This window comes from Methylobacterium sp. NFXW15 (assembly GCF_049887755.1).
In the GTDB taxonomy this organism is placed as follows: Bacteria; Pseudomonadota; Alphaproteobacteria; order Rhizobiales; family Beijerinckiaceae; genus Methylobacterium.
The window spans coordinates 56,556-113,812 of sequence record NZ_JAGEKG010000010.1 but is presented as its reverse complement, the minus strand read 5'-3'; the positions used below and the strand labels follow the sequence as shown (position 1 = coordinate 113,812).

Sequence of the window (57,257 nt, the reverse complement as noted above, 5' to 3'; positions counted from 1 at the left end):
CCCGAAATACGCCCGCAAAGCGGGTACGCGAGGGTCACGCATGCCGACCTTGAGGGTCGCACCCGGCGGCAGGGTCAGGGGCTTGGCCTCCTGCACCTTGGGCCCGCGAAGACGCGCGAGTTGCGCCTTCAGCGCACGATAGCCCTCGGAGGCGGGGTTATAAGCCGCGAGCACATCGCCCGCCTGCTGGCCCGCCTCGGACAGTTTGCTCAACACCGCATCGCCCGTGGGCAGGTCGAGCGTGGGCGTGATCAGACGGGAGATCGAGGACGGGTTGGTGCGCCCTCCCCTCGCGTCCCGCGCGTAAAGCACGGCCGCAGCGGAGAGGCGCAGTTCGGCCTCGGCCACGGCTTTGTCCTCAGGCTTCTCCGAAAGCGACGGGACCGGATAGGCGCGGGGATCGAGACCATCCTCGTCGGCCGCGGCGAGGCGAGTTGCGATGGACTTGGCCGCCACCGTCCAGTCACCCTCCGCAATCCAGACCGGCTTGTCGCCGCGCGCCTCGTAGAAGGCCTTGATCGCCGCCCGCTCCTTGGTGCCGAGGCGGGTCAGAAGGGGGGCGGACTCGGCAAGCCGCGCGAAGATCGCTGCCGGGATCGGCTCAACCGGGCTCGTCGGAGCGGAGGCCGTCGGCGCCGGGGTCGGCGCGCTGTCGGGGGCGGGCTCCGGCGGCTTGTAATCGGTCACGGGGTTGGCAGGCGTCGCCGCCGCGTCGTCGCTGACCACGCCCGTCGCGTTGGAACCGGTGATGGAAGCCGGATTCGGCGTCGGCACCACGGACGGCGTCGACGGGACATCGACGGAGGCCTGGGTCGGTTCGGGAGAGGCGGCACGGCCCGGTCCGCCGGCCATGAGCCCGGCAAGGAGGGCAGCCAGCGCGACCTGGTTGGAGCGCGGGATGCGCATCGGATCCTCCCACCGGCGGCCGAACTGCCGCCACCCAACGGGTAGCTGTATCCCCTTAAGCCAAGCTTTAAGCAACGGCGTTGGACGGCAACGCGCCCGGAGGTTGTGTCTCCGGGCGCGTTGCCGCTTCGTTTCCAAGTCGCTTGTCCTGCCGGAATGCAGCGAAGTTCAGGGCCGTTGACGTACGAACAGGGGCGAAACCTCAACATCCGGCGCGGATACTGGCACAGCGGCGGCGTGCGGTGGCGCACGCCGTCCTGCTGTCGCTCAAACGGGTTGGGGCAGCCCCGCGTCCTTCAACGCCTTGGCTTGACGCTTTGCGAGCGCCTCGGTCGAAAAATGCTCGATCTCGGCCTCGAACAGGCGGTGGTAATTCAGCTCCGAGCGCAGGTGCAGGAAGACTGCACCGAGACCCACCGCCGCGCGATCCATGAAGACGAATTCCTGCGGCACGGTCACCGGCCCGCGCTCCTTGAGCGCCTGGTGCACCTGGAACGCCTGACGCCGCCCGTATTCGCCGGGCTTCACCCCATCGGCCACGGTGCGCACACGGTCCTCGAGGAGCGGTCCGTAGATGAAGCGTGCCCAGATGTTCAGGATCTCGATCTTCTCCCGGTCGAGATCCCGGAAGCCCCATACCTCGTAGGCATGGACGATGCGCGCCTCGTCGTTCTCCAGGAGTCCCCGATAAAGATCGACCACGCCGCCGACGAAGCGCGGGTGGAAGATGCGCACGCAGCCGTAATCGAGCAGGTTGATGCCCGCCGGCTCATCGCCATCGCGGAAGATCGTGTAATTGCCGAGATGCGGGTCGCCGTGGATCACCGCCGCGCGGCTGAACGGGTGCCACCATGCCTTGAACATCGCCTGGGCGATGCGATTACGCATCTCGACTGACCCTTCCGTGAAGCCGAGGATCTTCTCGCCATCGAGCCAGCCGAGGCTGAGAAGCCGTCCGGTCGACAGGTCGGGAAACACCTCCGGCACGCGCACGGCGTCGATGTCCTTCAGCACCGCACCGTACAGGCGTGCGTGCTTGGCCTCGCGCTCGTAATCGAGTTCCTCGCGCACCCGCGCGCCGATCTCCTTGGCGATCTCGCGGGTATCGAGCCACGAATTCATCCGCCGGTGCAGGGCGAAGGCGAGTTCGAGCTGCTTCAGGTCGGCCTCGACGGCCGATTGCATGTCCGGATACTGGAGCTTGCAGGCGAGGTTCCGGCCGTCCTTCGTCGTGGCCCGGTGAACCTGCCCCAACGACGCGGCGGCGGCGGGCTTCAGATCGAAGCTTCCGAAGCGGCTCGACCAATCGGCTCCGAGCTCGGCCTGCATGCGGCGCTTCACGAAGGCCGCACCCATGGGCGGCGCATCGGCCTGGAGCTTCTGCAACTCGGCCGCATATTCCGGCGGAAGCAGGTCCGGCACGGTGGCCAGAAGCTGCGCCACCTTCATGATCGGCCCCTTCAGCCCGCCCAGAGCCTCGGCGAGGGCCGCGGCGTTGGTCGTGCCTTCCTTCCCGAACAGGCGTGACATGGCCATGCGCGCGGCGACACCGCCCACATTGGCGCCCACGCTGGCATAGCGCCCGGCGCGGGCGGTGAAGCGATTGGCTTCGCGGTCTCTCTCGGCCCTGGACATCGTCTCTGGCATCTCGACTGTGATTGAAGACGAGATATGGCTCGACCCCGCCCGCAGAAAGGCACCGGGACGCCGGGACGCGGGGCAAACTCAGGCCGTGGGCCAGTTGTCCCGGATCCACCGGGTGAGACCCGCCTCGTCGATCTCGCCTGAGGCAAGGCGGATGATCGCCGTCGTTGCCTGCGCGGGGTCGGGCGCGAAACGCACGCCGTTCAAACGGAGGAACACCATCATCGACACGAATGCGATGCGCTTGTTACCGTCCAAAAAGGCATGGTTTCGGGCCAAGCCGAACGCGTAAGAGGCAGCAAGCGTCGCGAGATCGGCCTGCTCGTATCGCCAGCGGTTGATAGGTCGCGCCAAGGCCGAGGCGAGCGCGTTTTCGTCCCGAATCCCCCCAGGACCACCGAACCGGACGAGTTGCTTCTCCTAAGCGGCGATAACCTCTTCCAAGCTCAACCACCTGGGCTCGATCACTTGGCGAGCACTTTCAGGGTATCCCGATACTCGTCCATGACTTCATCGACGAGCGCCATCGCCGCAGCGAAATCGGGGTCATAGGGCGTCAAGCGAAAGCCGCCTTCGGGCATTTCCTGCACATGAAGCCACTGCCCCTGTTCGAGATTGAGGCGAGAGACCAACTCCTTCGGCAGGATGAGCCCCGTCGAATTGCCGATCTTCTTCACTTCGAGCTTCACGACAGCCTCCGCGAACCACGTTCAACCAACGTATAACGCCCAATGCGAAAGCCTGTCGCCAACGAAAACGGGCGGCCCCGAAGGACCGCCCGCTCGAACATCCACTGCAAATTTCGGGGGTCGCTTAGCGACGGCCGCCGAGGTTGCCGAAGCGCGAAGTGAAGCGCGAGACGCGGCCGCCGCGATCGAGCATCTTCTGCTCGCCGCCGGTCCAGGCCGGATGGGTCAACGGGTCGATGTCGAGGTTCAGCGTGTCGCCCTCGGCGCCGTAGGTCGAACGAGTGCGGTACTCAGTGCCGTCCGTCATCACCACCTTGATGAAGTGGTAATCGGGGTGCTCGGTCTTCACGCCCTTGGCCTTCGCCGGGGCCTTGGCCGGGACGGCCGCTACGTTCGCCGGTGCCTTTGCCGGTGCCTTCGCCATGACTCGTGATCCCTATTGTTCTCGCACTCGGCGGGAGGCACGAAGGGCGCCGCCCGACCCGGTTGCCACTTTAAAACGGGTCTACGCGGTTGCATCGAACGGGGAGTTCATGGCAACCGCGCGTCGGAAGCCGAGCGGGTGGCGGCCCGCGGCCATTGAACACACGCAATCGGATAAGGGGCGGCGTATACCCCAGCCGTCCCGCCGGAACAAGCGTCGGGGAGTGAATGATGAGGCGTGATGGCCCGCAAAGGTAGAGCCGCCGACGGTGCCGCCGGTCCGGCACGGCCGAAGGCGCCGATCAAGGCGCTGCGCCCCCTCATCCCCTTCGCCCTGCGCTACCGGGTCCGCATTGCGGCGGGCCTCGTGGCGCTCGCCTGTGCCTCGGCCTCGACCCTTGTGGTGCCCATCGCCATGCGGCGTGTGATCGACCACGGTTTCTCCGAGGATGGCAGCGGGGTCATCGACGCCTATTTCGTCGCCCTGCTCGGGGTGGTCCTGTGCTTCGCCCTGTCGAGCGCGGCGCGGGTCTACACGGTCGTCACCCTCGGCGAGCGCGTAGTCGCCGACCTCCGCTCCGCCGTGTTCGCGCGGCTGACGGTTCTCGACCCCGCCTTTTTCGATAGAGCGCAATCGGGAGAGATCGTCTCGCGCCTCACGGCCGATGCGACGCAGATCAAATCCGCTTTCGGTGTGTCGATCTCGATCTTGCTGCGGAACCTGTTCCTGTTCATCGGCGCCATCGCGATGATGGTGATCACCAGTCCCAGCCTCTCCGTGCTGGTGCTGGCGGCGATTCCCGTGATCGTCTTTCCTCTGATCTTCTCCGGACGCGGGGTCCGCCGCCGCTCGCGGGCGGCGCAGGACCGGCTCGCCGAGGCGTCGGCCTACGCGGCGGAAGCAGTCGGCGCCGTGCGGACGATGCAGGCCTTCGGGCGCTCGGCCGACGCTGCATCCCGTTTCCGGGCAGCCTCCGAGGAAGCCTACGGCGCGGCGCGGGCCTCGATCCAGGCGCGCGCCATCCTCACGGGCGTGGCGATCTTCCTGATCTCGGCCTCGGTGGTCGGCGTCATGTGGTACGGCGCGCAGGGCGTGCTCAGCCACACCATGACCGGCGGGCAGCTCTCGCAATTCGTCCTCTACGCGGTGTTCGGCGCCGGGGCGCTGGGCCAATTGTCGGAGGTCTACGGCGACCTCGCCATGTCGGCGGGCGCGGCCGAGCGGCTGACGGAAATCCTCAGCGCGGAACCGGCGGTGAAGACCCCCGTGCCCGCCCTGCCGCTGCCGGAGCCCGCACGCGGCTCCGTCGAGTTCGATGCGGTGCGCTTCTCGTATCCGACGCGGCCCGGCCATCTGGCACTCGACGGCTTGAGCTTCACGGCCGCGCCGGGCGAGCGCATCGCCCTCGTCGGCCCCTCCGGCGCGGGCAAATCGACGGTGCTCCAGCTTCTGCTGCGCTTCTACGATCCGCAGGGCGGGCAGGTGCGGATCGACGGTGTGGACGTGACGCGCGTCGATCCTGAGGCGCTGCGCGCCCGGACCGCCCTGGTACCGCAAGACCCGGTGGTGTTCTCAGGCACCGTGTCGGAGAACATCCGCTACGGCCGGACGAACGCCTCGGACGCGGAGGTGCGCCACGCGGCGGAACTCGCCAACGCGCACGCCTTCATCGAAGCTCTGCCCCAGGGCTACCAGACCCAGGTGGGAGAACGAGGCGTGACGCTCTCGGGTGGCCAGCGGCAGCGTATCGCCATCGCTCGCGCGATCCTCAAGGACGCGCCGATCCTGCTCCTCGACGAGGCGACGTCGGCCCTCGACGCGGAATCGGAGCGCGCGGTGCAGGCGGCCCTCGGCACATTGATGCGGGGGCGCACGACCATCGTGATCGCCCACCGCCTCGCAACGATCCGCGCCGCCGACCGCATCCTCGTCATCGATGATGGGCGCATCGTGGAGTCGGGCACGCACGAGAGCCTGCTCGCCTACGGTGCCCTCTATGCGCAGTTGGCCAGCCTGCAATTCACCGACGCCCTGGACGAGACGGCGCGTGGGCTGGACACGGGCCGGAGCCGGACGGTGCCGAGCGAGGCGGCGCAGTAGGCGACGCGTTACCGCTCGGTGAGCTTCAACTCGATCCGGCGGTTGCGGGCATAGGCGTCGTCCGTCGTGCCCTGGTCGATCGGTTGGAATTCACCGAAGGCGCCTGCCAGCAGGTTCTGCGGCGGGATTCCCTTGCTCGCAAGGTACTGCACCACCGCGATGGCGCGGGCGGCCGAGAGAGCCCAGTTCGACGGGAATTGCGTCGTCGCGATGGGGCGGGCATCGGTATGCCCGTCGACCCGAAGCACCCAGGACAAATCCGCCGGGATCTGCTTGGCGAGGTCGGACACGGCACTCGCGATCCGGTCGAGCTCCGGCGCGGCCTCCGGCTTGAGGGTGGCCGACCCGCCGGGAAACAGAACCTCCGATTGCAGAACGAAACGGTCGCCGACGACACGGATGTCGGAGCGGCTGCCGAGGATCTGACGCAGGCGGCCGAAGAAGTCGGACCGGTAGCGGGCGAGTTCCTGGACCTTCTGAGCCAGCGCCACATTGAGGCGGCTGCCGAGTTCGGCGATTCGTGCCTGACTTTCCCGGTCGCGGGTCTCGGAGGCGGCCAGCGCATCCTCCAGCGCGGCGAGTTGACGGCGCATGGCGGCGATCTGCTCGTTGAGCAGATCCACCTGCGTCAGGGCCCGCTTGGTGGCGCCGCGCTCGGCCTCCAACTGCTTGTCCAACACGCCAGTGGCGCCCTGGCTCACCGTCGCGGCCTCGGCCTGGGTCTTGGCCTGATCCCGCTCGGCCTGAACGGCGGCGAGCGTCGAGCGCAGGCTCTGTAGCTCGCTCTCGGTGCCCTGCTTCTTCGAGCGTTCGAGGGCGAGGAGATCCGTGAGGTCGGCCAGTTGGCGGTTGAGGCGTGCGAGCGTCGCATCGCGCCCGGTGAGTTCCTGCGAAACGAAGAACTGCCCCACGACGAAGACGGTCAACAGGAAGACGACCGACAGCAGCAGCGTCGCCAGCGCATCGACATAGCCCGGCCAGACATTGATGCCGCGTCGGCTGCGGGCGACGGTGGAGGCCATCAGACCCGCTCCCGGCCGAGCCGGTCGAGCACCTGCTTCAATTCACGCTCGCGGCTCGCCTGCGCTTCCACCCAATCGCGGATCATCTGCTGCTCGGCCCGCATGTGCTGGACAAGCCCCTGAATACCTTCCGCGAGATTGGTCATGGCGAGCGTGGTGGCGCGGTTGCTGCCGTTCTCGGCGATGACGGCGGAGAGGTGATCCACCGCCTCCTTGAGTTCCTGCGAACTCGGCCCGGCGCGAACGGGCATGGGCGCGGCGATGGCCACGCTGGGCTCGGACGCCACGCCCACGGCCATCAGCCAATCCTGCAATTCGTTGTGGAAACGGGCATGGGCCTGCCCCGCCTGCAACTCCAGGAAACCGGTGATCAACGATGAGGCGAGGCCGAACAGCGAGGCCGAGAAGGCGAGGCCAATGCCCGAGAGCGGCACGGCGAGGCCCGATTTCAATTCATCGAACATCACGGCGGCGTCGCCCCCGCCGCGCATGCCCTTGATAACGCCACCCACCGCCGACAGCGTGTCGATGAGGCCCCAGAAGGTGCCGAGCAGGCCGAGCAGGATGAGGATGCCCGCGATGTAGCGCAGCATCTCCCGCCCCTCGTCGAGCCGCGCGGCGATGGTGTCGAGCAACGTCACCGTGCCGGGGACGGCATTGCCGCCGGTGCGGGCGGCGATGGCCCGTGACAGAGGCTTGAGGAGGTGCGCGGGTCGCCGCGCGACTTCGCCCGCCGCCGCCGCGTTGACGAAGGCGACCTCCCGCGACAGCCGGAAGACCTGACCGAAGGCGATGATGATCGCGATGAGCAGGACGCCCAGGATCAGGCCGTTGAGACCCGGATTGGCCAGGAAGGCGGGCGTGACCTGCTTGAAGAGGATGAACGCGAGAAACCCGACAAGGGCGAGGAAGATGACCATCCGCGCCAGGTAAATACCGGGCTTCGAGAGCGGCCTGTACTGGGTTTCGCGGGTATCGCGCGCGGCCATCGATCGGTCTTGCCTACGGAGACGGGATGCCGGACTTCGCGGAGCCGGTGCGCGCGCACTCTGGCGGCATGACCCTGCCCAATCAAGTCGCGCTCTTTGCCGGGTTGGCGGCATTGAGCCCGTATCCACGGAAGCGCTCGACTGTGTCGGCGATCTCAGCATCCGAGAGTATTTGCGGCGTTCCGACTTGCAACGCGACCGCGTATTGCTGGCACAGGGTCTCCAATTCCTGCGCGAGCCAGAGCGCCCGCCGGAGGTCGGACCCTGCGGCAATCATGCCGTGGTTCGCCAGAAGGCAGCAGGACCGGTTCTCCAGGGCCTCCAGCGCCAAGCGGGACAGCGCCTCGGTGCCGTAGGGCGCGTAGGGCGCGCAGCGTACGTCGGGGCCGCCGAAGGCCGCGATCATGTAGTGAACAGCCGGGATCGGCCGCCCGCAGATCGCGAAGGCGGTGCAATGGACCGGGTGCGCGTGCACCACGGCGCCGACTTCCGGCCGCGCGGCGAGGATATCGCGGTGGAAGCGCCATTCCGAGGAAGGCTTGGTGCCCTTCGGATAGGAGCCATCGAGCCCCATCGGGACGATGCCTTCCGGCGTGAGTTCCGCCGTTGGCACGCCGGAGGGCGTGATCAGCAGCCCCTCGGCGTAGCGGCAGGAAACGTTGCCTGAGGTGCCGCGGTTCAGACCCAGCGCGTCGAGTTCGCGCGCCGCCGAGACCACGCCCTCCCGTAATTGCCATTCCTGCTGATCCATGGCGAGTCTCGTCCCGTCGTTCCGAAGGCGTGGCGGCGTCCCGTGGAGGCCGCCACGCCTGTACACCGTGACTGTCTCGCCTATTCCCGCGCCCGGCTTCGGTCCAGGCCTAGCGAGAGCGCGGCCGCGGCCTCGCTCCGCCTGGCTTGCGGTTCGGCAACTATCCGCGCCGGACGACTAAACATTGCCCTCCTAAGCTGAGGCATGAACCAGAGAGAATTTCTGTCATCGCGCCACGAAGTCTCTGTTCAGGTCCTCAATGACGAACTACTGTCTCATCAATTCAAACTGCGACCGCATCACGAAAAGGTGTCTGGCGGCTGCCTTGAAATTGGCCTGCGCGCGGAGCGCGACTGCGACATAGTTAAGCTTTCCATAGGAAGACACTGATAGTCTTATTCAATCAGCGGCCTTCTTCCATACCCACGAGGTTCGCGTGTCGTCGTCTACGGACAGGACGCTTCCTCCGGTGAGAGAAGCGTTCGTCCAACTGGTCTCTGACCGGCCATCGGAACGCGCCGCTCTCGCGCGAGCGATCGGCTTCGTCACGACCTGCCGGCCCCACGCGCCGGGAGATACGCCTCACCCGGGAAGGCCGGTCTTTGCCCTTCTCGATCTTCCGCCGCCGGCGCTGGCGAACTGGACCCGCCGCCTGGACCGCTTCACCCCCGCCGTGCCCCGCATCGTCCTCGCCCGGGGCGAGGGCATCAAGCCGGATGCCAACACCCTCGTCCTTCCGGCCGGAGCCACGCGCGAATCCATCCTGAGCCGGGCCTTCGTTCTGATCGAGGCGGCCACACGGGCGGCCGAGGCTCTGGCTCGCCGCCTGAACGAGCGGGCCAAGGCCGCCAGAACCCTCGTGACCGACCTGTTCGACAGCGCGGCCATCGGCGGAGCACTTCCGCCGCAGGACATCGAGCGCGGCACGGAACTGGTGCTGGCCGCAGTCTCGGAAGCCGGCATCTCGGCCTGGCTCGCGGAACTCTGGCAGCACGATGCCGGCCTCTACGAGCACACGCTGAGCGTGGCGGGCCTCTGCGCGTCCTTCGGCGCGCGGATCGGCCTGTCGCGGGCGGATCTCACACGGCTTGCCCGTGCGGGCTTGCTGCACGATCTCGGCAAGTCACGCATCCCGAAGGAGATCCTCGACAAGCCGGGCCGTCTCGATGCGAATGAGATGCGGCTGATGAAGCGCCATCCCGAGATCGGCGCCTCCCTCCTCATCGCGGAGGGCGGGTACGATGCCGAGGTGATCGACGTGGTGCGCCACCACCACGAAAGGCTGGACGGCACCGGCTATCCCGATGGGTTGAAGGGCTCCCAGATCGCCGACCTCGTGCGGATCGTCTCGATCTGTGACGTGTTTTGCGCGCTCACCGAACGCCGGGCCTACCGCCAGCCCGCCAAGCCCGCCGAGGCCCTGGCCATCATGGTCGAGACACGGGGTCACCTCGATCCCGTGCTGCTCAAGGCCTTCACCCCCTCGATGCTCGCCTGCGAGCCCTTCGCCTGACGAGCGTGGCCCCCGCGCAACGCAATTCCGCCGTACGACGCTTGAACCGTCTCCTGCCGCGCTTTCGCCGCATCGGCCCCGGAGGGACCCACGTCCCGTTCCGACAGCAGCCGATCCCGTGACGCCGATCCGCCTTCTCCCCTTCGCCCTCGTCCTGTTACCGCTGGCCAGCTGCGGAAGCCTACCCCTGTCCGAGGAACCTGCGGCCCGCTATTCGACCCGCACCACGGTGCTGGACGAGGTCGCCGCCGCCGCCGCGATCTCGGCCTACCGCGTCCAGCACGGCCTGAGCCCGGTCATCGTCGATCCGGGCCTCGTGAAGGCCGCCTCGTTCCAGGCGGGCAACAATGCGCGGCATGGGCAGCTCAGCCACGATGTCGGAGGGAGTTTCACCTCACGGATGAATGCGGCAGGCCTTGCCCGCTCCTACGCCGCCGAGAATCTCAGCGCGGGCGCGGAGACCTTCGATGAGGTCTTCGCCCGCTGGAAGCGCTCGTCCGAGCACAACAAGAACATGCTGATCCCGCAGATCCGCCGGATCGGCATCGCGCGGGTGGACGCGCCCGACACCCGCTACAAGAGGTTCTGGGCGCTGGTGATGGCGGGCGGCTAGAGCCGGAGCCGACCCAGTTAGCTTTTGGGCTTCCGTCATTGCGAGCGTAGCGAAGCAAACCAGGGAGTCGCATCGTTCGGAAGCGTCCTGCTGCCCTGGATCGCTTCGCTACGCTCGCAATGACGACGAAGATTTTGGACGACGAGGATTTCGGCGTTGGGGGTGGCTCAACTCGGGCGGCCCTGGCTCTAGCGCGTCACTCCGTCCGGTTGGGCTCCACCACGTTGCCCGTGCCGTTATCACGATTGTCGGCACTGCTGCCGAACGGATAGCCGGAATCGTCCCAGCAATGGATGTCCCAGCCGTTGCGGGAATTCACGACGATCGGCGCGGTGAAGGTGCCTGCGCCCCGGAAGCTGTTGCCGGTCACAACGTTGTCCGAGGGCGTCTGGTGGCGCACCGTGCCGCCTTCACCGCAATTCCGGTAGAGGCGCACCCCGCCCTCCCCGTGTAGGGCGAAGCGGTTGCCGGTGATCCGGTTGCGGGCCGAGCCATCGACCGCAATGATCTCTCGGCCTGTCCGGATCTCGAAATTGTTGTCCGCGATGACGTTGTCCGCACTCTCGGCATCGAGATAGACGGCGGTCGCGGATGAGGTGCCGCCGATCCGCGAGCCCTTCAGCGTGACGCTCGTCACCCCCGGCCCGAGATAGACCGGGATCCGGCCGAAGGCGGTCATCGCGGAATTGAGGATGCTCACGCGGGTCGGCGCGGCCGCTTGAGCACGCTCCGTATGGCCAAGGCTCCGAGACGAGTCCCGCACCATGGGACCCTGACCGTTCATGCCCATGCCCCAGATTCGGACATGCCCGAGGATGGTGCAGGCCCGGATCGTGATGTCCTCTGGCCGGTCCCAGTTCGGACGGTCCTGCGTAGGCGGGCGAGAGCGGATCTCGACCGCGAAATCGGTAAGGCCGGTGCCCGCCTCACCGGGGCCAATGGCGCCACCGTCGCAGGTCACCCGAACGCCCGAGGCCGCCGACCCTTCGAAGAGAAGGCGCTTCGTCACGCGCTCATTCGGTCCGAGATGCAGGCTGCAGGAGATCGCGACGACGTCGTCCCCCGGTCGCCGGGGGGCGAGGATGCGGGCGCGGGTCGCCGCGTCGCAATCCGGCGCCGGGCGCACGATCGCAGGAGGCGAGGAAGCGTCCATCGCCGGGCGATCAATCCGCCGGGGCGAGATCGACGATGCGCAATTGCGCCCGCTCGGCGCCGCGCCACTGATCGCGCGAGAGCGTGCCCACGGCGTGGACCTCCCGGCCGATACTGTCGAGGATCGCCCGGCCGAGCGGCCTCTCGGCGGCGCGGAAGCAGATGGCCCCCACAGCCTGCCCGTCGCGGCTGCGCAACCGCGCGCGGACATGGCCGGTGCCGACGATGCCCGCATCGACGATGCGGTGGCGGGCCAGTGCGAAAAGCGGCTCCGGTGCGCCCTGGCCGAAGGGCCCTGCACGCTGGAGCAGCCGCACCGTCTCGGCCGTGGCGCCCCCGGCGCTCAGGGTGCCGTCAATGAGCAGAGCATCGGCAGCGCGGGCCTTTTCCACGGCCGCGCTCAGGGTGGAGGCGAGATGCGCCTCGAACGCCGCGATCGCATCGCCATCCAGGGTCACGCCCGCCGCCATGGCGTGGCCGCCGCCCTTGCGCGCTCTTCCCGCCTCGACGCAGGCGCGCACCGCCTGCCCGAGATCGACCCCCGGTACGGAGCGGCCGGAACCCGTGGCGCTGCCATCCGGCCGGATCGCGAAGGCGAAAGCCGGGCGGCCGAACCGCTCCTTCAGCCGCGCCGCGACCAAGCCGACGATGCCGGGGTGCCAATCTGGATTGCCCATGACCAGAACCGGCAGGGCCGGATTCTCGGTTAGAGCCCGGTCCATCCCGGCCTCGGCCTCGGCCACCGCCTGCGCTTCGATGGCCTGCCGCTCGCGATTCAGCCGATCGAGATCGACGGCGATGCGTGCGGCCTCCACTGGATCGCGGGTGGAAAGCAGCCGCGCGCCGAGAGCGGCATCGCCGATCCGGCCACCCGCGTTGATGCGCGGCCCCAGCACGAAGCCGAGATGCCAGGCCTCCGGCGGCTCGGAGAGCGACGAGGCATCGAGAAGCGCCGCGAGGCCAGTGCGCCCCCGATGACGCATCACCGAAAGGCCCTGCACCACGAACGCTCGGTTGAGGTCACGCAGCGGGACGACGTCGGCCACCGTCGCGAGGGCGACGAGATCGAGGGAATCGGTCAGCCGGGGTTCCGGCCGCTCGGGGCCGAAATAGCCTTCGATCCGAAGGTGGCGGTTCAGGGCGACCAGGGTCAGGAACACCACCCCCGCCGCGCAGAGATGCCCGAGGCCGGAGAGATCGTCCTGCCGATTCGGGTTCACGACCGCATGGACCTGCGGCAGGATCTCGGACGCCGCGTGGTGGTCGAGCACGATCACGTCGAGCCCGTTCCGGGCGGCCTGTTCCAGGGGACCGTGACCGCTCGTGCCGCAATCGACACAGACCAGAACCCGCGCCCCCTCAGCGGCGAGCGCCGCGATGGCGCCCTCGTTCGGGCCGTAGCCCTCCGCAATCCGGTCGGGGATGTGGACCGGCACTGTGAGGCCGAAGCCGCGAAGATACTCCGCCAGCATGGCCGCGCTCGCCGCGCCGTCCACGTCGTAATCGCCGAACACGGCGATGATCTCGCCCTCACGCACCGCCTTGGCCAGGCGGCGAACGGCCGGCTGCATGTCGAGCAGACTGTCGGGATCGGGCATCAGATCGCGCAGGCGCGGTGCGAGATACGCTTCGGCCGCATCGGGCGCCACGCCGCGCCCCGTAAGCACGCGGGCGAGCAGTTCCGGCAAGCCATGGGCCTGCACCATGCGGGCGATGGCGCGGTCGCTCTCCAAGCCCGCGCAGCGTTCCGCCCAGCGTCGGCCGGTCACGGAGCACTCGACGCCGAGGAGGGATGTGGCGGGTTCGATCAAGACGGAGGCGGCAGACACGCGCGCATCCTATACCGCTTGCTCAGGCAATGCTGTGGCAGCGCCCACACAAAAAAGGGCGGGCACAAGGCCCGCCCCCGATTCCGGTCCCGTGATGGGGAGATCAGAACGCCTTGAGGATCTGATCGACTACCTTCTTGGCGTCGCCGAACAGCATCATCGTGTTGTCGCGGAAGAAGACTTCGTTCTCGACGCCCGCATAGCCGGAGCCCATGCCACGCTTGATGAACAGCACGGTCTTGGCCTTTTCCACGTCGAGGATCGGCATGCCGTAGATCGGCGAGGTCTTGTCCGTCTTGGCCGCCGGGTTGGTGACGTCGTTGGCGCCGATCACGAAGGCCACGTCGGCCTGCGGGAACTCGCCGTTGATGTCTTCCAGCTCGAACACCTCGTCGTACGGCACGTTCGCCTCGGCGAGCAGCACGTTCATGTGGCCCGGCATGCGGCCCGCCACCGGGTGGATGGCGTACTTCACGTCCACGCCCTCCTTCTTCAGCATGTCGGCCATCTCACGCAGGGAGTGCTGCGCCTGGGCGACCGCCATGCCGTAGCCGGGGACGATGATCACACGCTCGGCGTTCTTCATGATGTAGGCCGCGTCGTCCGACGAACCCTGCTTCACCGGGCGCGTCTCCACCTGGCCGCCACCGGCCGCAGCGGCGGAATCCCCACCGAAGCCGCCGAGGATGACCGAGATGAACGACCGGTTCATCGCGTGGCACATGATGTAGGACAGGATGGCGCCCGAGGAGCCGACCAGCGAGCCCGTGATGATGAGCGCGAGGTTGCCTAGGGTGAAGCCGATGCCGGCCGCCGCCCAGCCCGAGTAGGAGTTGAGCATCGACACGACCACCGGCATGTCGGCGCCGCCGATCGGGATGATGATCAGGCCGCCGAGCACCAGCGAGACGAGGACGATCAGCCAGAAGATGGCCTTCGACTCGGTGCCGATGAACAGAGCGATCAGGAGCACGAGGCCGGCGGCGAGTGCCGCGTTGATCAGGTGGCGCTGCGGCAGCATGATCGGCTTGCCGGACATGCGGCCGTCAAGCTTCGCGAAGGCGATGACCGAACCGGTGAAGGTGATGGCGCCGATGGCGACACCCAGGCCCATCTCGAACAGCGACTGCTTGTGGAAGTGGCCGTTCTCGATGATGCCGAAGGCCTGCGGAGCATAGAGCGCACCCGCCGCCACGAACACCGCCGCGAGGCCGACCAGCGAGTGGAAGGCCGCCACGAGCTGCGGCATCGCCGTCATGGGAACGCGCTTGGCGATCACCGCGCCCGCGCCGCCGCCGATGCCGAGGCCGAGCAGAACGAGGAACCACGCGCCGATCCCGGCGGGCGGATGGCCGACGAGGGTGGTCAGGATGGCGAGCGCCATGCCGACCATGCCGTACATGTTGCCCTGGCGGGAGGTCGTCGGGTGCGAGAGCCCCCGGAGCGCCATGATGAACAGGACGCCGGCGACGATGTAGAGGAGTGAGGAGACGTTCTCAGACACCGGCTCAGCCCTTCTTCTTGTACATGCCGAGCATGCGCTGCGTGACGAGGAAGCCGCCGAAAATGTTCACGCTGGCGAGCACGATGCCGATGAAGCCGAAGAAGCGGGCGACGCCCGTACCCTTCTCGATGAGCGGCACGCCCACGGCGAGCAGGGCGCCGACGATGATGACCGAGGAGATGGCGTTGGTGACGGACATGAGCGGCGTGTGCAGCGCCGGGGTCACCGACCACACGACGTAGTAACCGACGAAGATCGCCAGCACGAAGATGGCCAACCGGAACACGGTCGGATCGACGGCACCGCCGGTCGCGGCATGAATGCCGTGACCCATGCCGTCGGCGATGGCCTGAGCCTGATCGGCGGCGTTACGGGCGACGGCAGCGGCGGCGCGGGCGGCGTCCGACAACACCCGGGCCTGCTCGGCTGCCTGATCGGGAGGAACGACAACGTTTGCCATGAGTGAAATCCCCTCGACGGATCAGGCGGCCGGCTTAGGCTGGAAGGAGGCGTGGACGACGGAGCCGTCACGGGTGAGATTCGTGGCCTTCACGAGCTCGTCGTCCCACTTGATGGCGAGGGCCTTGGATTCCTTGTCGACCAGCGTCTCGATGAAGGCGAACAGATTGCGGGCGTAGAGGCTCGACGCCGTCGCCGCGAGGCGGCCCGCCACGTTGAGGTGGCCGACGATCTTCACGCCGTTCTCGGTGGTGACGATCTCGCCCGGCTTGGCACCCGCGACGTTGCCGCCGCGCTCGACAGCGAGATCCACCAGCACCGAACCCGGCTTCATCGAGCCGACCATCTCCTCGGAGACGAGCTTCGGCGCGGGACGGCCGGGAATGAGGGCCGTGGTGATGACGATGTCCTGCTTGGCGATGTGGCCCTTCACCAGATCGGCCTGCTTCTTCTGGTACTCGGCGGACATCTCCTTGGCGTAGCCGCCGGAGGTCTCGGCCTGCTTGAACTCCTCGTCCTCCACGGCGACGAACTTCGCGCCGAGGGATTCGACCTGCTCCTTCGTGGCGGGGCGCACGTCGGTGGCGGTCACCACGGCGCCCATGCGGCGGGCGGTGGCAATGGCTTGAAGCCCGGCGACGCCGACGCCCATCACGAAGACGCGGGCGGCCGGGACGGTGCCCGCCGCCGTCATCATCATCGGCATGGCGCGGCCGTATTCGGAGGCGCCGTCCACCACGGCGCGATAGCCCGCGAGGTTCGCCTGCGAGGACAGGACGTCCATTACCTGCGCGCGGGTGATGCGGGGCATCAGTTCCATGGCGAAGGCATCGACGCCCGCATCCGCCATCTCCTTCAGGGCCGCCTCGTTACCGTAGGGGTCCATGATGGCGATGACGACCGCGCCACGCTTGAGATGCGGCAGTTCCTCGGCGGCAGGACGACGGACCTTCAGGACGAGGTCGGCGTCACGGGCGGTCTCTTCGGCGCTCGCGGCGATGGTGGCACCAGCGGCCTCGAACTCACCGTCCGGGATACCGGCGCGCTTGCCGGCACCGGCCTGGACCACCACGTCCGCTCCGAGACCTTTGAATTTCTTCACCGTCTCCGGCACCGCCGCGACCCGCGGTTCCGCGGAGTCCGTTTCGGACAGCACAGCGATGCGCATGCGACGTACCTCAGACAAAAGCGGACCAGGTCCCGCCATGCTCCTAGCTGAGCAGGTTTTCGAGGGAGCCAGTCAAGTTGCGATAGGAGTTTGTGAGTTGTTGTAACCCGTCAGCCGTGCTGCCGACAGGCACTCCAGGGGGGTCGTATGATCCCCCGGTTCGCATCGTTCGCCTGAAGCGTCAGGCGAAGGCGAGATAGAGGGCGAGCAGGATAGCCACCACGAGCGGCGCGCGCCAGCCAACGGCCGGGGCCAGAGCACCGACGGCGCCCGCCGCGCCGGAAACGACGACGCCGAGGATGGCCAGCATCCACGCTTCGCGGATGCCACCAACGGCCAGGGCGAGAACCCAGCAAATGACGACGCCGGTACCGATTTCGACGAAACGGACAAATCCGCGGTAGGTCTGCTCGTGTGTCGACCCGTCCATAGCCGGGCTGTAGGCGTGCCCCGACACGGTGTGACTCTCGGCCATTTGATGCGGATCCCTTGGGCGCAACTGTTTTTGTTGTTAGCTTATGTACCCCACGGGCTCAATCGTCGCAATTGCCTGCTTTTCCAAGGCGGAAGGGCTTCGACAGGCTATTTCCCGTACCAAAGTCGCATTGCCGCCTCGCCCGTTGGTTGCAGGCGGGCGGGTCCGATTCGGGCTCTGTTCCGCGATTCGCGGAAATCAGGCGGCGTCTTCGGCCTTCTCATCCCCTTCGAGGCCGAGATCTTTCAACTTGCGGTAGAGTGTTGAGCGGCCGATGCCGAGCCGCCGGGACACCTCCGACATCCGTCCCCGGTAGAATTGCAGGGCGAAGCGGATGATGTCGGCCTCCAGGGCATCCATCGTCTTGATCTCGCCGGTCTCCTCGGTGACCAGCGAGAGGGCGTGCGGATCGCGCACCTCGACGCGGACGATCTCGCGAACCGGCTCCGGCACATAGGTCGGCATCAAGGGCTGGTTCGGTGCCGCCGGAATCCGGACGTCGAAACCTTCGACCTGCGCAGCGATCTGCGGGAATTCGGCGAGCGTCAGCTCGTCGCCATCGGCCAGCACGACCGCGCGGAACAGGGCGTTCTCCAGCTGTCGCACGTTGCCGGGCCACGGATAGCGCGTCAGCAGGGCCATCGCCTCCTGGCTGATGCCGCGGACGCGCTTGCCCTCCTCGGCAGAGAACCGGGCGCAGAAGGAGCGCGCGAGATCGGCCACGTCCTCCCGGCGCGCCCGCAGCGGCGGCAAAGTCATCGGGAAGACGTTGAGGCGGTAGAACAGATCCTCGCGGAAGCGGCCCTGCTTCACGAGATCGAGGAGCGAGCGGTTGGTCGCCGAGATCAGGCGGATGTCCACCCGCACCGAACGCTTGCCGCCGACGGGATCGACCTCGCCCTCTTGCAGGGCGCGCAGCAGCTTCACCTGCGCATCGAGGGGCAATTCGCCGATCTCATCGAGGAACAGGGTGCCGCCCGAGGCTTCCACGAACTTGCCGGCATGCTTCTCGGTGGCGCCGGTGAAGGCCCCCTTCTCGTGCCCGAACAGGGTCGATTCGACGAGGTTCTCGGGGATGGCGCCACAATTGACGGTGACGAACGGCTTGCCCTTCCGGTCGCCAGAACCCTGGATAGCCCGCGCCAGCACTTCCTTGCCGACGCCCGATTCGCCTTCGATGAGAACTGGAATCGTGGATTTCGCCGCGCGTTCGGCGAGACGGATCACCCGCTCCATGTCCGAACTGCGGGATGTGAGATCCTTGAAGGTCAGGGCGCCGGAAGCCCGGCGCCGCATCCGGCGGACCTCTTCCTCCAAGTGATCGACCCGCAGGGCGTTCTTGATGGACACCTGAAGCCGCTCTGCCCCCGCGGGCTTCACGACGAAGTCCACCGCCCCGGCGCGCATGGCATTCACGACGGCATCAATTGAGCCGTTCGAGGTCTGCACGATGACCGGCGTGTCGAGACCGCTGCGGCGCATCTCCGCGAGGACGCCGAGACCGTCGAGGCCCGGCATCACCATGTCGAGCAGCACCACGTCGGCGCCCTCCGAGCGGAGGAGCGCGAGCCCATCGAGTCCGTTCTCGGCCACACGCGCCTCGAAGCCGAACCGGCGCACGGCAGCTTCGGTCAGGCGGCGTTGGACCGGATCGTCGTCGACGATGAGGACGGCGGTCGACATGGCATCATCCCTGAGGCCGCGCGATCGGACTCTTCCCCGGGTGGGTGGGGTACGTCCGATTCGCTGGCTGTTTCGTTTCGAGCCGTAAGGTCGCCGATATCCGTAAAGTCGCGCTTAACGACGTTTTGTGTTCCCGCCGGATGGGCATCGGGAGCATGAAGGTAGCGCTTGCGTTGAACCTTGGCGCCTTTCGCTCGATATCCCACGTGCGCGTGCCGCCCCTTCGCGCCCCCGAGGACACTGGAACCGATGAGACTGAGTCCCGCCGCCCCGATGCCCGCAGCGACGGCAGAAGGAGCCGACGCCGCACGCGCGGCCGCCAAGGCCGCCGATCTTGGCCAGATCCTTGGCCCGCTGCCCGAATGGGACCTGTCCGACCTCTACGCGGGGCTCGACGATCCGAACTTCTCCCACGACCTCACCCGGGCCGAGGAAGAGTGCCGCCGGTTCAGCGAGACCTACGCAGGCAAGATCGCCGGGCTCGCCCAGGGCCCGGATGCCTCGTCCCGCCTTGCGGAGGCGGTGTTGGCCTACGAGCGGATCGAGGATCTGCTCGGCAAGCTCATGTCCTATGCCGGGCTCGTCTATTCCGGCGACACGACGGATGAGACCCGCGCCAAGTTCTACGGCGATACGCGCGAGCGGTTGACCAACGCCTCCGGCGATCTGCTGTTTTTCGGGCTCGAACTGAACCGCGTCGATGATGCCGCCCTCGATGCCGCCAAGGCGCAGGCGCCGCTCTCGCGTTACGCCCCGTGGATCGATGACCTGCGCCGGGAGAAGCCGTTCCAGCTCGAGGACCGGATCGAGAAGCTGTTCCTCGAGAAGTCGGTGACGGCCAACGCCGCCTGGGACCGGCTGTTCGATGAGACCATCGCGGGCCTTCGCTTCACAGTGCAGGGCGAGCGCCTGTCGCTGGAGCCGACCCTGAACAAGCTTCAGGACGTGGACGGCGCGATCCGCAAGGAAGCCGCCGGGGCGGTGAGTGAAGTCCTGCGGGCAAACCTGCGGATCTTCACGCTGATCACCAATACGCTTGCCAAGGACAAGGAGATCTCGGATCGCTGGCGCGGCTTCCGCGATGTCGCCGACGCGCGCCACCTGTCGAACCGCGTCGAGCCGGAGGTCGTCGCAGCCTTGGTCGATGCCGTGCAGGCCGCTTATCCGCGCCTGTCGCACCGCTACTACAAGCTGAAGGCGAAGTGGTTCGGGAAGGACGCCCTCCCCTATTGGGACCGCAACGCCCCATTGCCCAAGGTGGACCAGCGCACCATCCCCTGGACCGAGGCACGGGACACGGTGCTCACTGCCTACGAGGCGTTCTCACCCGACATGGCGGGGATCGCCCGGCGGTTCTTCGACCGCAACTGGATCGACGCGCCGACCCGGCCCGGCAAGGCTCCGGGCGCCTTCGCGCACCCCACCGTGCCCTCCGTCCACCCCTACGTGCTGGTGAACTACCAGGGTAAGCCTCGGGACGTGATGACCCTTGCCCACGAACTCGGGCACGGTGTGCACCAAGTTCTCGCCGGGCCGAACGGCGCGCTGATGGCGCCGACGCCGTTGACCCTCGCGGAGACGGCCAGCGTGTTCGGCGAGATGCTGACCTTCCGCAAGCTTCTCGCGGCGACCACGAACACGTCCCAGCGCCGGGCGATGCTCGCGGCCAAGGTCGAGGACATGATCAACACGGTGGTGCGCCAGATCGCGTTCTACCTGTTCGAGCGGAAGGTCCACCTCGCCCGCGCGAAGGGCGAATTGACGACCGAGCAGATCAACGCCCTGTGGCTCTCCGTGCAGGCGGAATCCCTCGGCCCGGCGATCACGCTCGATGCAGGGTACGAGCCGTTCTGGGCCTATATCCCGCACTTCATCCACTCGCCGTTCTACGTTTATGCCTACGCTTTCGGCGACTGCCTCGTGAATTCGCTTTATGGGGTCTATCAGAAGGCAGGCGATGGCTTTGCCGAGCAGTACATGGCCCTGCTCGCAGCGGGCGGCGCCAAGCCTTACGGCGAACTGCTCGCGCCCTTCGGCCTCGATGCCCGCGATCCCGGCTTCTGGCAGGTCGGCCTCGGCATGATCGAGGGGATGATCATAGAGCTCGAAGCGATGGAAGGGCAGGACTGAGGACGAGACGGTGGGACGAACTTCGTCCCACCTTCCACCTCATCCTGAGGTGCGGCGCCAGCCGCCTCGAAGGAGCCCTTCAGGGCCCGCGCGATCCCTGGAGCCCTCCTTCGAGGCCCGCTGACGCGGGCACCTCAGGATGAGGCATGGAATTGGACGGAGACGCTCAGCGCAGCGGCTTGGCGAAGTTCACCGCCAGCGCGGAGACCAGCGTGCGGGCGTAGCCCTCGTCTTGAGTATCGGCGATGCGCTCGGCCTCGCCTCCGCTATTGGCGGCGACGGACATGATCAGCATCAGGGCGGTGATGACCGCGCCGAGACCGGCGGTGAGGGCGAGATAAGCCCGTACGGCGGCACGGGGGACGAACGTCCCAGACGCGCATTCGCCAAGGGCCAGCGGAGGGGGGCTGCTGTCGCTCATGGGAGGTAGCTTTACCCGCGACGCCAGAGGCCGGACGATCCGGCCACGCTCTGCGGACCCATCGGGTCGCTAGCATGCAACGTGCCGTAACGGCAAAGGTTCAAGCGTTGCTATTGAGAGTTGCTGGATTTTTTGCACCGGCAGATTGGCGCACCAGCGTTCCGGCGCCCCGTTCGGGCGGGGCGCCGGAAGTAAACGTCAGCCCTCGCTCGCGTGGGCCTTGCCGAGGGCGGCCTGGGCAGCGGCGAGGCGGGCAATCGGCACGCGGTAGGGCGAGCACGACACGTAATCGAGCCCGACCTCCTGACAGAAGCCGATGGAGGCGGGGTCGCCACCATGTTCGCCGCAGATGCCGAGCTTGATGCCCGCGCGGGTGGCCCGGCCGCGCTCGCAGCCGATCCGCACCAATTCGCCCACGCCTTCCTGATCGATCGTGATGAACGGATCGGCCGGGAGGATGCCCTTCTGCGTGTACGGCCCCAGGAAGGTCGCCGCGTCGTCGCGCGAGATGCCGAGCGCCGTCTGGGTCAGGTCGTTCGTCCCGAAGGAGAAGAACTCCGCCGTCTGAGCGATCTCACCCGCCTTCAGGGCCGCGCGCGGCAGTTCGATCATCGTGCCGACCTGATAGTCCAGCTTGGCCGACTTCTCCTGCTCGACGGCTTTCGCGGTGGCGTCGATCCGGCCCTTCACGAGGTCGAACTCGGCGCGGGTGAAGACGAGCGGCACCATCACCTCCGGCGTCACCGGGCTGCCGGTCTCGGCGGCAGCCTGGATCGCGGCCTCGAAGATGGCGCGAGCCTGCATCTCCGCGATCTCCGGGAAGGCGATGGCGAGGCGGCAGCCGCGGAAGCCGAGCATCGGGTTGTGCTCGGAGAGTTCGCGGGTGCGGTGGCGGATCTTGTCCTCCGTCACGCCCGTCGCCTTCACGACCTCCTGCACCTCCTGATCGGTATGCGGCAGGAACTCGTGCAGCGGCGGATCGAGCAGGCGGATCGTCACCGGCAGGCCGGACATGATCTTGAACAGCTCGACGAAGTCCTGGCGCTGGTAGGGCAGGATCTTCGCGAGCGCCGCCTTCCGTCCCTCGGCATCGTCGGCCAAGATCATCTCGCGAACGGCGATGATCCGGTCACCCTCGAAGAACATGTGCTCGGTGCGGCAGAGGCCGATACCCTCGGCGCCGAAGTTGCGCGCGGTGCGGGCGTCGTTGGGCGTGTCGGCGTTGGCGCGCACCTTCATGGAGCGGATGCCGTCGGCCCATTCCATGAGCGTGGCGAAATCGCCGGACAGTTCCGGCTCCAACATGGCCACCTCGCCCAGGATCACCTGGCCGGTCGAACCGTCGATGGTGATCTTGTCGCCCGCCTTCAACGTCTGGCCGCCGACCGTCATGGTCTGGGCCTTGTAGTCGATGCGGATCGTGCCGACGCCGGAGACGCAGGGCTTGCCCATGCCACGGGCGACCACCGCCGCGTGGCTGGTCATGCCGCCACGGGTGGTGAGGATGCCTTCGGCGGCGTGCATGCCGTGGATGTCCTCGGGCGAGGTCTCGACGCGCACGAGGATGCACTTCCGCTCGGCCTTGCGATGGGCCTCGGCATCCTCGGAGTTGAACACGATCTCGCCCGTGGCGGCGCCCGGCGAGGCCGGCAGGCCGTTGGCGATGACCTTGCGCTCGGCCTTCGGGTCGATCGTCGGGTGCAGCAGCTGGTCGAGGGCGGAGGGCTCGACGCGGCCGATGGCCTCGTCGCGGGAGATCAACCCCTCGGCCGCCAGATCCACGGCGATGCGCAGGGCCGCCTTGGCGGTGCGCTTGCCGTTGCGGGTCTGGAGCATCCAGAGCTTCCCCTTCTCGATGGTGAACTCCATGTCCTGCATGTCGCGGTAATGGCTCTCCAGGATCCCGTAGATCCGGGTCAGCTCCGCGAAGCTGTCGGGCATGGCCTTCTCCATCGAAGGCTTGTCGCTCTTGGCCTCCTCACGGGCCTTCTCGGTGATGTTCTGCGGGGTCCGGATGCCCGCCACCACGTCCTCGCCCTGGGCGTTGATCAGGAACTCGCCGTAGAGCGCCTTCTCGCCGGTGGACGGATTGCGGGTGAAGGCGACGCCGGTAGCCGACGTGTCGCCCATGTTGCCGAACACCATCGCCTGCACGTTGACGGCGGTGCCCCAGCTCTCGGGGATGCTGTTCAGCTCGCGGTACTTCTTCGCGCGCGGAATCATCCACGAATTGAACACGGCGCCGATGGCGCCCCAAAGCTGATCGTCGGCGCCCTGCGGGAAGTCGGAGCCATGCTCCTTCTTCACGATCTCCTTGTAGGTCTTGATTAGGGTCTTCCAATCCTCGGCGCCGAGTTCGGTGTCGAGGTCGAAGCCCTTCTGCTCCTTGTAGTGCTCCAAAGCCTCTTCGAAGGCGTGGTGCTCCACGTTCAGCACCACGTTCGAGTACATGGTGATGAAGCGGCGGTAGGAATCGTAGGCGAAGCGCTCGTCATCCGCTTCCTTGGCCAGCGCCGTCACGGTCTCGTCGTTGAGGCCGAGGTTCAGCACCGTGTCCATCATGCCGGGCATGGAGGCGCGGGCGCCGGAGCGAACCGAGACGAGGAGCGGCGCCTTGGCATCGCCGAAGGAGCGGCCAGTCAGCTTGCCGACCTGCGCGAGCGCGGCGGCGACTTGATCCCTCAACTCCGGCGGGTATTGCTTGCCGTGATCGTAATAATACGTACACACCTCGGTGGTGATGGTGAATCCGGGCGGCACGGGCAGCCCGAGATTGGACATTTCGGCAAGGTTCGCACCCTTGCCGCCCAGCAGATCGCGCATCTGCGATTTGCCCTCGGCCTTGCCATCACCGAAAGCGTAGACCCATTTCGCGTCGCCAGCCATCTCGATACCGCTCGTAGCTTGCCGTTGGGCCGTCGATGCCCTTCATGGCGGGGTGAACCATCCTGCACTGCAACGCAAGATGAACGAAGGGCCGAACACGCCCAATTTTCGCAACGAAGTTGCCGCCTTGAACGGCGATGACGACCGGCCTGCGCAGGAGCGACACTTTTCACCGTCAATAGGACAGAAACGCTCCGTTCAACACGTTCATTTTCCACACGCTATTCAATTGATTGCGCGCGATAATAATACGCGCATCATGATCGACCCGTGTGGACAGTTCCGCGGATGCCGCCGATCGACCCGGCCGGATCGTCATCCGTCTCTTGTTCCGGCTTCGGTCGGAGCGTGCCTCAGGACAGGCCGCGGAGCAGCCCGAGCCCCAGAACGCCGACGGCAATCAAGTAGATTGCGACGATGAAATTCAGCAGGCGTGGCATCACGAGGATCAGGATACCCGCGATGATGGCGATGACCGGTTGCAGGTTCGAGATCGTGATCGTCATGGCTCACCCTTCCGCCAAGCTCGGCGGTACGACGTAGACTCCCCGGGGCTGCCCCCGGTTCCGCAGCGCAACATACGAGAAGGAGGGCACATGGCCCTCCTTCCGCATTCGTCAGAGATGGTGCGCTCGGCCCGGCTCTACATCGGCGGCTTGACGGCGGGCAAGGTCGTGCCCGGGATCGGGTCCTTCGCCTCACCCGTCGGCAGGCTCACCTGCGTCGTGGGCTTGGCGAGTTCCGGATAGGGCTCGATCACTTTGGCGCCGTTGAGCGGCTTGTTGGCGCCGTTGTGGCAGGTGGCGCAGCTGATCTTGGCGACATCGCCCGTCGGCCCGAGCCGGGTGGCCGGGAATGTCGTCGTCAGCGGGTGCATGTAGTCCTGGTTCAATTCGCGAACCATCTGGACGCCGTACCAGGCATGGACCCGGTTCGGCGTGCTGGTGTCCCATTGCGCCACCGAGCGGGTGTTGTGGCAGAAGGTGCAGTTCACCCCCAGCGCCTGGGACATCGTGATCATGATCGCGAAGGTCCGCTCGGCGTCCTGGATCGGCTTGCTCTTGGCCTCGGGCAGAGCGGTCGTGGCGTTCACCCGCACGTAGGATTGCGGGGTGTCCTTGTTGGCGTAGTAATCGTCGAAGACGGCGTAGGGCAGCGAGGTCAGGCCGACATTCGCGGAAGCGAGGTTCTGACCGTTGTTACGCGGGATGAACTTGGCGCCCACCGACGGAGCGGGCGTGTCGAACCAGATGTTCGCGGGCACCGGGTTGCCCCGGTGGCAGGTGTAGCAGGTCACACCCGCTTCGTGGACGTGCTTTTCCTTCCAGGTCGAGTTGATGTGCTGGGTCATCTGGAGCATGCGCCGGGCGACACGCTTCTGGTAAAGCTCGTCGGAGGCCATGTTCTCGGTGGAATGGCAGTAGGTGCAGCCCTGTTGGGGGGCTACCCATTCCGTCATCGACACCATCACCCGGTTGAACTGCTCGGCGGAGAGATCGCCGAGCACCTGCACGTTCTCGTAGACGGCGGAGGCCTTGTCGCCGCTCGCATCCGCCGGGTCGGCGGGAGGCGGCGCCCGGTTGGCCTCGGCCAGCTCCTCGTTTCCGGCCTTGGTCCGGATGAGGTCCATGCCGGTGCCGCGGAAGCCGGTCTGCTTGTTGGCCATGGGCGGGTGGGTCCAGCCCGCCCCGCCGAACATCGCGATGGTCAGGAAGAGGGCCAGGGCGGCCCCCGCCACGGAGAGAACGGTCTTCATGGCGTTCTCCTCACGGCTTCACGACGGGGGCGAGATGGGCCGGATCGACGATCGGCCCGTACACCTGCGGATAGGACGGCGCGACACCGTGCTTGACCGCCCAGAGGTACCAGTTGTCGACCACCGTGCCGGTCAGCAGGATGCCGATGCCGCCCGTGAGCGTCGTCAGCACCGCGAACCACCAGGCCCAGCGATGGATCGATTCCATTGTGGCGTTGAAGCCCATGGTCCAGCGCCAGAACAGGGCGGCGCGCTCGGTCGCCGTGCCGCGATCCACGATCTGATCGATCTCGCGGTCCGCGCCGTAGCGGGAGCAGGCCAGGATGGTCCCACCATGCATCGCGAAGAGAAGCACCGACCCGTAAAGGAAGGTGATCGAGAGCATGTGGAACGGGTTGTAGAACAGGTTGCCGTAGCGCAGCGAGAACGCGGCGGTCCAATCGAGGTGCGGGAAGATGCCGAAGGGCACCGCCTCGGACCACGAGCCCATCATGATCGGCCGGATGAAGCCGAGCACGAGGTAGAGCCAGATGGCGCTGGCGAAGGCCCACGGCACGTGGGTGCCGAGCCCGAGCGCCTTGGCGCGCCGGTAGAGGTGGACCCACCACAGCAGGATCGAAGCGGTCAGGAAGAAGCCCGCGATCAGCCACCAGCCGCCCTCGGCGAGCGGAGGCAGGATGCGCAGGCCGTATTTCGGCAGCGGCGGCTCGAGGGCGAGCCACGGGAGCTGGCGCACGAACTGCACGGGATCCCAGTTCACCGACGCCCACATGTTGAGGCCGATGATCTCGAAGGCGATCACCCCGCAGGTGATCGACAGGGCCGCGATATAGCCGATGTAGATCGGCCCGACCTGGCTGTTGCCCAGCAGGCCGAACAGGTAGCTGTTGAACGGCTTGCCGACGCGGCCATCGACAGAGACGGGAATCCCCATCTCCGGCTCGAGGGGCCGGACCTGAACCGCCGTGAAGAAGTTTTGATAGTAAGCCATCGTCCGATCCCCCCGAGGCCGGTCGGCCGTGCCGACCCGGCTCGTAGCATCCGCGTCAGACCCCGCGCGGACTGCGGGACATTCTTCAGCGCCACACGGGCAGGTTGAGCCACCAGCCCCACCATTCGGGCCAGCCCTGGGTCCAGAACGGACCGCTGATCACGATGCAGACCGCACTCCAGAAGCCGGCGGCCAGGGCGAGGTACCAACCGAGGCGGTGCACACCGAGCGTGCCGATCGAGTAGCCGATCGCATCACGGAAGAAGGTGTCCTCGTGTTCGGGGGTCTTCACCGTCTCGCCCTTGGCCGGGTTGGTCGAGGACAGGATCAGGCCGCCATGCATGGCGAGCGCGAGCGTCGTGGTGAAGAAGAACGTCACCGCAAGCATGTGCGCGGGGTTATAGTGGAAGTGGAGATACTGGTATCCGGTGTTCGACACCCAATCGAGATGCGAGAGGATGCCGTAGGGAAAGCCGTAGCCCCAGGCGCCCATCAGGAACGGGCGGATCACCACCAGGGTGAAATAGGCGAAGATCGCCATGCTGAAGGCGATCGGCACGTGATAGCCGATGCCGAGCTTGCGGCAGATCTCGACCTCGCGCAGCGCCCACGAGCTGAACGAGCCGAGCGCGCACATGGTGATGATCTGCCAGAGCCCACCCTCCTTCAGGGGCGCGAGCTTGAGGCCGTAGGAGATGTCCGGCGGCGCGATGTTGATCTGCCAGATGTTCCAGGTCGGGCCGAGGGCCGCGCCGTAGATCACCAGGGCCGTGCCGAGCACGGTGAAGAACAAACCCGTCACGCCGAAGAAACCGACGAAGAACGGGCCAATCCAGAAGTCGAACAGGTCGCCGCCGAGCAAGGTGCCGCCGCGGACCCGGTATTTGCGCTCGTAGCTCAGCATCGCCATGGCGAAGGCCTCCCGTTCGATATTCGGAGGGGCGGGCGTTCGAGGTCCGCCCCCCCGGTTACTGTTGTCAGGCCGGCATTTCCGGCAGCGCGAGCGTGATGGCGTTCGCGGCCTTGTTCGCCTTCGGACCTTCCAGCCAGTTGAACCGGTCGGTCGAGAGCAGAATGAAGTGGATCAGCAGCGCCAGGATGAAGAGGAAGGTGAACAGAGCCACCAACGTGCGCCGCGGATCGAACAGCAACCAAACCTTGTGCATCCGATCCTCCTCAGCCGATCATCGAGACAAGAGCGCGGGCCGTGTCGGTCACGCCTTCGAGCGAGGCGTAGCCCTGCGGTCCGGGAAGCCACGGGCGCCACAGCCAGACGAGGATGTGGGCGACCACGGCGATCGCCGTGAAGATGAGGAAGCTCGTCAGGAAGATCGCATGGAACTCCTTGGCCTCCGGTTCCGTCAGCCCGGACAGGCTGCTCGGTCTTTCTGTCGTGATGGGTCCACCAGCCATGGTTTCGACCTCCGTGTGTTGGCCGCGCCTTACGGCGCGACGGGTGCTGCCGCGTGTGGCGCGGCCTCACTTCCCCCGCGTCACCGGACGGAAGCGTCTCCTGAAAGGCCTGCCCTGACGGGCTTCAGCCCATGAACGCGAAGGGGATGGCCTGAACGGCCATGGCGCGAGCCTCCCCGAAGATCGAGCGGTGGGGCGTGGGCACGCCGGCGCGGGGGGCCGCACGGCCCGGCGAGAGCCGGTGGAACGCCGCAGCAGCCAAGAAGAAGGGATAGGTGGCCGCCAGGATCAGACGGAACTGGAGTGCCTCCTGATGCAGGCGCGCGGTCGGGGCCATCGTACGCATCGACAGGTCTCCTCTCGGGAAGGACGGGCTCATGCGGGGACTCCCGCAGCGAGTTCGGAACGGGCGGCGGTCACGTCGGCGGACGTGACGCCATGGGCACCCGCGTGGCGCGCCCGGCGCTCGGCCGCGTCGCGCAGACGCTTGGCGGCTGAGATGCGGGCGAGGACGGGCTGCGCCTCGACGGCGCCTTCCAGAGCGGACAGGGCCGCCGCATCCCATTGCATCTCCCGGTGCGAGCGGGCCGGGGTCGGGTCGACCCGGTCCATGTCGCGGGCGAGCGGCAGGATGTGGAAGAGGGTGTCGAAGAGGGCGTTGCAGACCTCTTGGACGAGGTAGGTCGCACCCGCGTAGCCCATGAAGGGCGTGCCGGTGTGCCGCCGGATGATCGCGCCGGGGAAGGAGGCGGGGACGTAGGTCGCTCGGCCGCCCGCTTCCGCAAGGTACATCCGCTCGTTGAACGAACCGAACAACACCAGCGGCGGGTTCTTCGCGATTGCGTCCCGGATCTTGGCATTGTCGGGCTTTAGCCCGGCCGAACGGCCGAAGGCGAAGTGACAGGGCAGGCCCATCTCCTCCTCGAGGAAATGGCGGACGCCGCGCGCGTAGGTCTCGGTGGCGGCGATACCGAAGCTCGCCGTGCCGAAGAAGTCCTGCGTCACCGACCGCCACAAGTCCCAGACCGGCTTGATGGTGGTATGGCGCTCGCGTTCGATGAACGGCTCGGGATCGACCCCAAGGATCTCGCCCAGCGCCCGCAGGAACTTGGTGGTCGAGAGGACGCCGATCGGCGCCTGGAGATACGGACGTTCCAGCGCCTCGCAGAGGCCCCGGCCGAATTCCCGGTAGAGGCAGATATTGGCATCCGCGTTGACGAGCTTCGGCACGTCCGCCAGATGCGAGCCGAGCGGGAAGGTGAGGTTCACCTCCGCGCCGATGCCTTCGACCAGCCGACGGATCTCGGCGAGGTCGCTCGGCATGTTGAACGTGCCGTAGGCCGGGCCGATCAGGTTGACGCGGGGGCGCTCACCCTCCTTGCGGGGGGGCCGAGCGGGGATGCCCTTCTTGGCGAACTTCTTCGCCCCGTATTCCTGCCAGAGCCAGGTCATGGCCCGGTCGGCCGCCTGCCACTGATCCTCGTCGATGGTGCGCGGCAGGAAACGCTGGAGGCCGGTGCCCTCCGGCGTCACGCCGCCGCCGATCATCTCCGCGATGGAGCCGGTGACGACGACGCTCGGCAGGCCGGGATCGAGGGTGGAATGGGCGCGCTTCATCGCGCCCTCGGTGCCGTGGCGGCCGAGTTCCTCCTCCGCCAAGCCCGTCACCACGATGGGCAATTCGTGCGGCGGCAGGGCGTCGGTGTAGTGCAGCACCGACGTGACGGGCAGGTTCTCGCAGCCCACGGGACCGTCGATGACGACCTGCAGGCCCTTGATCGCCGTGAAGACGTAGACCGCGCCCCAGTATCCGCCGGCCCTGTCGTGATCGAGGATCAGCATTATGCCATCTCCCCGATCGGCTTCTTGGGCGCGTCCACCTTCGGAGCTTGCTTGATCTGCGGAACGTCTTGCCAGACACCCGCCGCGTGACCGGTTCCGACACCTTCGAAGAAGTCGCGCATCGCGTCGAAACGCGGCTTGTTGCGCAGCGCCGCGTTGACCACCGTCGCGAGCGACCCGGCCCCCGCCGCGCCCATGAGCGGGCGGGCCGAGATCAGGTTCGTGAAGTAGAGGGCCGGGGTCGCCGCCTCCTTGGCCTTCTGCACCACAGGAGTCGTGCCGATGGCGAGGTCGGGCCGGAAGTGTTCGAAGGCGTAGAGGTCGTCTTCGAGAGATGCCCGGTAATGGACCTCGCAACCATGGGCTTCGAGCCAATCCCGGTCCGCCTCGGACCAGGGCGTGCGCGGGCAGGCGGAGCCGACGTAGGGCACCTCCGCGCCGCTCTCGATGAGCAGCCGCGCCACCAGAAGCTCCGAGCCCTCGTAGCCGGAGAGCGTGATCCGGCCCTTGATCGGCGAGGCGGAAAGGGCGCCACGGATCCCGGCGAGGATGCCGGCCTTGGCCGTATCGATCGTCGCGTTGGAGACGTTGCAGGCTGCGCCGATCCGCTCCAGCCAGGCGGCCGTGCCTTCGACGCCGACGGGCGCCGAGCCGACGACGGGGCGTCCCGCCGCCTCGAACTCACGAATGCTCGCCGTGTAGAACGGGTGGATCGCCGCTACCGCTGTGCAATCGAGGGCCGCGTAAAGTTCGCGCCACTCGCGGGTCGGGACGACCGGCCCCGCCGCGAGGCCCAGCGGCGCCAGCAGGCTGCCGATCACCATCGGGTCGGCCGGGAACATCTCGCCGAGCAGCGCGACAGTCGGGCGCTCGGAGCGACCGCCCTTCGGGGCCTGGACCGGACCCTGCTCGGCCTCGGCGCGGGCGACCTTCAGCATGGCCCCGGCGAGCACATCCTTCGCCTCGGCATGGGTCGGGACGCCGAAACCCGGCACGTCGATGCCGATGACGCGAACCCCGTCGATCTCCTTCGGCAGGAGCCGCAGCGGCACGCCCGAGGCCGTGGGCACGCAGAGGTTGATGACGACGACGGCGTCGTAATCCTCAGGCTTCGCCGTGGCGTGGACCGCCTCACGGATGTCCTCGAACAGCTTGCCGGTGACGAGCGTCTCGGAATTGAACGGGACGTAGCCGACGCTGCGGCGGGCGCCGTAGAAGTGCGAGGTGAAGGTCAGCCCGTAGACGCAGCAGGCCGAACCGGAGAGGATCGTCGCGGTGCGGCGCATCCGCAGGCCTACGCGCAGCGACCCGAAGGCCGGGCACATGCTCTGCGGCTGGTCGTGCGGGCCTTGCGGATAATCCTCGCGCAGCTGCGCCAGGGTCTCGGACATTCCCGCCGCCTCGGCGGCCTCCCGCATCGCGTCCTTGCCCGCATGGCAGCCGAGCCCGTCGCCCTTGGTGGCGGCGATGTCGATGGCTTGGGCAGGCGCTTGGGCCGCCTTGCGGGCCCGCAGTTCAGCGATGTCGAGAGAGACTGCCATGCGCGTCAGACCTCGTCGTAGACGACTTCGAGGGACGGCTTGGACACATGGGCGACGCCGCACATGTCCTCTTGCGTCGCGGGCACCAGCACCACGTCGCGGCCGGTGGTCTCGCTTGAGAACAAGCCGAGGAGGCCGTCCTGCGTCAGCGGCGTGGGGCGGTGCGGGATCGCATCGGCGACGTTGGCGGCGAGCCCGGAGAACAGATCGCCCCAGCGGCCGTCCGGCTTGCCGATGATCTCGTAATTCGCGCTCTTCTTGCGGATGTCGTCGTCGGCCGGGATCGAGGCGAGCACCGGGATGCCGGCGGCTTCGGCGAAGGCCTGCGCCTCGCCGGTCCCATCATCCTTGTTGATGACAAGCCCGCCGACGCCGACGTTGCCGCCCATCTTGCGGAAGTATTCGACCGCCGAACAGACGTTGTTGGCGACATAGAGCGACTGAAGGTCGTTCGAGCCGACGACGATGACCTTCTGGCACATGTCGCGGGCGATCGGCAGGCCGAAGCCGCCGCAGACCACGTCACCCAGGAAGTCGAGCAGGACGAAGTCGAAGCCCCATTCGTGGAAGCCGAGCTTCTCCAGCAACTCGAAGCCGTGGATGATGCCCCGGCCGCCGCAGCCGCGCCCGACCTCGGGACCGCCGAGCTCCATGGCGTAGACGCCATCGCGCTTGAAGCAGACATCGCCGATGGCGACCTGCTCACCCGCGAGCTTCTTCTTGGTCGAGGTCTCGATGATGGTCGGGCAGGCCTTCCCGCCGAACAGCAGGGAGGTCGTATCGCTCTTCGGATCGCAGCCGATGAGCAGCACCTTCTTGCCCTGCTGGGCCATCATGTAGCTGAGGTTGGCCAGCGTGAAGGACTTGCCGATGCCGCCCTTCCCATAGATCGCGATGATCTGCGTCTCCTTCTTCGCCGGGGCGGTGGAGACGGGATCCGGCTCGATCGCGGCCTCGGCCCGAAGGCGCTCGGCGTTGGCGAGGGCAGCCTTGTCGATCTGGACGTTCATGCGGCGTCCCTCCAATCCAGGACCATCTTGAGGCAGGCCGGATCGGCGAAGGCCGTCCGGTAAGCCTCCTCGGCCCGCGCGGCGGGCGCGCGGTGAGTGATCAGGCCGTCGAGGGACAGTCGCCCGCCCTCGATGAGGCGGGTGACGGCGGCGAGATCGTCCGGCCGGAATTCGGCGGAGATACGCAGGCGCGCCTCGCGCATGAAGGCCGGCGGGAAAGCGAAGGAGAGAGGCGCCTCGTAGAAGCCCGCGAGCACGATCTCGCCGCCGGGGGCGAGACGCGCGACAAGCCCATCGAGCCCGGCGGAATCGCCGCTGACATCGAGGATGCGCGCATAGTCCCGGCGGGAATCGGCCTCGGGCGACACGCAGCCATAGGTGCCGTCCGTGTTCCGGCGGGTCTCGTCGGTTTCCCACACGGTCGGCTCGGCACCCATCGCCACGGCGACGCGAGCGAGCAGACGGCCGAGGACACCGTGGCCGACGATGAGGGGACGCTCGCCCTCTGCCATGCCGCGGGCCGCGCGGTGGGCGGTGGCGGCGAGGGCCAGGAGGCACGCCCGCTCACCCAAAGCGCCATCGACCGGCAGGAGCTTTTCGGCGGGAGTGACGAGCCGGGAAGCCGCGCCACCGAACAGGCCGCGCACGGTGCCGAAGCAGCGGGCGCCGGGAACGAAGACCCATTGACCCGCACGCACGGACGCCCCGGCGGGCGCCTCCGCCACTTGGCCGACGGTCTCGTAGCCGGGCACGAGGGGATAGCCCATTCCGGGGAAGCTCGGCATCCGGCCGGACCAGAGCAGACGCTCGGTGCCGGTGCTGATGCCGCTCCAGGCGACATCGACGACGGCATCCCCGGCGGCCGCATCCGTCAGCGGAAGGCGCCGCAGGGCCAACTTTTCCGGCTGTTCGAGGATGACGGCGAGAGCGTCCATCAGAGGAATTCCGCCCGACTCAAACGAAGCGCCGCGTCGGCGACGGTTCGATGTGTCATTCTAGATAGACACTAATCCGCGTCAACTGATCTTGACGGTCACGCGCCGCTTTTATGTGCGACCAGCACCCGGGCGAGGAGCGGACGGCGCGTTCCGTGCTCACGGACGCTCGCGAAACCGGCCTCCCGCACCATCCGCGACAGCTCATCGGACGTCCGGGGTCGTCCGGACCCCATCGCCATGAGATAGAAGCCGAAATAGGCGTCGCCGACAGGCTCCGCGCCGGGGGTCCCAGCCATCGGTTCGGCGATGATCAGGCGGCCGCCGGGGGCCAGCGCGGCGTGAGTCGCCCGCAACAGCTCCCGGACGGGCGCATCATCGTGATCGTGGAGAATCCGTACCAGGGAAATGGTATCGGCCCCGAAGGGCAGCCCATCGTGGAAGCTGCCGCCACGGCACTCCACCCGATCCCCGAGCCCGGCCTGTCCGAGGCGGGAGGCCGCTCTCTGCGCCACGGCGGGAAGATCGAACAACGTCAGCCGCCGCCCTGGCAGATGCGCGGCAGCGGCTTGCAGGAAGGCTCCCTCCCCGCCCCCGACATCCATGAGATGACGGATCGGGGAAAGATCACAGGCTTCGAGGATATCCTCGGCGATCATCGCCTGGGACGTCCCCATCAGAGCACTGTAAGGCGCTGCCTCGCCGGGCGCGACGGAGGCGCCCTCGGCATAGGGCCAATAGGCCGCGAGCTGCGTGCGCTCCGGTCGGCCCTTCAGCAGAGCGACGGGATCGGCGAGGTCGGCGTAGAGCAGCGCATGGTGCTCCACCATTGCGGCGATGCCGGGATTGCCGACCACGGCAGCGCCGAGATCGGCCAGGGCGAATCGGTCGCCGGGCAGGTTCCGGACGAGATCAAGGGATCGGGCCGCGAGCAGAAGCGTGCGCGCCTTTTCCGGAGACAGGCCGAGGCGCGGAGCCAGGGCATCGACGGTCAGCGGCCCCTCGGCCAGAATCGCGAACAGGTCGAGACGGACGCAGGCGGTCAGCACCTGCGCATAGACGAAGCCCGCGCAGAGATCGAACAGCGTGCGCGTATTGCGATGGGCGATCCGCCGCGTCAGCGGAAAGCCTGCCGCCCAGCGCTGGAAGCGCGGGTTCGCCACGAGGCGGTTGCGGAAGGCGAGCCAGCGCTCCGAAAGCGGACGGGGCCGGGAGGCCGGGGGCTCGGCCAGGGCCGCGCCCCGGCTCAGGCCGACACCGCCCGCAAGCTCGCCGGCAGGAACAGCCGGGCCTGCGCCTCGATCTCGGTCGTGAGACGCGCCGCGCCGGGGCAATCCGGCACAGCCGCGATGGCCTCGCGGGTCAGACGCTTAAGTCTGTCGAGGGCGCCCCCCGTGCCGAGCAAGGCCGCCGCATTGGGTCGCCCGAGGGTCGCATCGCGACCGGCGGGTTTGCCGATTTCTTCCTGGCGGCAGGCGACGTCGCGCAGGTCGTCGGCAACCTGATACGCCTCGCCCAGGGCCTCGCCGAGGCGCCGCCACGGCTCCGCATCGGCACCTGCGGCCGCGGCACCCAGCACGGTCGCCGCCGCGAACAGCGCGCCGGTCTTCGCCTGCTGATAGGCGCTCAGATCCACATGCGCCTCGGATTCCCAGGCTTGCCCCGCGGCGATGCCGGAGGGAGAGCCCGCCGCCCGCCCGAGAAGGCTCACGAGGCGGGAAAGGCGGCGCGGGTGCCGCCAGGCTCCGCGCGCCAGTGTCTCGAAGGCCAGCACGATCAGAGCATCGCCCGTCAGAACGGCGATGGGCGCGCCGAAGGCGACGTGGACCGTCTGCTTCTGGCGGCGCATCGGCGCGTCGTCGAAGCAGGGCAGATCGTCGTGGACGAGGGAAGCGCAATGCAGCAGCTCGATCGCCGCCGCCGCCGAATCGGCCCCCACGGGATCGTCGTCGCCGCAGGCCAGTGCCACCGAGAGGCAGAGGCGAGGACGGATGCGGTGACCACCGGGGAAAATCGCGTAACGCATGGCGTCCGCCAGCAATGGCGGCGCTCCGGGCGCTTCGGCGTGGGCGACGGCCCTATCCAGAGCCGATTCAATCCGCGTGCCGGGCTCCATGCCGCCCTCCCTGTCATGGCGGGTTGCCATCGCCATGTGTCACTTATAATTGACACTTGAGAACGACAAGATCAATCCCGTTGAGGGAGGCTCCGCAACCGTGTCGCCAGCGCGCGCCGTCGTGATCGGAGCCGGAATCGGTGGTCTCGCCGCCGCCTTGAAGCTCGCCCGTGCAGGATTGTCGGTGACGGTGGTGGAGAGCGCCGAGGCGCCGGGCGGCAAGATGCGCTCCGTGCCGGTGGACGGCACCCGCATCGAGGCGGGGCCCACCGTCTTCACCATGCGCTGGGTCTTCGATGAGCTGCTGGCCGAATGCGGCACGCGGCTCGAAGAACGGGTGCGCCTGCGGCCCGCGAGCTTGCTCGCCCGTCACGCCTGGAGCCGCGAGGAGCGCCTCGACCTCCATGCCGACATCGATGCCTCCGCGGATGCCATCGCGCGATTCGCGGGGGGCGCGGAGGCCGAGGGTTACCGCCGCTTCTGCGCCCGTGCGGCCGAGGTCTACCGCACCCTCGAAGGCCCCTTCATCCGCTCTGGTCAGACCGGGCCGACGGGCCTCGCCAAGCGGGTCGGCCTGTCGGGCATCGGCGATTTGTGGCGCATCCAGCCCTTCGCGACCCTCTGGTCGGGGCTGAAGGAGTACTTCCGCGATCCGCGCATGCTTCAGCTGTTCGGGCGCTACGCCACCTATTGCGGCGCTTCGCCCTACACCGCGCCCGCAACGCTGATGCTGGTGGCGCATGTGGAGCAGGCAGGCGTCTGGACCGTGGATGGGGGCCTGAGTGCGCTGGCCGGCTCGATCGCCGAACTTGCCGTCGCGCACGGGGCGGAGTTCCGCTACGGCGCGCAGGTGCAGGAGGTGCTGGTCTCGGGGGGCAAGGTCACGGGCGTGGCCCTGGCCGGGGGCGAGCGCATCCGGGCCGACATCGTCGTCTGCAACGGCGACGTGGCGGCGCTCGGGGCCGGTCTCCTGGGCCGAGCGGTGGTCCCGGCCGGGGACAAAATCGCCCGCGCCGAACGCTCGCTCTCGGCAGTGACCTTCTGCGTGCGGGCCGAGACGGCGGGGTTTCCGCTGGCCCACCACACGGTCTTCTTCTCCCGCGACTATCGCGCCGAGTTCGACACCATCCTGCGCGACCGCCGCCTGCCGCCCGATCCCACGGTCTATGTCTGCGCACAGGATCGCAGCGCCGATGGTGCCTTCGGCGGCGGGGCGGAACGGCTGCTCATGCTCGTCAACGCCCCGGCCGACGGATCGGAGCGCCCCCTGTCAGCCACGGAGATCGCCCGATGCGAGAGCAACCTGAAGGCACGGCTGCAGGCATGCGGCCTTTCCCTGACACGGGAATCACCGGCGACGGTGACGACGCCGGACGGGTTCGCGGCTTTGTTTCCGGGCAGCCAGGGCGCCCTCTACGGCCGGGCGTCGCAGGGATGGGCGGCGACCTTCAAGCGGCCAGGGGTGCGCACGAAGGTCCCGGGTCTCTATCTGGCGGGGGGATCGGTCCATCCGGGGCCGGGCGTGCCGATGGCGGCGCAATCGGGGAGGCTCGCAGCGGAAGCGATCCTCGCCGACCTCGGTTCGACGGGGCAGTCGGGCGCGACGGCTATGCGTGGTGGTACGTCGACGCGGTAAGCGACGACGGCACACAGGGGCTCACGATCATCGCCTTCATCGGCAGCGTGTTCTCGCCCTATTACGGCTGGAGCCTGGACAAGAACCCGTTCGACCATTGCGCAATGAACGTGGTGCTGTACGGCCGCCCCAGCCGCTTCGCCATGACGGAGCGGAAGCAAGGCTCGCTCGCACGCAGTGCCGACCATATCGCCATCGGCCCGAGTTCGATGGAATGGGACGGCAGCGAGTTGACCGTGCGCATCGACGAGCGCGGCGCCCCCCTGCCCCGGCGAATCAAGGGCACGGTGCGCCTTCGCCCCTCGGGAATCACGGCCGGACCGTTCCATCTCGATCCGGCGGGGCGCCATCGCTGGTGGCCCATGGCGCCGGCCTCGCGGGTCGAGGTGTCGCTGAGCGAACCCGGACTGTCCTGGCAGGGCAGCGGCTATTTCGACACCAACGACGGCGACGAGCCCCTGGCGGCGGCCTTCACCCGCTGGACGTGGTGCCGGGCCGAACTGCCGAGCGGGGCCGCGATCCTCTATGATGTGACCCACCGGGGCGGCGGCGGGCGAAACCTGTCCCTCGGTTTCGCCTTCGACGGCACAAGGCGGGACATCCGCCCGCCGGTCCCCGCGCGTCTCCCGCCCACCGGGTTCTGGCGGATGCCCCGCGAGACTCGCAGCGACGACGGCCGAGCGCGAGTCATCACCACCTTCGAGGACACGCCGTTCTATTCCCGCTCGCTGCTGGCCTCGACCCTGGCGGGCGAGCCGGTGCGCGCGGTCCACGAGAGCCTGTCGCTCGATCGCTTCCGCAATCCGCTGGTGCAGCTGATGCTGCCTTTCAGGATACCGCGCCCGCTCGGAGGGTGAGTCCACGGGGCCAGAACCCCGCACGCCACGCGATGCAGGCAAAGGTGGCCAGCGCCAGGACGAAGCCGAGAGCGAAGCCCGTCGTGTCCGCGACGATCCGCACGAGCGATGCGAACGGGCTGAAGGCGAGCAGGATCCTCTCGTGAGCGGCGAGCCCGCCCCGCTTCGCAGCAGCGAGCCCGAGGAAAAGCATCGCAGGCACCAAGGGCACGAGGTCGTAGACCGGGACGTAGGGCGACAGGAGCGGCGCGGCGGCAAGGCACGCGGCGGCACGAAGCTCCGATGAGAACGTCCCACGCCAGAGCCGCAGGACGACGGCCAGAACCACGAGTGAGACGATGCCCTGCGCCGTCCAGGCCATGGCGATCGACCCGCCCAGAAGCCGCACCGCGCCGAAGGCACTGGCGTTGAGATCGAGACCGGCGATCGCGTCCTCTAGAATGAGGCGGTTGGTGTAGCTCAAGGAGTGAAGGAAACCGGTCCACGGCTCGGTCCCGAACAACGCGAGGGAGACGAGGCAGGTGACGATCACCGTCACCGCACAGGAAGCGAGTGCCGTCCACCGTCCGCTGACCAGCAACAGCAGCGGCGCCAGCATCGCGAAATGCGGTTTGAAGGCGAGGAGGCCGAAGCACAGCCCGGCGAGGGCGGGTCGCCTGTCGAGGAGGACGAGTCCCAGCGTCATCAGGCCCGCCGTGAACAGCCCGTTCTGGCCATAAGCCAGATTCGTGAACACCAGAGGATGGGCGAAGGCGATGAAGGCGAGGTCGAGACGGCCCGCCGCGCGGCACAGGGCGAAAAAGAACAAGGCCCCCGAAAGCGCACACCAGCCGAGATAGCCCACCTGCGGGTCGAACACAGCCATGGCGGCGGACGGCAGCAGGAAGACCGGTGGGTAGTGCCACGCGAATCGGCAATCCGGTCCGAAGGCGGCCTTCAGATTCTCGAGGTGGCGGGCGAGGTCGTACGACTCTGCGGCGCGGCCTTCCAAGGCGGCGCGGCCAGCCACCCACACTTGCGTGAAATCGTTGCCGAGGATCTCACCGTACCAGTTGCGGCGCGGCACCGGGCCGGTGCCGAACAGAAGCACGACAAGGGCAAGGGTAAGCGGCACGAGGAAGATCGCTGCCAGCCGCCCGAAGGCCAGGAGGCGCGCGTCGTCGAAGACGATGGCCGTGAGGTCCGCCAGCGGAGCAACCCTGCGGCCGCGCTCGGCATGCGGAACGGTGGCGTCCATGGTCTGCCCCGGCAGGGGCCGTGGCGAAGACCCCGCCGGACCTTAAGCGCCAAGGGTTCCGCTGCCGTTAACGATGGTTTCGCGCTGCCGTCACACTTGTGCAGCCTGGATGTGGCTGCAATGGTCGCCGCACGAGCGCATCGCACCATACGCGCCGCCAGGCAGGGGCATGGGGTCATCGTCCGAACTTCCCCTCACAGGGGCACGGCACGGCCGGGCGGGGCTTTCGCCTTGCGCGTCCTGATCTACAGCCACGATACGTTCGGCCTCGGCCATCTGCGCCGCTCGCGCGCGATCGCGCATGCGCTGGTGGCCACCTGTCCCGGCGCCCGGGCGGTCATCGTCTCGGGCTCGCCAGTGGTGGATCGCTACGCCTTCGCCCCCGGCGTCCACGCCGTACGCCTGCCTCCGGTCACGAAGCTGCCCGACGGCTCCTATGCCAGCGGGGACACCTCGTCCCTGGCCGACACCATCGCCTTGCGCAAGACGGCTCTGTCACGCACGGCCGAGACCTTCCGGCCCAACGTGGTGATCGTGGACAAGGAGCCTGCGGGCTTCCACGGCGAGATGCTGCCCGTGCTGGAGCGCGAGGCGGCGCGGGGCACGAAGCTGGTGCTCGGCCTGCGCGATGTCCTCGACGAAGCCGACCGTCTCGCCCCCGAATGGGAGCGCAAGGGCGCGGTGGAAGCGATGGACCGCTTCTACGACGAGATCTGGGTCTACGGGCTCGGCCGCATCCACGAGCCGTTGGCCGGGCTCGCCCTGGCGCCGGACCTCGCCCGCCGGATCGGAGACCGGCTCATCTACACCGGCTACCTTCGCCGCGATCTGCCGGAAGCGCGGGCGGACCGGAGCGAGCCCGCCATGGCCGACCATCCGTTTCTGCTCGTCACGCCGGGCGGCGGCGGCGACGGCGCGGGCCTGATCGACTGGGTGATCGCCGCCTACGAGGCCGACCCCGCGATCCCCTTGCCCTGCCTGATCGCGTTCGGGCCGTTCCTCGACCCCGCGATCCGCGAAGGTTTCGACCGGCGCATCGCCGCGCTGGGTCAGCGCGTGGCCGCGATCACCTTCGACAGCGAGATCGAGTTCCTGATGCGCAAGGCGGCAGGCGTCGTCGCCATGGGCGGCTACAACACCTTCTGCGAGATCCTGTCCTTCGACCGGCCCGCCGTGCTGGTGCCGCGCACGGAGCCACGGCGGGAGCAGGCGATCCGCGCCCTCGCGGCGGAACGGCTCGGCCTCGTGCGGGTGCTGATGGAAGAGGATGGCCGCGCACCGCAGCGCATGGCGGAAGCCCTGCGCGCCCTTCCCGCTCAACCCGCGCCGTCGCGGGTCGTCGTGCCGGGCCTCCTCGACGGTCTGGACGCCGTGGCGCATCGCATGCGGCACCTCGGCTGCCAGGAGGCCGAGGCGCCGCGCCGGGCGATGTCATGAGCGCACGCCGCATCGCCGTGGTACTGAAGGGCTATCCACGCCTCTCCGAGACCTTCATCGCCCAGGAAATCCTGGCCCTCGAACGGAGGGGCATCGGCCTCGATATCTGGTCATTACGTCGACCGACCGACCGGTTCCGGCATCCGATGCACGAGGCGATCACAGCGCCGGTCGCCTACCTGCCGGAATATCTGCGCGACGATCCACGCCGTGTGATGCGCGGCCTCGCCTGGGCCTGCCGCCAGCGCGGCTTCGCGGCGCTCTTGCGCGTTGTCCTGAACGACCTGCGCCGTGACCCAACCGCCTCGCGGCTGCGGCGGCTCGGACAGGCGCTCGTGCTCGCCAGAGAGCTCTCGCCGGAGGTGGCCCATCTTCACGTCCACTTCCTGCACACGCCGGGCAGCGTCACGCGCTACGCGGCGCTTCTCTCGGGCCGGGGCTGGAGCTTTTCGGCCCATGCCAAGGACATCTGGACCACGCCGGATTGGGAGCTGACCGAGAAGCTCGCGAATGCGCAATGGGGCGTGACCTGCACCCGTGACGGGCTCGCCCGCCTCGACGCCCTCGGGCCCGGGCGCACGCGGCTCGCCTATCATGGGCTCGACCTCGCGCGCTTTCCGGCAGCGCCCGCAGACCGCCCCCCGCGCGACGGGCAAGACCCCGAGGCGCCGCTCAGGCTGCTCTGCGTCGGCCGCCTCGTCGCCAAGAAGGGGCATGACGATCTGTTCGCGGCGTTGGGTGCCCTGCCCGTCCGGCTGCACTGGCATCTCGACCTGATCGGCGGCGGCGAATTACGCGCCGAGCTCGAACGGCTCGTCCGCGAGCGGGAGCTTACCGCACGCGTCACCTTCCACGGCGCGCTGCCGCAGCCCGCGATCATCGCCGCGATGCGCGAGGCGGACCTGTTCGTTCTGCCGACGAAGCCTGCGGAGGGCGGCGATCGCGACGGCCTGCCGAACGTGTTGATGGAGGCGGCGAGCCAGGAGCTGCCGATCCTCGCCACCGCCTTTGCGGGCACGCCCGAATTCATCACGGATGGGACGCACGGCATCCTCGTGCCACCGAACGAGCCCAAGGCGCTGGCGGAGGCGATGACGGCCCTGTTCGCCGATCCCGACAGGCGTCGCCGTCTCGGACGCGCGGCGCGAGCGCGGCTCGTACAGGATTTCTCGGAGGAGGCGGGCATCGACCTGATCGCCGCTGCCCTCGCCCGTTCGGCCGGGATCGCCCTGCCCGCCCGCGAGAACGCCGCGTGAGGATCCTCATTGCGGTCACGCATCTCCTCGGCGCCGGTCATCTGACCCGCGCTGCTGCCCTGGCCCGCGCCTTCGCCGCTGCCGGGCACGAGACGGTGCTGGTCTCAGGCGGACATCCCGCCCCCCTCGTGAGGCTCGACGGCGTGCGCCTCGTGCAGCTTCCGCCCCTGCGGATCGAGGGTTTCGATTTCGGCCGTCTGATCGGACCGGACGGCGAGGCTGCGGGGGCCGAGCTTTTCGCCGCACGTCGTGACGCTCTTCTCGCCGCCTTGGACGAGACGGCCCCCGACGCAGTCATCACCGAACTCTTCCCCCTGGGACGGCGGGGCCTTGCCGCTGAATTCCTGGCGCTGGTCGAGGCCGCTCGCGCACGAGTGCCGCGACCTCTGATCCTCTCATCCGTGCGCGACATCCTCGTGGCCCCGGATCGTCCCTCCAAGGTGGATGAATCCCATGAGCGCATCGCGGCGCTCTACGATGCGGTGCTCGTCCACGGCGATCCGGCGCTCGTGCCCCTCGATGCGTCCTGGCCCGTGGATGCCCGCCTTGCCGACAAGCTCCGCTACACCGGCTACGTGGACGAGGGTGGCCCCCAGCCTCCCACCGCCGAGCGAAAGGGCATCCTCGTGGCGGCCGGATCCAGCGCGGCAGGGCTCCAGCTGTTCCACGCGGCCGCCGAAGCGGCGCGGCTGCGGCCGGATCTCGAATGGCGCCTGCTCGTCGGCCACGGCATCCCGGACGAGACGCTGGCGGCCCTCACCGGCTCGCTTCCGCCCGGCACGGTGATGCGGGCGCGTCCCGATTACCGGGCGCTTCTCGCGCAGGCGTCCGTGTCCATCAGCCAATGCGGCTACAACACTGCCGTCGATCTTCTGATCACGGACACGCCCGCCGTGCTCGTCCCCTTCGAAGCAGGCCGCGAGACCGAACAACGCCTGCGCGCCGAACGCCTCGCCGCTTTGGGCCGGGTGCGAATTGTTTCGGAGCGGGAGGTGTCGGCGCAGACGCTGCTGGCGGCGATTATCGACTGTGACGAACCCGTGCCTGCAAGAAGAGCGATCGCGTTCGATGGCGGCACGCGCACGGTCGCCATCGTCCAGGCGATGCATCAGGAGGCGCTGTTCGACCTGCTTCGCACTGCCCTCGACCGGGCTGCGCAAGACGGGCGCGCGGTGCGGCTGTGGTGGCGGGACGACGATGCAGTTGCCGCGACACCCGCCCTCGACAGGCTTTTGAGCCTCGCGGATGGCCGACCGCTTCTGATTGCCGCGATTCCTGCGGGGATCGAACCTTCCCTCGGCCGAAGGCTCCTACGGGCGAAACACGTGCGCGTCGCCGTCCACGGGCTCGGGCACGCCAACCACGCGCCAGCCGCTGAGAAAAACGCCGAGTTCGGCCCCCACCGCGACCGAGCGCAGCTGCGCGATGAGGCGCGCCGTGCCCTCGATCTCGCTCGGGATGCCCTGCCCGCATCTCTCCTGCTGCCGGTCTTCGTGCCGCCATGGAACCGGATGGATCCGGCTTTCGCAGCAGAGCTAGGAGGTCTCGGCTATGTCGGCCTGTCGGCGGCGGGTGGCGCCCCGGTGCCGGGGCTTGCCCGCGCCGATGCCACCCTCGACGTGATCGACTGGCGCGGCACCCGTTCGGTGCGTGATCCCGCGAGCCTCATCGCGGCGATCACGACCCATGCCGAGACCGGCGCGGGCACGGCGCTCGGCCTGCTCACTCACCACCTCGCTCACGATGAAGCGGTGTGGGATTTCCTCGAAAGGGTACTGCCGGTCCTCGACCACCCGGCGATCCGGTGGTGCGATCCGCGCGACCTGTTCGTCGAAGCGGTGGACGCCACCGGGACCGCGCCTATCTCCCCGTCTGCCGAGTGGCCGAGGGCCGGTTGAGCGCACTTCTATCGATCCGCGACCTCGCCGTCGCCTTCCGCACCGAGACGGGCCGGTTCGAGGCCCTGCATGGGCTGTCGCTCGACATCCAGCGGGGCAAGACCCTGGCACTCGTCGGCGAATCCGGCTCCGGCAAGTCGGTGACGGCGCAGGCGATCCTGCGGATCCTGCCGCGCTCGGCCGAGATCACGCGCGGTCAGATGCTGTTCTCGACGGGCGACACGACCGTCGACCTCGCGCGCTTGGACGAGGAAGGTTCGGCCATCCGCGATATCCGGGGCCGCCGGATCGCGATGATCTTTCAGGAGCCGATGACCTGCCTGTCGCCCCTCCATACGGTAGGCGACCAGATCGGCGAGGCCTTGCGCGTCCATACCGGAGCCGACCGCAAGGAGGCCGATGCTCAGACCGAGGACGCCTTGGCGCGGGTCGGCTTCCCCGATCCCAAGCGGGCTCTGAAGACCTACCCGTTCGAGCTGTCGGGCGGGCTGCGCCAGCGGGCGATGATCGCCATGGCGTTGATCATGAAGCCCGCCCTCCTCGTCGCGGACGAGCCGACGACCGCGCTCGATGTGACGACACAGGCGCAGATCCTCGCCCTGCTCGGCCGTTTGCAGGACGAGACGGGCATGGCGATCCTGCTCATCACCCACGATCTCGGGGTGGTCGCCAACATCGCCCACGACGTGGCCGTGCTCTACCGGGGACGGCTGGTCGAGTCCGGCCCCAAGGACGAGGTGATGCGCCGTCCCGGCCATGCCTACCTGAAGGCCCTGATCGAGGCAGTGCCACGCTTCGACATGGCGCCGGGCGAGCGGCTGACGCCGATCCGCCCCGCCCGCGCGACGATCCCGCCCACGCGGGAGGCGCCGCAACTGTCCGGGCCGGTGCTCAAGGTCGAGGGCGTGAGCAAGACCTTCACGCTGCGTGCAGGCCGTCTCTTCGCCCGCCCGCGGACGGTGCGCGCGGTTTCCGATGTGTCCCTCACCCTGCAGGGTGGCCGTACCCTGGGGCTCGTCGGTGAATCCGGTTCAGGCAAGACCACCGTCTCCAAGATGATCATGCGGGCCATGCCACCTGACGGCGGTCGCATCCTGTTCGACGATGGCGCGGGCCTGAAGGACGTGCACACGCTGAAGGGCGATGCGCTCTTCGCCTATCGCCGCAACGTCCAGTTCGTGTTTCAGGACCCCTACGCCTCGCTCGATCCGCGCATGACCGTGCGCCAGATCCTGTCCGAGCCGATGGAGATCCACGGCGTGCCGCAGGGCAAGCGGCGGGAGCGGTGCCGCGAGCTGATGGCCATGGTCGGGCTGGAGGACTCGGCGCTCGGGCGCTACCCGCACGCCTTTTCCGGGGGCCAGCGCCAGCGCATCGGCATCGCGCGCGCGCTCAGCCTCGAACCGCGTCTCCTCGTGCTGGACGAGCCGGTCTCGGCGCTGGACGTCTCGGTGCAGGCACAGATCCTGAACCTGCTGAAGGACCTGCAGCAGGCGCTCGGCCTGTCCTATCTCATCGTGTCTCACAACCTCGCGGTGGTGGATTACATGGCCGACACGATCAGCGTGATGTGCCGCGGCCGTATCGTGGAAGAAGCCGACCGGGCTGCGCTCTTCCGGGCTCCGGTCCATCCCTACACGAAGGCGCTCCTCGCCGCCGTGCCGGACCCGAGCCTCGACCATCCCCTCGATTTCACGAAGGTGACCGGCGAGGCCTCGGACCCCGCGCGCTGGCCGGACGACTTCGCCCTAGCGCCCCACGAATCCGGAATCATGATGGAAGTCGAGAAGGGGCACTGGGCCCGCTACCGATCCCTCGACGAACGAAACGCCGCCTGATGCAGCCACGCCCGCCCATCGTCCTCGAACGCCTGCGCCGGAAGGTGCTCGGCCCCCTGTTCGACCGTCTCGGCTACGACCTCGTGCCCGCCGCGCCGGACTGGACCCATCGGCCCACCTCGCCGCGCGAAGTCGCCCGCCTGCTCGATGCGGCGGCGGAGAGTCTCCATTCCGACCTGCGCGCCTCCGGCCTGCGCGCGGACGAGGACGTTCGCGCCCTGGTGGAGCGCTTTTGGCACCTCATCCCCACCGCGCCCGTGCGGCAGCGGCGCGGTGGCAGCGGCTTCAACGGCGCGCTGCAACTCTACGTCGCGATGCGGGCGCTGCGGCCGGATTTCGTGATCGAATCCGGGGTCTTCCGGGGGCTTACGACCTGGGTGATCCGGCAGGCGTGCCCGGAGGCGCGGATCTTCTGCCACGACCCCGACCTGTCGGGGCTGCAATACAGGGACGGAGAGGCGCGCTACAGCCGGGAGGATTGGTCCCGCGCCGACTGGTCGATGCTCGATCCCGCCAGGACGGTGGCGTTCTTCGACGATCACGTCTCTCAGGCCCGCCGGGTGGTGGAAGCACGTGTGCGCGGCTTGACGCGCCTGCTCTTCGACGACGATGCGGCGGCCCACCGGATCCACGCCCATGGCGGACCGGCCCATCCGACCATCGCGATGATCACGGCGCTCGACGTGAGCCCGGAGCCGATCCGCTGGACCCGCAACGGCCGCCCCTTCGAGCAGCCCGCCGGAGACGTGGAAGCGCGCCAGGCCAGCGACCTGATCGCCCGCTCCCATGCCTTCGACGACATGCACCGCGCTACCGGCTACTCGCCCGCGCGGCTGACTTACGTGGAGTTGCACGGAGGCGGACCGTGAGCGCCGCCGGGTTCTCCCGCCGCACGCTCCTCGCCGGGCTCGCCGCCGCGACTGCCCTGCCCCGTCGCGCCCTCGCCGAGGACGCCCCCGCCCCGCCCGCGACACCGTTCGTCGCGGACCTTGCCGCCAAGGGCAGGCGCCTCGGGAAGCAGGGCGGGACGATCCGCACGCTGATCGCCAAGGCGCGGGACGTCCGCTACCTCTCGGTCTACGGCTATACCCGCCTCATCGGCTACGACGCCTCCCTGACCCTGCGGCCCGACGTGCTGGAAAGGGTCGATGTGGAGGGCGGGCGCTTCACCTTCACCCTTCGCGACGGACACCGCTGGTCGGACGGGCATCCTTTCACCAGCGAGGATTTCCGCTATTACTGGGAAGACGTCGCCAACCAGAAGGAGCTGAGCCCCGAGGGCCCGCCCGCCTTCTTCATGGTGGATGGGAAGCCGCCGCAGGTCGAATTCCCGGATGCGCGGACGGTCCGCTACACGTGGCCCCGTCCGAACCCGATGTTCCTGCCCGCGCTCGCCGCCCCGCGCGATCCGCTCATCTATCGTCCGGCGCATTACTTGAAGCCGTACCACCCGCGCTATGCGGGAAAGGACGAAGCCGAGGCCAAGGCGAAGGCCCTGAAGCTGCGGGGTTGGGCCGCCCTGCACAACAAGCTCGACGACAATTACGAGTTGATGAACCCGGAATGTCCGACCCTTCAGGGGTGGGTTCCGCGCACACGTTCCCCGGCGACGCGCTTTTCCTTCGAGCGCAACCGCTCCTATCACCGGATCGATACGGCCGGAACTCAGCTGCCCTATGTCGATCGCATCGTGATGGATGTGGCCTCGACCGGTCTTCTCGTCGCCAAGACCAATGCGGGTGAGGCGGATTTGATGTTCCGCGGCCTGTCCATGCCCGACATCCCCAGCCTCAAGGAGGGGGAAAAATCCCACCGCTACCGCACGAATCTGTGGCCGGTGGCGCGGGGCTCCGAACTCGCCCTTTACCCCAACCTCACCACCGTCGATCCCGTCTGGCGTGCCCTGAACCGGGATGTGCGCTACCGGCACGCCCTGTCGCTCGCCACCGATAGGCGCACCCTCAACAACACGCTGCTCTTCGGCCTCGGAACCGAGGGCAACGACACGATCATCGCGGAATCTCCGCTCTATTCACCCGAGTACCGGACCCTCAACGCCTCCTACGATCCTGGGCAAGCGAACAGGCTTCTGGACGAGGCGGGCCTCGACAAGCGAGACGGTTCCGGCATCCGGCTCCTGTCCGACGGGCGCCCCCTCGAGATCGTAGTGGAGAGCGACGGCGAGGCGTCCGAGATCCTCGACGGCCTGACGCTCATCGCGGAATTCTGGCGCGAGGTCGGCATCCGCCTCGTCACCAAACCGCAGGAGCGCACCAATCTGCGCCGCCGCTCCATCGGCGGGCTGACCGTGATGGTCGCGGCGCAGGGGCTCGATCTCGCCGTGCCCACGGCGATTATGCCGCCGACCGGCCTGAGCCCGGCCCAGCCCGACCATTATTCCTGGCCGCGCTGGTCGATGAACGTCGACAGCCGGGGGCGCAGCGGCGAGGCCTGCGACATGCCCGAAGCCCGCCGCCTGCTCGAGCTCGACCGGGAATGGCGCAGCACCGACGACGCCGCGCGTCAGGCCGCGATCTGGCGCGAGATGCTCATGAATCACGCGCGGAACACCTGGGTCATCGGCACGGTGGCAGGAGCCTTGCAGCCGGTCGTCACGGCCGACAGGCTGGTGAACCTTCCACAGAAGGCGCTCTATTCCTGGGAGCCCACGGCGTTGATCGGTGTGCAGCGCCTCGACGAGGCATTCTGGGACGAGGCGGCCGATAAGCGGGCAGAGGCACGATGATCGTCCAGATCCTGCGCCGCCTGCTCACCATGGCCGTCACGCTGCTGATCATCTCGGCCCTGGTGTTCTTCGTCATCAAGCTCCCGCCGGGGGACTACCTGACGAACCGGATCATGGAATTGCGCGCCACGGGAGAGGCGGGCTCGATCGCGAAAGCCGAGTTGCTGATCCGCCAGTACGGGCTCGATCGGCCGGTCTGGGAGCAATACCTGATCTGGGTCGGGCTGATGCCGGGCCCCGCAGGGTTCTCCGGCCTGTTGCAGGGCGATTGGGGCTGGTCGTTCGAGTATGACAAGCCGGTTGCCGACGTCGTCGGAGATGCCCTGTGGCTGACGCTGCTCGTCAACGTGACGGCGGTCATCTTCGTCCACCTCGTGGCGATCCCGGCCGCGATCTACTCGGCCACCCACCGGCACACGGTCGGGGACGCGGTGGTGACGGTGCTGGGCTATGTCGGGCTCGCCGTGCCGGGCTTCCTGCTGGCACTCATCATGCTGTTCTACGCCAACCGCTGGTTCGGCCTCTCCATCGGCGGGCTCTACGACGCCTCGCTCACCAACCGGCCATGGGACGGGGAAAAGATCCGCTCGCTCGCCGCCCATCTCATCGTGCCGACGCTGGTGATCGGCCTCGGCGGGACGGCGGCGATGATCCGCCGGATGCGGGCGAACCTGCTGGATGAACTCGCCAAGCCCTACACGGTGACCGCTCGCGCCAAGGGCATGGCGCCGACGCGGGCGCTGCTGAAATATCCGTTCCGCATGTCCCTGAACCCGTTCGTCGCGGATATCGGCAACCTGTTGCCGCATCTCGTCTCGGGCTCCGTGCTGGTCTCGCTCGTGTTGAGCCTGCCGACCGTCGGGCCGCAGCTGCTGGAGAGCCTGCGCAACCAGGACCAGTTCATGGCGGGTTTCATCCTGATGTTCGTCGCCGCGTTGACACTCGTCGGCATGCTGATCTCGGACCTCGCCCTGGTCTGGCTCGATCCACGCATCCGCATGGGCCTGCGATGAGCGATGCCCTGCACCCGCGGCACTTCGTCGATCCGGCGCCCTTCGCACCCGACGAGCGGGCCGACAATCCGGCCGGGAGCGCCTCGGCCTGGCGTCTGATCGCACGAAAGTTCCTGCGGCACCGGCTGGCGGTGTTCTTCGCGCTGGTCCTGCTGGTGCTCTACGCGCTCATCCCCTTCGTGGAGATGATCGCCCCCTACGGGCAGGCGCGGCGCGACGGCGATTTCCTCTACGCTCCGCCGCAGGGCGTGCACCTGATGCACGAAGGCCGCTTCGCCGGACCCTTCGTGTACCCGTACAAGTCGCAGCTCGACCTCGACACGTTCCGAAGGGACTACGTCGCCGACGCGTCGAAGCCCCAGCCCCTCCGCTTCCTCTGCCGGGGCGACGGCTACGACTGGCTCGGCCTCATCCGCACGGATTTCCACCTCGTCTGCGCGCCGGAAGGGGGAACGCTGTTCCTGCTCGGCACCGACCGGCTCGGGCGGGATCTCTTCTCGCGGATCGTCTACGGCACGCGCGTTTCGCTCACGATCGGCCTCGTGGGGGTGGCGATCTCCTTCGTGCTCGGCCTCTTCTTCGGGGGAATCGCGGGGTATTTCGGGGGCGTGCTGGATGCTGCCGTCCAGCGGCTCATCGAGATCGTGCGCTCGATTCCCGAACTGCCGCTCTGGCTGGCGCTATCGGCGGCCTTGCCCGCGAATTGGAGCCCGCTTCTCGTCTTCTTCGGCATCACCGTCATCCTCGGCCTGCTCGACTGGCCGGGGCTTGCCCGGGCGGTGCGCGGCAAGCTGCTGGCGCTACGCGAGGAGGATTTCGTCCAGGCCGCCGAACTGATGGGCGCTTCCCCCGCACGGTTGATCGGGCGGCATCTCATCCCGAACTTCATGAGCCACCTGATCGCTTCGGCGACCTTGTCGATCCCGACAATGATCCTGGGCGAGACGGCCCTATCCTTCCTCGGCCTCGGACTGCGCCCGCCGGTCACCAGCTGGGGCGTGCTGCTCAACGAAGCGCAGAATCTGGCGGCGGTGCAGCTCTATCCTTGGCTGCTCCTGCCGGTAGTGCCGGTGCTGGTGACGGTGCTCGCCTTCAACTTCGTCGGCGATGGCCTGCGAGACGCGGCCGACCCCTACAACTGACCGGCTACCCGGCCAGCGGCAGGGGCGCGATCCGGGCGGGCGCGGTGATGGTCTTGCGCTCGAGAAGGCCCGGCGGCGGGACCGGAGCGTCGATGGTACAGACGACGCCCTCCGGCTCGTAGGTAAGCTGCACGTCCCCAGCGAGTTCGCGCGCAAGGCTGCGCTCGATGAGGCGCGAGCCGAACCCCGTGCGCGTCGGCTTCTTCACCGGCGGACCGCCGCTCTCGCGCCAAGCGAGGTTGAGCGTGGTCTGCTCACCCCGCCGCACGGTCCAGTCGATCATGATGATGCCCGCATCGTTCGAGAGAGCGCCATACTTCACGGCGTTGGTGCCAAGTTCGTGCAGCGCCATGGCGATGGACAGGGCGAGGCGCGGCGGTAGGCGCAGCGGCGGCCCACTCACCCGGAAGCGCGACGGCGCATTGCCACCCGCGTCGAGGGGACGGATCGCATCCGCGACCACGGCCGACAATTCCGCGCCGTCCCAGCTTTCTCGGGTGAGCACGTCGTGGACGCGGGCGAGCGCCAGAAGTCGCGCCTCGAAGGCTGCCCTCGCCGCCTCGGCTTCGGGCCCGTCGAGGCCGCGCAGGGATTGCATCGCAATGGATTGCACCGTCGCCAGGGTGTTCTTCACCCGGTGGTTCAACTCGTGGATCAGCAGAAGGAGATGCTCCTCCGCGAGCTTGGCATCGGTGATGTCGACGTTGCAGCCCGTGTAGCCGAGGAAGCGCTGGGCATCGTCCAGGCGCGGTACGCCCTCGCAGCGCAACCAGCGCACGGCGCCGGTCCGGTCGACGATGCGGGTCTCCATGCGGAACGGCCCGCGTGCGGCGAAGGCGTCTTCGAAGGCGCCCCGGAAGGCTTCGAGATCGTCCGGATGGATGATCCGCTCCCAACCCGCATCGGCCAGGGCAGCGGCGGGCATGCCGAACAGGTGGTCGAAATGCAGGTTGGCGAAGCTCACCTCGCCGGTCTCGTCGGTCATCCAGATCAGCGCGGGGGCGGAGTCGGCCATATGGCGGAAGCGCGCCTCGCTTTCCTTCAGCGCCGAGAGGCCGCGCTTCGTTTCCTCCAGGGCGCGGTCGCGCTCCTCTTCGCGGGTCCGGATGCGCAGCGACGCATCCGACAGGACCGTCGCGAGGCGTTGGATCTCGTGGACCGGCGAGGCGACACGGGGGATCGCCTCGCCCCGCGCGAGCGCCGGGCCCGACGCCGCGAGGTGGCGCAGGGGCCGCGAGACCCGCGACCACAGGCTCATCGCGAGCAGCGACGACGTGGCGAGCACGAGGAGGCCGAACCCCGCGAAGGCCCAGATCCAACGGCGCACCCGCGCGTCCACGAGGTTCTGAGGAATGCTGGTCGCCACGGTCCAGCCTGTGAGGCGCGAGCGTGCCTCGACGACGACGACGGGACGCCGCTGCCGGTCCTGCCCCTCCCACACGCCGGACGTGCTGGTCTGGACCTGCCGCAGGGTGGCGAGGCGCGGGCGGCCGATCACCGAGTGGGGATCCGGAAGGCGCGCCAGGACGAGGCCGCTGCGGTCGGAGATGCCGGTCGTCCAGCCCTGCACGACCTCCCGTGCCAGGATGCCCTGAAGCCGTGACAGGGGCACCGTGAAGCTCAGAATGTAGGTGACCTCGCCGTCCGAGATCACCGGAACGCCGACGGCGTAGCTGGCATCGTCCGAACTCATCGCGGCGACATAGCCGCTGACGAGCGCCCGCACCTGCCCCTTGGTGAGTTCCGCATCGATCGGCAGGGGCGCCACCGGCAGGGGCGCCCCACGCGGCACGCCGGTATTGACCACCTCCTGCCCATTCGGACGGCGCAGCAGCACGTCGAGATCGAGGGAGGAGCGGACGAGGCGCGCCTGGGCATCGAAGGCCGAGAAGTCGCCGTCCTTCAGCCGGGGCGAGGTCGCGAGGGTCTGAAGCACGGAGACGAGGCCCGCCACGTCCCTGTCGAGCGACAGGCTGATGCCGCGCACGTTCTCCCTGGCATCCTGCTCGAACCGCGCCCGCTCGGCCGAGGCGTAACGCATCAGCAGGATCGCGGTGAACAGCAGGCCGGGACCGATCAGCGCCACGACCAGGGCCACGAGGTAGACCTGGGTGGAGAACCCGTTGCGGCCGAACCTGTGCAAGCGGCGCATCAGCCACGAGCCACGCCGTGGCGGCGGGACGTGCTGCGGATCATGACGCGGGCTCACCGCCTGCGCTCTCCGGATTGCCGGGGATTCATACGCCGGTGATCCATGCGCCCCTGCGCGTACGCCACCATCATCACCTGTCGATATGGCCGAGATCACGGGCCGGGTCGAGCCGGTCTCGCACTCGCTGCTTGAGGGCCTTCACATCCGGAAACCCACCGTCGCGCACCCTCTCCCAGAGGAGGACGCCGTCGGCCTCGATGCGGAAGGCCCCGCCCGTTCCCGGCACAAGGGCGACCTCCCCGAGATCGTCCTTGAAGGTGGACAGGAGTTCCTGAGCCATCCAACCCGCTCGGAGAAGCCAATTGCACTGGACGCAATAGGTGATCGCCACGCGCATCCGCGGTGTGGCCGATTCCCCCGCGCCTCCCCCCGGCGGCGGACCCTCTTGTGCTCGATCCATGGTCCCAAAGCGCACTCGCCGCCACCGAAAGTCAACCTTGCGGCGCAATCGGCGGATCCCGGCTTGACGGGGCGGGGGCGAGAGCAATAGAAGCCGCTTATCCGGTCGCGGGCGGCATCAGCCCTCGCTTCCGCGCGGCGCCCGTTGCTGACGGGTCGCGCAACGGACGGTTAGCACAGCGGTAGTGCGTTCCCTTCACACGGGAAAGGTCGCAGGTTCGATCCCTGCACCGTCCACCATCTTCCCCTCGTTCGACGCTCTTCGAAGATGCCGAAACGGCACTTTGTGGTCTGTTTGCGGCCGTCGAAGCCCGTGCTAAGGCCCGACCGATAGCAACGCTCAAGGTCGATCCGGACACACCGGGTGGCCGAGCATGCACAGGGGCGGACGACGACCATGAAGGACATCCTCGACAAACTTGCCGAGCGCCGCGACCAGGCTCGCCTCGGCGGCGGCGAGAAGCGCGTCGAGGCTCAGCACAACCGCGGCAAGCTCACGGCGCGCGAGCGCATCGAACTCCTGCTCGACCATGGGTCGTTCGAAGAGTTCGACATGTTCGTGCAGCACCGCTCCACCGATTTCGGCATGGAGAAGCAGAAGATCCCCGGCGACGGCGTCGTGACCGGCTGGGGCACGATCAACGGCCGCACGGTCTTCCTGTTCTCGAAGGACTTCACGGTGTTCGGCGGCTCCCTCTCGGAGACCCATGCCGCCAAGATCGTGAAGGTGCAGGACATGGCGCTGAAGATGCGCGCCCCGATCATCGGCATCTTCGATGCCGGCGGCGCGCGCATCCAAGAGGGCGTGGCGGCACTCGGCGGCTACGGCGAGGTGTTCCGCCGTAACGTCATGGCATCCGGCGTGATCCCGCAGATCTCCGTCATCATGGGCCCGTGCGCGGGCGGCGACGTGTACTCGCCCGCCATGACCGACTTCATCTTCATGGTCCGCGACACGAGCTACATGTTCGTGACCGGCCCCGACGTGGTGAAAACCGTGACCAACGAGGTGGTGACCGCCGAAGAGCTCGGTGGCGCCAAGGTCCACACCACCAAGTCCTCGATCGCCGACGGCGCCTTCGAGAACGATGTCGAGGCGATCCTCCAGATCCGTCGCCTGCTCGACTTCCTGCCCGCCAACAACATCGATGGCGTTCCGGAGATCGAGTCGTTCGACGACGTGAACCGTCTGGACATGTCGCTCGACACGCTGATCCCCGACAATCCGAACAAGCCCTACGACATGGGCGAGTTGATCCGCCGGGTGGTCGATGAGGGCGACTTCTTCGAGATCCAGGCGGCTTACGCGCGCAACATCATCACCGGCTTCGGCCGCATCGAGGGCCGCACGGTCGGCTTCGTGGCGAACCAGCCGCTGGTGCTCGCGGGCGTGCTCGATTCGGACGCCTCGCGGAAGGCGGCTCGCTTCGTGCGCTACTGCAACGCCTTCTCGATCCCGATCATCACCTTCGTGGACGTGCCGGGCTTCCTTCCGGGCACCGCACAGGAATACGGCGGCCTGATCAAGCACGGCGCCAAGCTGCTGTTCGCCTACAACCAAGCGACCGTGCCGCTAGTCACGATCATCACCCGCAAGGCCTTCGGCGGCGCCTATGACGTCATGGCCTCGAAGCATGTCGGCGCCGACGTGAACTACGCGTGGCCGACCGCGCAGATCGCGGTGATGGGCGCCAAGGGCGCGGTGGAGATCATCTTCCGCAACGAGCTCGGCGACCCGGACAAGATCGCCGAGCGCACCAAGGAATACGAAGATCGCTTCCTTTCGCCCTTCGTGGCGGCCGAACGCGGCTACATCGACGAGGTGATCATGCCCCATTCCACGCGTCGGCGGATCGCCCGCGCGCTGGGCATGCTCCGCACCAAGAAGATGGAGCAGCCCTGGAAGAAGCACGACAACATCCCGCTCTGAGCGTGATGAACGCGAAGCACGGCGGTCGGCCTCCAGCAGGCCGCCGTCTCGCACGTCGCGTCACCGGTGCGGTCCTGTGGGGCACGCTGTCCCTTCTCGCCGCCTGCGAGGGCAAGGCCATGGCTGAAGACGTCTCCCCCGCCCTGGTCCGCGCGATGGCTCCCACAGGGACGCTGCGCGCCGCGATCAATTACGGCAACATCGTCCTGGCGCAGAAGGGTGCCGATGGGGAGCCCGCGGGCATCTCGGCGGATCTGGCCCGCGAACTCGGGCGGCGGTTGAAGATCCCGGTCGCCTTCACGACCTACGACACGGCCGGAAAGGTGGTCGAAGCGGTCGGCGGTGCTCATCCTTGGGATGTGGCGTTCCTGGCCATCGATCCCCAGCGTGCCCAAACCATCGCCTTCACCGCGCCCTACGTGATCATCGAAGGTGCCTACATGGTGCCCGCGGTCTCGCCGATCACGCAGAACGATCAGGTCGATCGCCCCGGCGTGAGGATCGCGGTCGGGCGAAACACGGCCTACGACCTGTACCTCAGCCGCCATCTGAAGAACGCGGAGCGCGTCTTCGCCCCGACATCGGCGGCGGCTCTGGATGTGTTCCGGCGGGACCACACCGATGTAGTGGCCTCCGTTCGCCAGCCGCTCGAAGTCTATGCGCGGGACCACGCGGACGTGCGCATCCTCCCCGGCCGCTTCATGGCCATCGAGCAGGCCGTCGCATTGCCAGCAGGTCGCCCGGAGGCGCAAGCCTACTTGGACCGCTTCGTCGAGGAGATGAAGGCGTCAGGATTCGTCGCGGACGCCCTGGCGAAGAGCGGACAACCCGACGCCACCGTCGCCCCGAAGGCGGAACGTCCGTAACGCCTCGCTCCAAGAAGCGTATTCGATCGAGCTGGTTTGCGTACCTCTGTCTTTGCGAGCGTCAGCGAAGCAATCCGAGGTAGCGGGGCGCCTCAGAACGGTGCGCCTCCCTGGATTGCTTCACTCCGTTCGCAAAGACGACCAGGGCTCCATCGACGGGAATGCCTCAAATCGGCCGGATACCGCTCTCGCTTTGGGTTTTAACGCGCATCTTGCGACGAACCGGTATCCCCTTCGTCGGAATGCGCGATCAGCTCTTGTCGCTGTGCTCGATCACCGCGCACAGCGTCAGCGGTCCCTTGTCGGGCGAGACCATCGTTGAGCAGGTCACCAGCGCCCCGCCGAGGTCGATGTTGCTGTGGCGCTTCCGGCTGGCCGTCGCCTGCGCCTTGTGAGCCGCGTCCACGATGACCTTGGCATCGATGCCGGTGACGGCCTGACCCGCCTTGGCGAAGGTGGTGTAGTACTCGTCCGGCGGCGTCTCGCCCTTGTACTGCGCCCCCACCGAGGAGAGCGCGGGCGCGCCGCAGGCGAGCGACATGGTCATGTCGGGGCTGACGGTGAAGGTGGCGTAGTCCGACCGCCGCAGGTCGGCCTTGGCGCCGGTCTCTGCGATGATCTTCGAGACCAGGGTCTCGCACTCGTCCGCCCGTGCGGACCCGGCCGTGAGGCAGAGGATTGGAAGGAGAAGAAGCGCGCGCATGAGCGCCATTTAGCGCGCGGAGTTCGGATTGGGATTGCCCCTAGACCTCAGGAGGTCGTGGCGTCCGGCGCAGATTGTCCCAGTTCCACCATCACGATTTCCGGAGGAACACCGAAGCGCACCGG

At 68.0% G+C, this 57,257-nt stretch carries 50 protein-coding genes, 1 tRNA gene and 1 pseudogene (2 of these 52 cut by a window edge); 17 read left to right on the top strand and 35 right to left on the bottom strand.

Annotated features, from left to right (window positions below; genetic code table 11):
• The 5 genes and pseudogenes from J4O73_RS20250 to rpmE form a co-directional block, all read right to left on the bottom strand.
• On the bottom strand, positions 1 to 906 hold the 5' portion of the coding sequence (locus J4O73_RS20250) for a L,D-transpeptidase family protein (RefSeq protein ID WP_426220310.1). Its footprint begins 1,101 nt before the window's first position; only the first 906 of its 2,007 coding nucleotides appear in the window; it begins with the start codon at positions 904 to 906; the stop codon falls past the left edge of the window.
• A gap of 267 nt (positions 907 to 1,173) precedes the next feature.
• Positions 1,174 to 2,541, bottom strand: a complete 1,368-nt coding sequence (locus tag J4O73_RS20245) for an ABC1 kinase family protein (protein WP_426220308.1) — start codon at positions 2,539 to 2,541, stop codon at positions 1,174 to 1,176.
• 90 nt (positions 2,542 to 2,631) lie between these two features.
• Positions 2,632 to 3,018, bottom strand: a pseudogene (locus J4O73_RS20240) (type II toxin-antitoxin system death-on-curing family toxin).
• Positions 3,015 to 3,239, bottom strand: a complete 225-nt coding sequence (locus J4O73_RS20235) for an AbrB/MazE/SpoVT family DNA-binding domain-containing protein (RefSeq protein ID WP_426220306.1) — start codon at positions 3,237 to 3,239, stop codon at positions 3,015 to 3,017. The pseudogene J4O73_RS20240 and the gene J4O73_RS20235 overlap by 4 nt, the downstream one beginning before the upstream one ends.
• 124 nt (positions 3,240 to 3,363) lie before the next feature.
• The gene (gene rpmE, locus J4O73_RS20230) at positions 3,364 to 3,663 is read right to left on the bottom strand and encodes a 50S ribosomal protein L31 (RefSeq protein ID WP_426220304.1); all 300 of its coding nucleotides are present in this window, start codon (positions 3,661 to 3,663) and stop codon (positions 3,364 to 3,366) included.
• Between the two features lie 240 nt (positions 3,664 to 3,903).
• On the opposite strand from rpmE, the gene J4O73_RS20225 reads away from it, so the two are divergent.
• Positions 3,904 to 5,763, top strand: coding sequence for an ABC transporter transmembrane domain-containing protein (locus tag J4O73_RS20225; RefSeq protein WP_426220302.1), 1,860 nt, complete (start codon positions 3,904 to 3,906; stop codon positions 5,761 to 5,763).
• Positions 5,764 to 5,771: 8 nt separating this feature from the next.
• Here the strand turns inward: J4O73_RS20225 and J4O73_RS20220 are convergent, their stop codons facing one another.
• From J4O73_RS20220 to J4O73_RS20210, 3 genes are all read right to left on the bottom strand, one after another.
• Entirely contained in the window at positions 5,772 to 6,785 is a 1,014-nt protein-coding gene (locus tag J4O73_RS20220) for a peptidoglycan -binding protein (protein WP_426220300.1), read from the bottom strand.
• The gene (locus J4O73_RS20215) at positions 6,785 to 7,774 is read right to left on the bottom strand and encodes a flagellar motor protein MotA (protein ID WP_426220298.1); all 990 of its coding nucleotides are present in this window, start codon (positions 7,772 to 7,774) and stop codon (positions 6,785 to 6,787) included. The genes J4O73_RS20220 and J4O73_RS20215 overlap by 1 nt, the downstream gene beginning before the upstream one ends.
• Positions 7,775 to 7,856: 82 nt before the next feature.
• Complete coding sequence (locus tag J4O73_RS20210) at positions 7,857 to 8,525, bottom strand: class II aldolase/adducin family protein (RefSeq protein ID WP_426220296.1); 669 nt, start codon at positions 8,523 to 8,525, stop codon at positions 7,857 to 7,859.
• A 469-nt stretch (positions 8,526 to 8,994) separates the two neighbouring features.
• Between J4O73_RS20210 and J4O73_RS20205 the strand changes: the two genes are divergently transcribed.
• Both J4O73_RS20205 and J4O73_RS20200 read left to right on the top strand, forming a co-directional pair.
• Positions 8,995 to 10,038, top strand: coding sequence for an HD-GYP domain-containing protein (locus J4O73_RS20205; RefSeq protein ID WP_426220294.1), 1,044 nt, complete (start codon positions 8,995 to 8,997; stop codon positions 10,036 to 10,038).
• A gap of 118 nt (positions 10,039 to 10,156) precedes the next feature.
• Positions 10,157 to 10,651: a CAP domain-containing protein gene (locus J4O73_RS20200; RefSeq protein WP_426220292.1), complete on the top strand. Its 495-nt coding sequence runs from the start codon at positions 10,157 to 10,159 to the stop codon at positions 10,649 to 10,651.
• A 196-nt stretch (positions 10,652 to 10,847) separates the two neighbouring features.
• Here J4O73_RS20200 and J4O73_RS20195 read toward each other — a convergent pair whose 3' ends face one another.
• The 7 genes from J4O73_RS20195 to J4O73_RS20165 all read right to left on the bottom strand — a co-directional run bounded on the left by J4O73_RS20195 (position 10,848) and on the right by J4O73_RS20165 (position 18,921).
• The gene (locus tag J4O73_RS20195; protein ID WP_426220290.1) at positions 10,848 to 11,804 is read right to left on the bottom strand and encodes a right-handed parallel beta-helix repeat-containing protein; all 957 of its coding nucleotides are present in this window, start codon (positions 11,802 to 11,804) and stop codon (positions 10,848 to 10,850) included.
• A gap of 10 nt (positions 11,805 to 11,814) precedes the next feature.
• Complete coding sequence (gene recJ / locus J4O73_RS20190) at positions 11,815 to 13,632, bottom strand: single-stranded-DNA-specific exonuclease RecJ (RefSeq protein ID WP_426220288.1); 1,818 nt, start codon at positions 13,630 to 13,632, stop codon at positions 11,815 to 11,817.
• A gap of 103 nt (positions 13,633 to 13,735) precedes the next feature.
• Positions 13,736 to 15,136 (bottom strand): NAD(P)(+) transhydrogenase (Re/Si-specific) subunit beta, encoded by a 1,401-nt coding sequence (locus J4O73_RS20185; RefSeq protein ID WP_426220286.1) that lies wholly within the window; start codon positions 15,134 to 15,136, stop codon positions 13,736 to 13,738.
• Between the two features lie 4 nt (positions 15,137 to 15,140).
• Complete coding sequence (locus J4O73_RS20180) at positions 15,141 to 15,596, bottom strand: proton-translocating transhydrogenase family protein (RefSeq protein WP_378969736.1); 456 nt, start codon at positions 15,594 to 15,596, stop codon at positions 15,141 to 15,143.
• Positions 15,597 to 15,617: 21 nt separating this feature from the next.
• Positions 15,618 to 16,763, bottom strand: a complete 1,146-nt coding sequence (locus J4O73_RS20175; protein WP_426220284.1) for a Re/Si-specific NAD(P)(+) transhydrogenase subunit alpha — start codon at positions 16,761 to 16,763, stop codon at positions 15,618 to 15,620.
• Positions 16,764 to 16,944: 181 nt separating this feature from the next.
• The gene (locus J4O73_RS20170) at positions 16,945 to 17,238 is read right to left on the bottom strand and encodes an aa3-type cytochrome c oxidase subunit IV (protein WP_378969731.1); all 294 of its coding nucleotides are present in this window, start codon (positions 17,236 to 17,238) and stop codon (positions 16,945 to 16,947) included.
• Positions 17,239 to 17,436: 198 nt separating this feature from the next.
• Positions 17,437 to 18,921: a sigma-54-dependent transcriptional regulator gene (locus J4O73_RS20165; RefSeq protein ID WP_426220282.1), complete on the bottom strand. Its 1,485-nt coding sequence runs from the start codon at positions 18,919 to 18,921 to the stop codon at positions 17,437 to 17,439.
• A 249-nt stretch (positions 18,922 to 19,170) separates the two neighbouring features.
• On the opposite strand from J4O73_RS20165, the gene J4O73_RS20160 reads away from it, so the two are divergent.
• Positions 19,171 to 21,051 carry a M3 family oligoendopeptidase gene (locus tag J4O73_RS20160; RefSeq protein ID WP_426220280.1) on the top strand — a complete coding sequence of 627 codons (1,881 nt, stop codon included), beginning with the start codon at positions 19,171 to 19,173 and terminating at the stop codon, positions 21,049 to 21,051.
• Positions 21,052 to 21,217: 166 nt separating this feature from the next.
• Here J4O73_RS20160 and J4O73_RS20155 read toward each other — a convergent pair whose 3' ends face one another.
• The 15 genes from J4O73_RS20155 to J4O73_RS20085 form a co-directional block, all read right to left on the bottom strand.
• Positions 21,218 to 21,472: a hypothetical protein gene (locus tag J4O73_RS20155; RefSeq protein ID WP_426220279.1), complete on the bottom strand. Its 255-nt coding sequence runs from the start codon at positions 21,470 to 21,472 to the stop codon at positions 21,218 to 21,220.
• A gap of 198 nt (positions 21,473 to 21,670) precedes the next feature.
• On the bottom strand, positions 21,671 to 24,358 hold the full coding sequence (gene ppdK / locus J4O73_RS20150) for a pyruvate, phosphate dikinase (protein WP_426220277.1): 2,688 nt from the start codon (positions 24,356 to 24,358) through the stop codon (positions 21,671 to 21,673).
• 353 nt (positions 24,359 to 24,711) lie between these two features.
• Positions 24,712 to 24,864 carry a DUF3096 domain-containing protein gene (locus tag J4O73_RS20145; protein ID WP_426220275.1) on the bottom strand — a complete coding sequence of 51 codons (153 nt, stop codon included), beginning with the start codon at positions 24,862 to 24,864 and terminating at the stop codon, positions 24,712 to 24,714.
• 137 nt (positions 24,865 to 25,001) lie between these two features.
• A complete protein-coding gene (gene pufC, locus J4O73_RS20140; protein ID WP_426220274.1) occupies positions 25,002 to 26,114 on the bottom strand; it encodes a photosynthetic reaction center cytochrome PufC in 1,113 nt (370 codons plus the stop codon).
• Positions 26,115 to 26,124: 10 nt separating this feature from the next.
• Positions 26,125 to 27,105, bottom strand: a complete 981-nt coding sequence (gene pufM, locus J4O73_RS20135) for a photosynthetic reaction center subunit M (RefSeq protein WP_426220272.1) — start codon at positions 27,103 to 27,105, stop codon at positions 26,125 to 26,127.
• 85 nt (positions 27,106 to 27,190) lie between these two features.
• A complete protein-coding gene (pufL, locus tag J4O73_RS20130) occupies positions 27,191 to 28,015 on the bottom strand; it encodes a photosynthetic reaction center subunit L (RefSeq protein ID WP_378969718.1) in 825 nt (274 codons plus the stop codon).
• Positions 28,016 to 28,082: 67 nt separating this feature from the next.
• Positions 28,083 to 28,271: a light-harvesting antenna LH1, alpha subunit gene (pufA, locus tag J4O73_RS20125; protein WP_243958276.1), complete on the bottom strand. Its 189-nt coding sequence runs from the start codon at positions 28,269 to 28,271 to the stop codon at positions 28,083 to 28,085.
• 10 nt (positions 28,272 to 28,281) lie between these two features.
• Positions 28,282 to 28,518, bottom strand: a complete 237-nt coding sequence (gene pufB / locus J4O73_RS20120; RefSeq protein WP_238204760.1) for a light-harvesting antenna LH1, beta subunit — start codon at positions 28,516 to 28,518, stop codon at positions 28,282 to 28,284.
• A gap of 124 nt (positions 28,519 to 28,642) precedes the next feature.
• Complete coding sequence (locus J4O73_RS20115; RefSeq protein ID WP_426220269.1) at positions 28,643 to 28,864, bottom strand: hypothetical protein; 222 nt, start codon at positions 28,862 to 28,864, stop codon at positions 28,643 to 28,645.
• A 29-nt stretch (positions 28,865 to 28,893) separates the two neighbouring features.
• Positions 28,894 to 30,360: a chlorophyllide a reductase subunit Z gene (bchZ, locus tag J4O73_RS20110; RefSeq protein ID WP_426220267.1), complete on the bottom strand. Its 1,467-nt coding sequence runs from the start codon at positions 30,358 to 30,360 to the stop codon at positions 28,894 to 28,896.
• Entirely contained in the window at positions 30,360 to 31,901 is a 1,542-nt protein-coding gene (gene bchY, locus J4O73_RS20105) for a chlorophyllide a reductase subunit Y (RefSeq protein WP_426220265.1), read from the bottom strand. Before bchY ends, bchZ begins: the two co-directional genes overlap by 1 nt.
• A 5-nt stretch (positions 31,902 to 31,906) precedes the next feature.
• Positions 31,907 to 32,911 carry a chlorophyllide a reductase iron protein subunit X gene (locus J4O73_RS20100; protein ID WP_426220263.1) on the bottom strand — a complete coding sequence of 335 codons (1,005 nt, stop codon included), beginning with the start codon at positions 32,909 to 32,911 and terminating at the stop codon, positions 31,907 to 31,909.
• Positions 32,908 to 33,846, bottom strand: coding sequence for a chlorophyll synthesis pathway protein BchC (bchC, locus tag J4O73_RS20095; protein WP_426220262.1), 939 nt, complete (start codon positions 33,844 to 33,846; stop codon positions 32,908 to 32,910). The genes J4O73_RS20100 and bchC overlap by 4 nt, the downstream gene beginning before the upstream one ends.
• A 98-nt stretch (positions 33,847 to 33,944) precedes the next feature.
• Entirely contained in the window at positions 33,945 to 35,078 is a 1,134-nt protein-coding gene (locus tag J4O73_RS20090; protein WP_426220376.1) for a methyltransferase, read from the bottom strand.
• Positions 35,079 to 35,092: 14 nt separating this feature from the next.
• Positions 35,093 to 35,962: a polyprenyl synthetase family protein gene (locus J4O73_RS20085; protein WP_426220374.1), complete on the bottom strand. Its 870-nt coding sequence runs from the start codon at positions 35,960 to 35,962 to the stop codon at positions 35,093 to 35,095.
• A gap of 100 nt (positions 35,963 to 36,062) precedes the next feature.
• On the opposite strand from J4O73_RS20085, the gene crtD reads away from it, so the two are divergent.
• Positions 36,063 to 37,598, top strand: a complete 1,536-nt coding sequence (crtD, locus tag J4O73_RS20080; protein WP_426220260.1) for a 1-hydroxycarotenoid 3,4-desaturase CrtD — start codon at positions 36,063 to 36,065, stop codon at positions 37,596 to 37,598.
• 47 nt (positions 37,599 to 37,645) lie between these two features.
• On the top strand, positions 37,646 to 38,455 hold the full coding sequence (locus J4O73_RS20075) for a carotenoid 1,2-hydratase (RefSeq protein WP_426220258.1): 810 nt from the start codon (positions 37,646 to 37,648) through the stop codon (positions 38,453 to 38,455).
• Here J4O73_RS20075 and J4O73_RS20070 read toward each other — a convergent pair.
• The gene (locus tag J4O73_RS20070) at positions 38,427 to 39,692 is read right to left on the bottom strand and encodes a glycosyltransferase family 87 protein (protein ID WP_426220257.1); all 1,266 of its coding nucleotides are present in this window, start codon (positions 39,690 to 39,692) and stop codon (positions 38,427 to 38,429) included. The genes J4O73_RS20075 and J4O73_RS20070 overlap by 29 nt on opposite strands.
• A 231-nt stretch (positions 39,693 to 39,923) precedes the next feature.
• Between J4O73_RS20070 and J4O73_RS20065 the strand changes: the two genes are divergently transcribed.
• The 8 genes from J4O73_RS20065 to J4O73_RS20030 are packed head-to-tail and all read left to right on the top strand — an operon-like array spanning position 39,924 to position 51,022.
• Entirely contained in the window at positions 39,924 to 41,129 is a 1,206-nt protein-coding gene (locus J4O73_RS20065; RefSeq protein ID WP_426220255.1) for a glycosyltransferase family protein, read from the top strand.
• Positions 41,126 to 42,385, top strand: a complete 1,260-nt coding sequence (locus J4O73_RS20060) for a glycosyltransferase family 4 protein (protein WP_426220253.1) — start codon at positions 41,126 to 41,128, stop codon at positions 42,383 to 42,385. Before J4O73_RS20065 ends, J4O73_RS20060 begins: the two co-directional genes overlap by 4 nt.
• Complete coding sequence (locus J4O73_RS20055; RefSeq protein WP_426220251.1) at positions 42,382 to 44,283, top strand: glycosyltransferase; 1,902 nt, start codon at positions 42,382 to 42,384, stop codon at positions 44,281 to 44,283. Before J4O73_RS20060 ends, J4O73_RS20055 begins: the two co-directional genes overlap by 4 nt.
• Positions 44,280 to 46,121 (top strand): dipeptide ABC transporter ATP-binding protein, encoded by a 1,842-nt coding sequence (locus tag J4O73_RS20050; RefSeq protein ID WP_426220249.1) that lies wholly within the window; start codon positions 44,280 to 44,282, stop codon positions 46,119 to 46,121. Before J4O73_RS20055 ends, J4O73_RS20050 begins: the two co-directional genes overlap by 4 nt.
• Positions 46,121 to 46,990, top strand: coding sequence for a hypothetical protein (locus tag J4O73_RS20045; protein WP_426220247.1), 870 nt, complete (start codon positions 46,121 to 46,123; stop codon positions 46,988 to 46,990). The genes J4O73_RS20050 and J4O73_RS20045 overlap by 1 nt, the downstream gene beginning before the upstream one ends.
• The gene (locus J4O73_RS20040; RefSeq protein ID WP_426220245.1) at positions 46,987 to 48,867 is read left to right on the top strand and encodes an ABC transporter substrate-binding protein; all 1,881 of its coding nucleotides are present in this window, start codon (positions 46,987 to 46,989) and stop codon (positions 48,865 to 48,867) included. The genes J4O73_RS20045 and J4O73_RS20040 overlap by 4 nt, the downstream gene beginning before the upstream one ends.
• Positions 48,864 to 49,880, top strand: a complete 1,017-nt coding sequence (locus J4O73_RS20035; protein ID WP_426220243.1) for an ABC transporter permease — start codon at positions 48,864 to 48,866, stop codon at positions 49,878 to 49,880. The genes J4O73_RS20040 and J4O73_RS20035 overlap by 4 nt, the downstream gene beginning before the upstream one ends.
• A complete protein-coding gene (locus J4O73_RS20030; RefSeq protein ID WP_426220241.1) occupies positions 49,877 to 51,022 on the top strand; it encodes an ABC transporter permease in 1,146 nt (381 codons plus the stop codon). The genes J4O73_RS20035 and J4O73_RS20030 overlap by 4 nt, the downstream gene beginning before the upstream one ends.
• 4 nt (positions 51,023 to 51,026) lie before the next feature.
• On the opposite strand, the gene J4O73_RS20025 is transcribed toward J4O73_RS20030, so the two are convergent.
• On the bottom strand, positions 51,027 to 53,174 hold the full coding sequence (locus J4O73_RS20025) for a sensor histidine kinase (RefSeq protein ID WP_426220372.1): 2,148 nt from the start codon (positions 53,172 to 53,174) through the stop codon (positions 51,027 to 51,029).
• A gap of 130 nt (positions 53,175 to 53,304) precedes the next feature.
• Positions 53,305 to 53,571 carry a SelT/SelW/SelH family protein gene (locus J4O73_RS20020; RefSeq protein ID WP_378969687.1) on the bottom strand — a complete coding sequence of 89 codons (267 nt, stop codon included), beginning with the start codon at positions 53,569 to 53,571 and terminating at the stop codon, positions 53,305 to 53,307.
• Positions 53,572 to 53,798: 227 nt separating this feature from the next.
• Here J4O73_RS20020 and J4O73_RS20015 point away from each other — a divergent pair.
• The 3 genes from J4O73_RS20015 (at position 53,799) to J4O73_RS20005 (ending at position 56,429) form a co-directional block, all read left to right on the top strand.
• A tRNA-Val gene (locus tag J4O73_RS20015) sits at positions 53,799 to 53,873 on the top strand.
• 157 nt (positions 53,874 to 54,030) lie between these two features.
• On the top strand, positions 54,031 to 55,563 hold the full coding sequence (locus J4O73_RS20010; protein ID WP_426220370.1) for an acyl-CoA carboxylase subunit beta: 1,533 nt from the start codon (positions 54,031 to 54,033) through the stop codon (positions 55,561 to 55,563).
• A gap of 5 nt (positions 55,564 to 55,568) precedes the next feature.
• Positions 55,569 to 56,429, top strand: coding sequence for an ABC transporter substrate-binding protein (locus J4O73_RS20005; protein WP_426220239.1), 861 nt, complete (start codon positions 55,569 to 55,571; stop codon positions 56,427 to 56,429).
• Between the two features lie 250 nt (positions 56,430 to 56,679).
• Here J4O73_RS20005 and J4O73_RS20000 read toward each other — a convergent pair whose 3' ends face one another.
• On the bottom strand, positions 56,680 to 57,132 hold the full coding sequence (locus J4O73_RS20000; protein WP_426220238.1) for an ABC transporter ATPase: 453 nt from the start codon (positions 57,130 to 57,132) through the stop codon (positions 56,680 to 56,682).
• 47 nt (positions 57,133 to 57,179) lie between these two features.
• A protein-coding gene (locus tag J4O73_RS19995) for a metallophosphoesterase (RefSeq protein WP_426220236.1) crosses the window boundary here: on the bottom strand, positions 57,180 to 57,257 show its 3' portion. It continues 837 nt past the right edge of the window; the window shows 78 of its 915 coding nt (coding positions 838–915); the start codon falls outside the window, past its right edge; it ends in the stop codon at positions 57,180 to 57,182.

Coding starts and splice junctions, on each gene's coding strand:
- J4O73_RS20245 (WP_426220308.1), bottom strand. CDS start 2,541: ATGTCCAGGGCCGAGAGAGACCGCGAAGCCAATCGCTTCACCGCCCGC.
- rpmE (WP_426220304.1), bottom strand. CDS start 3,663: ATGGCGAAGGCACCGGCAAAGGCACCGGCGAACGTAGCGGCCGTCCCG.
- J4O73_RS20225 (WP_426220302.1), top strand. CDS start 3,904: ATGGCCCGCAAAGGTAGAGCCGCCGACGGTGCCGCCGGTCCGGCACGG.
- J4O73_RS20220 (WP_426220300.1), bottom strand. CDS start 6,785: ATGGCCTCCACCGTCGCCCGCAGCCGACGCGGCATCAATGTCTGGCCG.
- J4O73_RS20215 (WP_426220298.1), bottom strand. CDS start 7,774: ATGGCCGCGCGCGATACCCGCGAAACCCAGTACAGGCCGCTCTCGAAG.
- J4O73_RS20210 (WP_426220296.1), bottom strand. CDS start 8,525: ATGGATCAGCAGGAATGGCAATTACGGGAGGGCGTGGTCTCGGCGGCG.
- J4O73_RS20195 (WP_426220290.1), bottom strand. CDS start 11,804: ATGGACGCTTCCTCGCCTCCTGCGATCGTGCGCCCGGCGCCGGATTGC.
- J4O73_RS20180 (WP_378969736.1), bottom strand. CDS start 15,596: ATGGCAAACGTTGTCGTTCCTCCCGATCAGGCAGCCGAGCAGGCCCGG.
- J4O73_RS20175 (WP_426220284.1), bottom strand. CDS start 16,763: ATGCGCATCGCTGTGCTGTCCGAAACGGACTCCGCGGAACCGCGGGTC.
- J4O73_RS20170 (WP_378969731.1), bottom strand. CDS start 17,238: ATGGCCGAGAGTCACACCGTGTCGGGGCACGCCTACAGCCCGGCTATG.
- J4O73_RS20165 (WP_426220282.1), bottom strand. CDS start 18,921: ATGTCGACCGCCGTCCTCATCGTCGACGACGATCCGGTCCAACGCCGC.
- J4O73_RS20160 (WP_426220280.1), top strand. CDS start 19,171: ATGAGACTGAGTCCCGCCGCCCCGATGCCCGCAGCGACGGCAGAAGGA.
- J4O73_RS20155 (WP_426220279.1), bottom strand. CDS start 21,472: ATGAGCGACAGCAGCCCCCCTCCGCTGGCCCTTGGCGAATGCGCGTCT.
- ppdK (WP_426220277.1), bottom strand. CDS start 24,358: ATGGCTGGCGACGCGAAATGGGTCTACGCTTTCGGTGATGGCAAGGCC.
- J4O73_RS20145 (WP_426220275.1), bottom strand. CDS start 24,864: ATGACGATCACGATCTCGAACCTGCAACCGGTCATCGCCATCATCGCG.
- pufC (WP_426220274.1), bottom strand. CDS start 26,114: ATGAAGACCGTTCTCTCCGTGGCGGGGGCCGCCCTGGCCCTCTTCCTG.
- pufM (WP_426220272.1), bottom strand. CDS start 27,105: ATGGCTTACTATCAAAACTTCTTCACGGCGGTTCAGGTCCGGCCCCTC.
- pufL (WP_378969718.1), bottom strand. CDS start 28,015: ATGGCGATGCTGAGCTACGAGCGCAAATACCGGGTCCGCGGCGGCACC.
- pufA (WP_243958276.1), bottom strand. CDS start 28,271: ATGCACAAGGTTTGGTTGCTGTTCGATCCGCGGCGCACGTTGGTGGCT.
- pufB (WP_238204760.1), bottom strand. CDS start 28,518: ATGGCTGGTGGACCCATCACGACAGAAAGACCGAGCAGCCTGTCCGGG.
- J4O73_RS20115 (WP_426220269.1), bottom strand. CDS start 28,864: ATGCGTACGATGGCCCCGACCGCGCGCCTGCATCAGGAGGCACTCCAG.
- bchZ (WP_426220267.1), bottom strand. CDS start 30,360: ATGCTGATCCTCGATCACGACAGGGCCGGCGGATACTGGGGCGCGGTC.
- bchY (WP_426220265.1), bottom strand. CDS start 31,901: ATGGCAGTCTCTCTCGACATCGCTGAACTGCGGGCCCGCAAGGCGGCC.
- J4O73_RS20100 (WP_426220263.1), bottom strand. CDS start 32,911: ATGAACGTCCAGATCGACAAGGCTGCCCTCGCCAACGCCGAGCGCCTT.
- bchC (WP_426220262.1), bottom strand. CDS start 33,846: ATGGACGCTCTCGCCGTCATCCTCGAACAGCCGGAAAAGTTGGCCCTG.
- J4O73_RS20085 (WP_426220374.1), bottom strand. CDS start 35,962: ATGGAGCCCGGCACGCGGATTGAATCGGCTCTGGATAGGGCCGTCGCC.
- J4O73_RS20070 (WP_426220257.1), bottom strand. CDS start 39,692: ATGGACGCCACCGTTCCGCATGCCGAGCGCGGCCGCAGGGTTGCTCCG.
- J4O73_RS20060 (WP_426220253.1), top strand. CDS start 41,126: ATGAGCGCACGCCGCATCGCCGTGGTACTGAAGGGCTATCCACGCCTC.
- J4O73_RS20045 (WP_426220247.1), top strand. CDS start 46,121: ATGCAGCCACGCCCGCCCATCGTCCTCGAACGCCTGCGCCGGAAGGTG.
- J4O73_RS20035 (WP_426220243.1), top strand. CDS start 48,864: ATGATCGTCCAGATCCTGCGCCGCCTGCTCACCATGGCCGTCACGCTG.
- J4O73_RS20030 (WP_426220241.1), top strand. CDS start 49,877: ATGAGCGATGCCCTGCACCCGCGGCACTTCGTCGATCCGGCGCCCTTC.
- J4O73_RS20025 (WP_426220372.1), bottom strand. CDS start 53,174: ATGCGCCGCTTGCACAGGTTCGGCCGCAACGGGTTCTCCACCCAGGTC.
- J4O73_RS20020 (WP_378969687.1), bottom strand. CDS start 53,571: ATGCGCGTGGCGATCACCTATTGCGTCCAGTGCAATTGGCTTCTCCGA.
- J4O73_RS20010 (WP_426220370.1), top strand. CDS start 54,031: ATGAAGGACATCCTCGACAAACTTGCCGAGCGCCGCGACCAGGCTCGC.
- J4O73_RS20005 (WP_426220239.1), top strand. CDS start 55,569: ATGAACGCGAAGCACGGCGGTCGGCCTCCAGCAGGCCGCCGTCTCGCA.
- J4O73_RS20000 (WP_426220238.1), bottom strand. CDS start 57,132: ATGCGCGCGCTTCTTCTCCTTCCAATCCTCTGCCTCACGGCCGGGTCC.